The following is a 55,050-nucleotide window of genomic DNA, read 5'->3' as shown; positions in this document are numbered from 1 at the left end:
GACCACCGCGGCGGCCTTCGAGTCCGTCACGGACGAGCTGACCTTCGTGGTCGGACCGCTGCTGGCCACCGCCCTGTGCACGGCGGTCGACCCGGCCGCCGGACTGGTCACGGAGGCCTCGCTGACCCTGATCGGCGGCCTGCTGTTCGCCGCGCAGAAGAGCACGCAGCCCTCCGTCGCCGCCGACGGGCACGCGCGCGTGGAGCACGGTTCGGCGCTGCGCGTCCCCGGGGTGCGCGTGCTGATCGTGACCTTCCTGGGCATCGGCACCGTCTTCGGCGGCATGCAGGTCTCGCTGGCCGCGTTCACGGAGTCGATCGGCGAACCGGGCCTGAACGGCGTCCTCTACGGCGTCTTCGCCGCGGGCAACATGCTCTCCGGCGTGGTCTGCGGCGCGATCGCCTGGAAGGCCGCCCCGCAGCGGCGCCTGGTCGTCGGCTACACGGCGCTCGCCCTCACCGCGTCGGGCCTGTGGGCCGCCCACTCCGTGCTGGTCCTCGCCGGCCTCGGCCTGCTGGTCGGCATGTGCATCGCGCCCGCCCTGATCACCGGCTACACCCTGGTCGACAGCCTGGTCCCGGCCGGTGCCCGCACCGAGGCCTTCACCTGGCTGACCGGAGCGGTGGCACTCGGCCAGGCCGCCGCCGTCACGGCCGCCGGTCAGCTCGAGGACCGCTTCTGGTCGGGCGCCGGTTTCCTGGTGCCGATGGGCGGCACGGTCCTGGCCCTGGCGACCCTCCTGGCCCTGCGTTCCCGGCTGGCGGCGCGGGGCAACGGCCGGACCGTCGCGCGTGGCGTGGGTCACCGCGTGCCGGTGGCAGTGGACTGAGCGGCCGGAATACGTCACTATGGATCGTCGTTAGCACTCATCGAGTGAGAGTGCCAGGAGGAAGACAGTGCCGACCTACCAGTACCAGTGCACCGCGTGCGGCGAGGGCCTCGAGGCGGTGCAGAAGTTCACCGACGACGCCCTGACCGAGTGCCCCAGCTGCAAGGGCCGCCTGAAGAAGGTGTTCTCGGCGGTCGGCATCGTCTTCAAGGGCTCCGGCTTCTACCGGAACGACAGCCGCGGCTCCTCGTCGAGCAGCTCCCCGGCCGCGAAGTCGTCGAGCACCTCGTCCTCGGGCTCGTCGTCCTCCGACTCCGGCTCGTCGAGCTCCGGCTCGACTTCGTCGTCGAGCACCAACAGCTCCTCCAGCAGCAGCACCACCGCCGCGTAAGGCCTGATTCTTACGGGACCCTGTCACCTTCGGGCGACGGGGTCCTCGGCGTTTCCGCCTGCGGTTAGGGTGCGGGCATGGCGAACAAGGCGAACGTGACGGACCAGGCAGGCGCCGGGATCGGCGTCATCGGCGGCTCGGGGTTCTACTCCTTCCTCGACCACGTGACCGAGATCCAGGTCGACACCCCGTACGGGCCGCCGAGCGACTCCCTCTTCCTCGGTGAGGTAGCCGGCCGGCGGGTCGCCTTCCTGCCGCGGCACGGACGGGGCCACCACCTGCCGCCGCACCGGATCAACTACCGGGCCAACCTGTGGGCGCTGCGCTCGGTCGGCGTACGCCAGGTCCTCGCCCCCTGCGCCGTGGGCGGTCTGCGCCCCGAGTACGGGCCGGGCACGCTGCTCGTGCCGGACCAGCTGGTCGACCGCACGAAGTCCCGCGCCGGCAGCTACTTCGACGGGCATCCGCTGCCGGACGGCTCCGTGCCGAACGTGGTGCACGTCTCGCTGGCCGACCCCTATTGCCCGTCCGGGCGGGCCGTCGCGTTGAAGGCGGCGCGGGGCCGGGACTGGGAACCGGTGGACGGCGGCACGCTGGTCGTCGTCGAGGGGCCGCGCTTCTCGACCCGTGCGGAATCGCTGTGGCACCAGGCGCAGGGCTGGTCGGTGGTGGGCATGACCGGCCATCCCGAGGCGGCGCTCGCCCGTGAGCTGGAGCTCTGCTACGCGTCCCTGACCCTGGTCACCGACCTCGACGCGGGTGCCGAGACGGGCGAGGGGGTCTCGCACGACGAGGTGCTGCGGGTGTTCGCGGCGAACGTGGACCGGCTGCGGGGGGTGCTGTTCGACGCGGTGGCAGGGCTGCCCGGGGAGGGTGAGCGGGACTGTCTGTGTGCCAGTGCGCTGGGTGGGATGGATCCGGGGTTCGTGCTGCCGTAGCCGGCGGGCCCTGGTCTCCCGGGCTCCCGGGCTCCCGGGCTCCCGGGCTCCGGGGCTCCGGGGCTCCGGGGCTCCGGGGCTCCGGGGCTCCGGGGCTCCGGGGGAGGGTGGAACGTGCCGTTCGGGTGAGGGAGTTGTCCACAGGCCGGCAGTGGGTCCACAGGCCTGAGCGGGCGGCGTCGGGAAGCCTCATCGTGGGGAGCGCAAGCCGGTCCCTCGTCGCAGGTGGTGGTCCCCATGTCCCTCGCTCGTTCCTCGGTCGTGCCTTCGTCGCCCTCCTGGTCGCTCGCCTCGTACCCGCGCGGGGCCGAGGTGCCCGCGACGCGTGAGGTGCCGCGGTTCGACCCGGTGCGGGTTCGCGGCGGTCACCGGTCCGCCCGGCTCGTGCGGCACCGGCGGCGGGCCGTGGCCGTCGGACTCGCCGTCACCGCGACGGCACTCGTGGCGGCGGGCCCGCGCGATTCAGACGGGGCCCGTGGTCATCCCCGGGCCCGGCCTCCCGCGCACACGGCCGCCCTGTCCGGGGAGCAGTCCGCCCACCCGCGCCGCGCCGCCGGGGCGGTGACGGCCCCGGTCCGCATCGCCGACGCGGCCACGGTGCGGCTGCTGCGGCCCGGGGACCGGGTCGACGTCATCGCCGCGGAGGGGACGGTGCCGGGCGGCGACGCCCGGGTGGTCGCGCGCGGGGCCAGGGTGACGAAGGTGCCCGAGCCGCTGGCGGACGCGGGCGACAGCGGGGCGCTGGTCGTGCTGTCGGTGCCGCGGGCCACCGCCGCGCGGCTGGCCGGCGCGAGTGCCACGGGGCGGCTGGCGGTGACGCTGTGGTGATGCTGTGCGTGATCTGGTCAAGGCCCTCGTTCGAAGGACCCGAGTGCTCGGTTCGGCCCAGGCGTGACGTAGGTTGCGGAGCGTTTTGTTCCACAAGCTGCTCGTACGAGGAGAGGCCCCGAGGTGAGCGAGAAGAAGGAACCGAGCGTCTGGCAGGGCTTCAAGACCTTCCTGATGCGCGGGAACGTCGTGGACCTGGCGGTGGCGGTGGTGATCGGTGCCGCCTTCACCAACATCGTCAACGCCGTGGTGAAGGGGATCATCAACCCGGTCGTCGGAGCCATCGGGACCAAGAACCTCGACCACTACAGCTCGTGCCTGAGCTCGACCTGCGAGGGCGAGCAGGGCATCCAGATCCTTTGGGGTTCCGTTCTCGGCGCCGCCCTGAGCTTCGTGATCACCGCGGCGGTCGTCTACTTCCTGATGGTCCTGCCCATGGCGAAGTACCTGGCCCGGCAGGAGGCGCGCCGGAAGGCGAAGGAGGACACGCAGGAGGTCCTCGAAGTCACCGAGCTGGAGGTCCTGAAGGAGATCCGGGACGCCCTGGTCGCCCAGCGAGGCTCGGGGCACGACCGGCAGTAGCGGCGTCACGGGCGGTGGCCCGGGCCCTTCGAACGGCGTCGGCGGCGGCCTCGCGGGTGGTTCAGCGGTCCCGGGCGGTTCAGCGGTCCCGGGCGGTTCAGCGGTCCCGGGCGGTTCAGCGGTCCCGGGCGGTTCAGGGGTCCCGGGCGGTTCAGGGGTCCCGAACGGTTCAGGGGTGGCGGACGGTTCAGAGGTGGTGGGGCGGCTTCTCGTCCAGGAAGCGCTTGAGGTCCGCCGCACTGCCGCCGGAGTCGGCGCGCTCGCCCCAGCCGCGGTCGGTGTCGTCGAAGGACTGCTGGTCGAGCGGGTCGTCGAAGACCAGCGCGGGCTTCGGCTCGCGCGGCTCGGGGCCGGGGACGGTACTCATGCAACCAGGGTACGGTCGCGGAGAAATTCCCCGCGCCTTCTGCTGTGCTGGGACGCATGACGTCCAGCCCCGCTCCCCCGCCCGTCCCCTCCGGCGCGCCCGGCATCCGACAACCCCTGGGCAGGCTCCGGGCCCGTGGCCGCGACGAGGCGCACCGGACGGCCTCGCCGCTGGAGCTCTTCTTCGACCTGTGCTTCGTCGTGGCCGTCGCCCAGGCGGGCATCGAGCTGGTGCACTCCGTCGCCGAGGGGCACGCGGGCCAGGGGATCCTCGACTACGCCATGGTGTTCTTCGCCCTGTGGTGGGCGTGGATGAACTTCACCTGGTTCGCCTCGGCGTACGACAACGACGACGTCCTCTACCGGGTCGTGACGCTGGTGCAGATCGCCGGTGTGCTGGTTCTGGCGGCGGGGGTCTCGCGGGCGTTCGAGGAGCACGACTACCTCGTGGTCTGGCTGGGCTACGCGATCATGCGGGTGGCCATGGCGACGCAGTGGCTGCGGGCGGCCCGCGCCGCCGAGGGCCCGGAGCGGACGACGGCCCTGCGCTACGCCGGCGGCGTGCTGACGTGCCAGGTCGGCTGGCTGGGGCTGCTGTTCCTGCCCGAGGGCGCCCGGCCCTGGTGGTTCCTGGTGATGGCGCTGCTGGAGATGTGCGTGCCGCCCTTCGCGGAGAGGGGGCACACCACGTCCTGGCACCCCCGCCACATCGCGGAGCGGTACGGGTTGTTCACCATCATCGTGCTCGGCGAGACGATCGCTGCGGCCACGGTCGCGATGAAGTCCGGCATCGACGAGAACGACGCGCTGGGCGAGCTCCTCCCCATCGCGACGGGCGGGCTGCTGATCGTCTTCGCCGCGTGGTGGATCTACTTCGTGGTGCCCATCCACGGCCATCTGCGGTCCAACCGGCAGGCGTTCCTCTGGGGCTACGGCCACTACGTGGTGCTCGCGTCGGCGGCGGCGATCGGGGCCGGGCTGGAGGTGGCGGTGGAGGAGACGGTCGGCAAGGCGCACATCTCCACGCTGGCGGCGTCGGCGGCCGTGACCCTGCCGACGGCCCTGTACCTGCTCACGGTGTGGGCCCTGCACTCACGTCACTTCAAGCGGGGCATCACCCAGCAGCTGGTGCTGCCGACCACGGCCCTGCTGGTGATCTGCTGCACGTTCCTCGGGCACTGGGCGGTGTTCGCGGCGGGTGTGGTCTGCGCGCTGTCGGTGGTCGCCGGAGAGACGCTGGCGGCCACGCGCCCCGCCGCCCGGCAGAGCGGGACGGCCACGCGAACCGGGTGAGAGCGCCCGCGCTCCGTCGTTCGCGACCGTCGCCGGGCTGATCTCCCCCGGCAGGGCGGCGGACCGAGGGCGGCGCCCTGCTCGGCTCACCCACCTACTCGGCACGCCCACGCTCGGCACGCCCTCCTCGGCGCACCCACCGGCTCGGCACGCCCTCCTCGGCACACCCACCGGCTCGGCACGCCCGCCGGGACCGGCAGCTCGACGAGACTGTGCGTCATGACAGTTGACGCACTGACGGATGTCTCCGGCCTGCGGGTGGGGCACGCGACCCGCATCGGCGACGGTTGGCTCACCGGCACCACCGTCGTCCTCGCGCCGGAGGGCGGGGCCGTGGCCGCCGTGGACGTGCGGGGCGGCGGGCCCGGCACCAAGGAGACGGACGCGCTGGATCCGCGCAACGTGGTGCGGACGGTGGAGGCGGTCGTGCTGACCGGTGGCAGCGCCTACGGGCTCGACGCGGCGTCGGGGGTGATGGCCTGGCTGGAGGACCGCCGGCGCGGCATCCGGGTCGGGGCGGACCCGGCGCATGTCGTGCCGGTGGTGCCCGCGGCCTGCGTCTTCGACCTGGGGCGGGGCGGCGACTTCCGGGCCCGGCCGGACGCCGCGACCGGCCGGGCCGCGGTCGAGGCCGCCGCGGCGAGCGAGCTCGGCGCACCCGTGCCCCTGGGGTGCGTGGGCGCGGGCACCGGAGCGGTGACCGGGGTGGTGAAGGGCGGTGTCGGCAGCGCGAGCACGGTGCTCGGGTCGGGGATCACGGTGGCCGCGCTGGTGGTGGCCAACGCGGCGGGTTCGACGGTGGATCCGGAAACGGGGGTGCTGTACGGGGAGTTGTTCGAGGGACGGGTGGAGTACCCGGGGGCGGAGGTCCACGCGGCAGCGCAGCGGCGTCTGGCGGAGACGGCCGCGAGGAGCACGCCGCCGCCGCTCAACACCACACTCGCGGTGGTCGCCACGGACGCGGATCTGTCGAAGGCACAGGCGCAGAAGCTGGCCGGCACGGCGCACGACGGCATCGCCCGGGCGGTGCGTCCGGTCCATCTCCTCAACGACGGGGACACGGTGTTCGCGCTGGCGACGGGTGACCGCGCGCTGGACGCCGCGAACCCGCTCGCCCTGAACGAGATCCTGGCGGCGGGCGCGGACATGGTGACGCGGGCGATCGTCCGGGCCGTACGGGCCGCGGAGACGGTGGACGGTCCGGGCGGGGCGTGGCCGTCGTACGGGGAGTTGTATGCGGGCCGCTGAACAGGCCTGCGCACAGCGGATCCACAGCCGGCCCGGAATGTGTCGCGGTTCTGTCACGTGACGGCCTTCATGGGAAACGGACGGAACCCGACCGGCTCCCCCGCCCCTCTTCTCCCACGTACTGGAGCGGATCACGCAACATCACATGAACTAGGAGCAGACCGTGACAACGCCGAACATTTCAGCGCGGCGCACTCTGGGGGCCTGTGCCGCCCTGATGGTCGGCGCCCTGACGCTCACCGCCTGCGGTGGCAGCGCCAACGCCAAGGACGACGAGAAGGACGGCAAGGGCGGCACCAAGACGTCCGTCGCGAAGATCGCCATCTCGGCCAAGGACGGTTCGACCGGCGCGTCCATCAACTCGACCGGTGTGAAGGTCAGCGACGGGAAGCTGACCGACGTGAAGATGACGGTGGCGGGCAGCGGGCCGACCGTTGCGGGCTCGGTCTCCGGTGACGGCACGGTGTGGAAGCCGAAGGAGCAGCTGGAGCGCGGGACCAAGTACCAGATATCGGCGACCGCCAAGGACGCGGACGGCCGGACGGCCGCGGCCAACTCCATCTTCACGACGGTGACGACGTCCAACAGCTTCATCGGGACGTATACGCCGGACAACGGCATGACGGTCGGTGTGGGCATGCCGGTGTCGTTCACCTTCGACAAGGTCATCACCGCGCGCAAGGACGTGCAGTCGCACATCACGGTGACCTCCAGCAGCGGGCAGAAGGTCGTCGGGCACTGGTTCAACGGGCAGCGGCTCGACTTCCGGCCGGAGGAGTACTGGAAGGCCGGCTCCAAGGTCACGATGAAGGTCGACCTGGACGGGGTCGAGGGCGCGAACGGCGTATACGGGGTGCAGAAGAAGACGGTCACCTTCACGGTGGGCCGTTCGCAGGTCTCCACGGTCGACGTCAACACCCAGACCATGACGGTGGTGCGGGACGGCAAGACCGTCAAGTCGATCCCGATCTCGGCGGGCAGCCCGGAGCACACCACGTACAACGGGCAGATGGTGATCTCCGAGAAGTTCGTGCAGACCCGGATGAACAGCCGGACGGTCGGTCTCGGCGGCGAGTACGACATCCCGGACGTGCCGCACGCGATGCGTCTGACGACGTCGGGCACCTTCATCCACGGCAACTACTGGTACAACAAGGGCAACCCGCCCTTCGGCCGCCAGGGCACCAGCCACGGCTGTGTGGGTCTCGCCGACGTCCAGGGCGCGGGGGGCAGCACGTCGGCGAAGTGGTTCTACGACAACTCCCTGATCGGGGACGTGGTGATCGTGAAGAACTCCCCCGACAAGACGGTGTCGCCGGACAACGGGCTCAACGGCTGGAACATGCCGTGGAGCCAGTGGGTCTCGGGCGGCACTGCCTGACCTGCCGAAAGTCCGTCCCTCCAGGGGCTTTTGACCGAACCGACCGGGCCGCGCGGGAACCATTCGCGCGGCCCGCGCGTTTTCCCGGACGTACGTTTTCTCGGTTCCCGGACATGATGTCCGACCGAGGGGCTACGGTATGCACCCACAAGGTGACATGCAGCAACGCCGGGAGAAACCTTGAGCGTTCCGTACGAGACGGCAGCGTACGAACCCCACGACTCGCCCGAGTCTCCGGAGGAGCACCTCGCGCGACTCCTCGGCCGCGCCCTGAACTCCTTCGAGCTACCGGACGAGGCGATAAGGCGCCTGGACTGCGCGCTGGCGCACGACGGTTCGCTGCATTCCGCGCACCACAGCGCGGGCCTGCACCGGGAGACGTACCGGCACACGTGGCTGCTCGCCGACGGTTCGGCGCTCACGCTCTGGGAGCTCGTCCACAACACCGCGCCCGGCAGCGAGCCGCAGCACGAGGTGTACATCGACGAGGAGGAGCTGCGCGCCGCCACCGCGCGACTGCCGCTGCCGCCGGACACCCCGGACTTCGAACTGCCGGTGACGGTGCAGCTCTCCCCTGTCCCGGCACCCCGGCACGCGTACGCCGCGGAGAACTCCGCGGACCACGCGCGCAGGTTACTGCGCCGGGCGGAGAACACGGACCGGCCGGGCGCCGACACGGCGGACCTGCTGGCCACGGCGTCCGGGCACCAGATCACCCAGGCCTTCGGCCGGCCGTGCCGCGCGGGCCGGGCGGGGCTGGGCTTCTCGCTCTACGAGCACGCGTTCCTGCTGCGCGACGGCGCGGAGGTCTCCCTCTGGGAGGTCGAGCACACGGCGACGCCCGACGGGCGGCACATGTGCGAGGTGTACGTCAGCGAGGACGCGGCGCGTGAGGCGATGGAGCGGCGGGCGGCGCAGCTCTCCTGAGACGGGCCCCGGACCTGTCGTGTGGAGCAGGTCCTAGACGCCTCTGTCGCCGAGTTGACGCACCAGCTCGGCGAAGGCGTTTCTCTCCTCGGCGGTCAGTTCCACGGACTCCGACCGGGGGCCCGTCTGCCGCTGTTGCGGGAGGGCGGGGAGAGGGTGGCCTTCGGGCCATCGGGAGACGTGCTCAGGCATGCGCCCCAGTAGACACCACGGCCCGGGACTACGATCCCGGGCCGTGATTTTCGTGATCTATCTCGCAGGTGGCATGAACGGTTCACACACCCCGAAAGGGGCGAACCCCGGCCGTTTCAGGCCGCGACGGGCTGCTTCTCCTCCGCCGCCCGGACCGCGCCGCCCTCGCCGGAGGCCGGCGCGGCGCCCGGGGCCGGCTTGCGCATGCCCTTCAGGACGACGACCAGGGCCGTCGTGACGCAGACGCCCGCGGCGATGGCGACCAGGTAGAGGAACGGGTTGCCGATCAGCGGGACCACGAAGATGCCGCCGTGCGGGGCGCGCAGAGTGGCGCCGAAGGCCATCGACAGAGCTCCGGTGACCGCGCCGCCCGCCATGGAGGCCGGGATGACGCGCAGCGGGTCGGCCGCGGCGAAGGGGATCGCGCCCTCGGAGATGAAGGAGGCGCCGAGCACCCAGGCGGCCTTGCCGTTCTCGCGCTCGGTCTGGGTGAAGAGCTTGCCCCGCACGGTCGTCGCCAGGGCCATGGCCAGCGGCGGGACCATGCCGGCCGCCATCACCGCGGCCATGATCTTCATGGCCGAGTCGCTGGGGCTGGCCACCGCGATGCCGGCCGTGGCGAAGGTGTAGGCGACCTTGTTGACGGGGCCGCCGAGGTCGAAGCACATCATCAGGCCGAGGAGCGTGCCGAGCAGGATCGCGTTGCTGCCGGACAGGCCGTTCAGCCAGTCGGTCATGCCCTTCTGGGCCTCGGCGATGGGCTTGCCGATGACGACGAACATCAGGAACCCGACGATCGCCGAGGAGATCAGCGGGATCACCACCACGGGCATGATGCCCCGCAGCGCCGCCGGGACGTTCACCTTCTGGATCGCCATCACCACGCCACCGGCGATCAGACCGGCCGCCAGACCGCCGAGGAAGCCGGCGTTGATGTTGAACGCGATCATGCCGCCGACGAAGCCGGGCACGATGCCGGGCCGGTCGGCCATGCCGTAGGCGATGTAGCCGGCCAGGACCGGGACGAGGAAGCCGAAGGCGACGCCGCCGATCTGGAAGAGCAGGGCGGCCCAGCTGTCGGCCTGGGTCCACAGGAAGTGGTCCATCACCGACGGGGCCTTGTTGATCTTGTAGCCGCCGATCGCGAACCCGAGGGCGATGAGCAGACCGCCCGCGGCGACGAACGGCACCATGTAACTGACGCCGGACATCAGCCACTTGCGCAACTTGGTGCCGTAGCCCTCGCCGGATTCGCCCCCGCGCTCCACCGGGGTGGCAGGGGCGGATCCGGAGGTGACCTCGCCACGCGCGGCCTTCTCACGGACCTCGGCGATGAGTTCGGCGGGGCGGTTGATGCCCGCCTTCACTCCGACGTCGACGGTGGGCTTGCCCGCGAAGCGCTCCTTCTCCCGTACGGGGACGTCGTGGGCGAAGATCACGGCGTCCGCCGCCGCGATGACCTCCGGGGCGACGCGGGTGAAACCGGCCGATCCCTGGGGCTCGACGGTGAGTTCGACGCCCGCCTCGCGGCCGGCGTTCTCCAGCGACTCGGCGGCCATGTAGGTGTGGGCGATGCCCGTGGGGCAGGAGGTGACGGCGACGATGCGGAACGGGCGCTTTGGGGAGGGCTCTTCGGCGGCGGTGTCGTCGTCGGTGACCGTGGCGGCGGCGGGAGAGGCCGCTCCCGCCGACGCCACGGTGTTCTCGGAACCCGCCGGGGCGGGCGCGTCCGGCTCGTCGCCGCGGATCAGGGCCGCGGCCGCGGAGGCGTCGCCCACCGCGCGCAGGGCGTCGGTGAACTCGCTGTTCATCAGCTGCCGGGCCAGCGACGACAGGATCGTCAGATGGGCGTCGTCCGCACCGGCCGGCGCGGCGATCAGGAAGATCAGGTCGGCGGGGCCGTCCGCCGCGCCGAAGTCGATGCCGTCGGCGCTGCGTCCGAAGGCGAGCGTCGGCTCGGTGACGTGCTCGCTGCGGCAGTGCGGGATGCCGATGCCGCCGTCCAGGCCGGTCGGCATCTGGGCCTCGCGGGCGGCCACGTCGGCGAGGAAGCCGTCCAGGTCGGTCACCCGGCCCAGGGCCACCATGCGCTCCGCGAGGGCACGCGCCGCCGCTTCCTTGGTGTCGGCGGACAGGCCGAGGTCGACCAGGTCCGCCGTGATCATGTCGCTCATCGCGGGCTCCTTAGCACGCGTATCGCCCGGTGGGAGGGGTGGGCGGGGAGGGGGACGGGGGTGCGGTGGGGGGTGACGGGGAGGGAGGCGGGGCGGGTGGGTAACGGGGAGGGGGCCCGCCGTTCGCGCGTCGGTCCGCGCTGCTCGTCGTGGGTCATGAGGCCGGCTCCTTGCGGGTCATGAGGCCGGCTCCTTCAGCACGCGGTCCGCCGGGACCTCGGCCGTGACCGTCACCGCCGCCGGGTCCAGGTCGCCCGGCGTCGGCATCACGCTGCCGGGCAGCTGGACGGCCGCGGCGCCGTGCGCGACGGCGGAGGCCAGGGCCTCGGGGCCGTTGCCGCCGGCGATCAGGAAACCGGCGAGGGAGGAGTCGCCGGCGCCCACGTTGCTGCGGACGGCGGCCACGCGGGCGCTGCCGAACCAGGCGCCGTCGTCAAAGACGAGCAGCTGTCCGTCGGCGCCGAGGCTCGCGAGGACGGCCCGGGCACCCATCTCCCGCAGTTCCTCGGCGGCCTTGACGGCGTCGCCGACGGTGGCGAGGGGGCGACCGACGGCTTCGGCGAGCTCCTCGGCGTTGGGCTTGACCACGTCGGGCCGCTCACGCAGGGCGGCGAGCAGTGCGGGCCCGGAGGTGTCCAGGGCGATCCGTACCCCGGCGGCGTGCGCGCGGGCGACGAGGTCGGCGTACCAGGAGGGGGCGAGCCCGCGCGGGAGGCTGCCGCAGCAGGCGATCCAGGAGGCGTCGCGGGACTGCTGCCGCACGGTCTCCAGGAGCAGTTCCCGTTCGGCGCCGGAGAGTTCGGGGCCGGGGGCGTTGATCTTCGTCAGGACGCCGTCGGACTCGGCGAGGGCGATGTTGGAGCGGGTGGCCCCGGCGACCGGGACGGGCGCGACCTCGATGCCCTGCTGGTCGAGCAGGTCGGCGACGAGTGCGCCCGGGGCGCCGCCCAGGGGCAGGACCGCCACGGTGCGCCGGCCGGCCGCGGCGACGGCGCGCGAGACGTTCACGCCCTTGCCGCCCGGGTCCATCCGCTCGCCGGTGGCGCGGATGACCTCGCCGCGGTCGAGGGACGGCACCTCGTAGGTGCGGTCCAGGGACGGGTTCGGGGTGACGGTGAGGATCATGCGCGCACTACTTCCGTGCCGCCGCGCTCGATCGCGACGGCGTCTTCTGGGCTCAGCCCGCTGTCGGTGATCAGCAGGTCCACATCGCTCAGGTCACCGAAGCGGGCGAAGTGCTCCTGGCCGTGCTTGGAGGAGTCGGCGAGCAGCACCACGCGACGGGCGGCGGCCACGGCCGCGCGCTTCACGGCGGCCTCGGCGAGGTCGGGGGTGGTCAGGCCGTGCTCGGCGGAGAAGCCGTTCGCGGCCACGAACAGCACGTCGGCGCGGATCTCGCCGTACGCCCGCAGCGCCCAGGCGTCCACGGCGGCGCGCGTGCGGTGCCGTACGCGCCCTCCGATGAGGTGGAGCTGGATGCCGGGGTGGTCGGCGAGGCGGGCCGCGATGGGGAGGCTGTGCGTCACGACGGTGAGGGAGGCCTCCAGCGGGAGGGCGGCGGCCATCCTGGCCACCGTCGTCCCGGCGTCGAGGATCACCGTGCCCTCGTCGGGCAGCTCGGCGAGGGCCGCCTTGGCGATGCTGTCCTTCTCGTCGGCGGCGGTCGTCTCGCGCTCGGCGAGGTCCGGCTCGAAGTCGAGGCGCCCGGCCGGGATGGCCCCGCCGTGCACCCGGCGGACGAGTCCGGCGCGGTCGAGGGCCTTCAGGTCCCGGCGGATCGTCTCCGCCGTCACCTGGAACTGCTCGGCCAGCGACACGACATCCACTCGGCCGCCGTCACGGGCGAGCCGGAGGATCTCCTGCTGCCGCTCCGGTGCGTACATGTCCGTTCACCTCCACCTCATGCCCGAACGTGTGGTTTCAGCGGGAGGCTACGCCGAGATTTCCGCAAAGTAAACAGGTTCGGACCCAGTCGGGCACAGGCAGAAACGCGAGCGGGCCCGGCACCCGAAGGTGCCGGGCCCGATGTGTCCCCAGCCGACAGCCCTGAGGGCACCGATTCCCTAGGAGGCCAGCGCCGGTTCCTTCTCCTCCACCGGCGCCTGCTCCCCCTCCACGTGCTGAGCGGGCCGCTTCGGCAGCGCGAACATCAGCAGGAAGATGGCGCCCATCACCGCGGCGACCCAGCCGAGCGCGTTCTGGAAGGCGTCCACGAAGGCCGGACCCGCCTGCTCCGGCCGCAGGTGGTCGGAGATCGTGCCGAAGAACACCACCGACACCAGGCCGAGCCCCAGCGCGTTGCCCATCTGCTGCACGGTGTTGATCAGCCCCGACGCCGAACCGGCGTGCTCGCGCGGCACCTCCGAGAGGATCGCGTCGGTCAGCGGCGCGACGATCAGGCCCATGCCGACGCCCATCACGACGAGCGGCAGCGCCATCTGCCAGGGGGCGATGGCGAGGCCGTAGTGCCCGGACTCCCAGATGTAGAGGAGCACTCCGGCCGCCATCACCAGCGCGCCCGCCTGGAGCACCTTGCGGCCGAAGCGCGGGACCAGCATCTGCACGGACATCCCGGCGGCCGCCGACACGGCGATCGAGAACGGCACCCCGGTCAGGCCCGCCTTCAGCGGCCTCCAGTTCAGCCCGACCTGCATGTACAGCGTCCACACGAGGAAGAACACGCCCAGCGCGACCCCGAAGACCGTCTGCACGGCGATCCCGGCCGCGAAGCTCTTGACCTTGAACAGCGACAGCTCGACCAGCGGGGAACCGTCCCGCGCGGCCTTGCGCCTCTCGTACGCCACCAGCACCACGAGGACGACGAGCGAGCCGGCCATCGAGACGTATCCCCACACCGGCCAGTCCAGCTCGCGACCGCGGATGAGCGGATAGAGCAGCATCAGCAGGCCCAGCGTCACGAGCGCGACGCCCACCAGGTCCAGCTTCAGGGCGCGCGGCGCCTTGGACTCGGTGATGAAGCGGCTGCCCAGGATCAGTCCGGCGATGCCCACGGGCAGGTTGATCAGGAAGATCGACCGCCACTCCCAGCCGAACAGATTCCACTCGGTCAGCAGCGCGCCGAGCAGCGGACCGGACACGGCCCCGAGTCCGACGACCGCGCCGAACAGCCCGAACACCTTGCCCCGCTCGTGCGCCGGGAAGGTGGCGTGCACGATCGACAGCACCTGCGGCACCATCAGCGCCGCCATGCCGCCCTGGAGGAAGCGCGAGGCGACCAGCATCTCCGGGTTCACCGCGAGGCCGCACAGCGCGGAGGCGACCGTGAATCCGCCGATGCCGACGAGGAAGATCCGCTTACGCCCGTGGATGTCGCCGAGCCGCCCGCCGGTGATCAGGCCCGCGGCGAAGGCGAGGGCGTAACCGGCGGTGATCCACTGGATCTGGCTGAAGGAGGCGCCGGACTCCTGCCGGATCGACGGTATGGCGATGTTGACGATGGTCACGTCGACGAGGTCCATGAAGGCCGCGGTCATCACGATCGCGAGGGCGAACCAGCGCCGGCGGTCGGTCCCGCCGCCCGCTGTGCGCAGAGTGGTGTCGGTGGAGTTCATGCTTCGAAGGTAGACCCCCATTAGGTCAGATCATGACCTAGTGGTGCGGCATCCTCTTCGGTATGACGACGGACACTCCGGCTCGGCTGCTGACTCTCCTCTCCCTCCTCCAGACGCCCCGCGAATGGCCCGGCGGCGAGCTCTCCGAGCGGCTCGGGGTGTCGCGTCGCACGGTGCGGCGGGACATCGACCGACTGCGGGAGCTCGGTTATCCCGTCCAGGCGACCAAGGGCGCCGACGGCGGCTACCGGCTGGTCGCCGGCAAGGCCATGCCGCCGCTCGTGCTCGACGACGAGGAGGCCGTGGCCATCGCGGTCGGGCTGCGCGCCGGGGCGGGGCACGCGGTGGAAGGCCTGGACGAGGCGTCGGTGCGGGCGCTGGCCAAGCTGGAGCAGGTCCTGCCGGGACGGCTGCGCCACCGCGTGACCACCCTCCAGGCCGCGACCACACCGTGGACCAGCGGGGACGGGCCGAGCATCGCGCCCGAGACACTGACCGTCATGGCCTCGACGGTGGCCGGGCACGAGCGGCTGCGGTTCGCCTACCGGGCGGCGGACGGCACTCAGACGCGGCGTCTGACGGAGCCGTACCGGCTGGTGTCGACGGGCCGCCGCTGGTACCTGGTGGCGTACGACATCGACCGGGACGACTGGCGCACGTTCCGCGTCGACCGGGTCGGCGAGCCGTTCGCCACCGGGGCACGCTTCGTGCCGCGCGAGCTGCCGACGGGGAACGCGGCGGAGTACCTGCGGCGCTCGATGCAACGGCAGCAGCCGGTCTACGACTTCGAGGTCACGTTCGCCGCCCCGGCCGACTTCGTCGCGGCCCGGGTGCCCCACTGGCTGGGCACGCCCGAGCCGTTGGACGACGGCAGCTGCCGGCTGCGGGGATCCGTCGGGGACGCGGTGCAGTGGGTGGCGTTCCGGCTGGCGATGCTGGAGTGCGACTTCGTGGTGCACGAGCCGGAGCAACTCGTCACGGCGGTGAGGGAGTTGGGGGCGCGGTTGAGCAGGGCGGCGGCCGGAGGGGACGCGGGCGGGGGTGTGGGTGGCGGGGTGTGAGCCCTCGCCTCGCATCCACCGCGGGAAGGCTCACGGCCCCCACGGGAAGTCCCGCAGCGCCGCGAGATTGCGCAGGGCGAGTTCCGCGGGCCCGTCCGGACCCTCGACGGGGGCGTCCCCCGCGGCCCACGCCTCCAGCGCGGCACGTACGGCGGCGCTGGCCACGGCGGCGGCGAAACGCAGCTCGGGGGTGGCGGTGGGGGGCGGGTGAGGGGTCGCGGCAGAGGGCGGGTGAGGGGTCGCGGTGGAGGCTGGTCCAGGCTCGACGGCAACGTTGTCGCGGCCCTCCGCGGAGCCCTCAGGAAGCCCGGCCGCCCCAGGAACCCCGGCTGTTCCAGGAACCCCGGCCGCCCCAAGAACCCCGACACGTGTCACCCGTTCCGCCAGCACCTCCCCCAGCAGCCGCTCGGACGCCTGGCAGACCTCCGCCCACACCCTGCGCAGGGAGGGGGTCGCCTCGGCCAGGCGCAGCAGCGTGCGGACCCACTCCCAGGAGGACGCCGAGACGCCGACACCCGGGGTGAGGGTGTGGCGGACCCCCTGCTCCAGGGCGTGGAGCACGCCCGCGTCGGCTGGGGCGGCGCGCACCGCCTCCACCCAGCGCTGGGCGCCAACCGCGTAGAGCGGGGCGACGGCCTCTTCCTTGGTGGCGAAGTACCGGTAGAAGGTGCGCGGTGCGATACCGGCGGCCTGGGCGATGTCCTCCGCGCGGGTGGCGCGCAGGCCGTGCCGTACGAAGAGGCCGGCCGCGGCCCGTGCGATCTCCATACGTGTTTCGGTCTTCCGCCGCTCGGTCAGTGAGGACGGGGTCGGGGTGGTGCTGCTCACGCCCGGCAGGCTATGCCCATGTGACACAATCTGCCATCTGGCGGGCCACCCCGTGGTTCAGGTACGGGGTGGCCCGCCCTCCAAACCCGGTCTCCAGCACCCCGCTCTCCAGCACCCCGTCCGGCGCCCCGCAAGCAGAGAGCCGGGCTCCGACGTCCGGGGGGAAGGACGCCGAAGCCCGGCCTCGGGGAAAGTCCCGGCGCCGGGGGGAGTGCGACGGGACTTGGCTGTCGGGGGTCAGGGGGTGTGACCCCGGGCCCGAACTGGTGGACCCAGAAGTCTTGTTCCCTGAGTCCGCGAATTGAAGCGGCGTTACATCGCCATGTTTGCGCGGTCTTTCGCCACCCGGCGTACGCGAGGCCCTCCGGGCGTACACGCTCCGTCACCCACGGGCCGTGGGGACGGGCCGTACGCCCGGACGCTCACCGTCTCGCCGATGTCCGGCCGCCGCACGAACGGAATCTCGCCTCCGTGCGAACACGGTCACATCTCCGCGCGAACAGGGTCACGCCGCCGCGTCGAACCCCGTGCTGCGGGCGAGCTTCTTCAGCTCCAGCAGCGCGTGCTTCTCGATCTGCCGGATGCGCTCGCGGGTCAGGCCGTGCTCCTTGCCGACCTCGGTCAGCGTGCGCTCCCGGCCGTCCTCGATGCCGTAGCGCATCTTGATGATGGACGCCGTGCGCTGGTCGAGGCGGCCGATCAGGTCGTCGAGCTCCTCGCTGCGCAGCAGCGTGAGCACCGACTGCTCGGGCGACACCGCCGAGGTGTCCTCCAGGAGGTCGCCGAACTGGGTCTCGCCCTCGTCGTCCACCGACATGTTCAGCGAGACCGGGTCGCGGGCCCAGTCGAGCACGTCGGTGACGCGCTCCGGCGTCGAGCCGAGCTCGGCGGCGATCTCCGCGGGCTCCGGGTCCCGGCCGTGCTCGCGGTTGAACTCGCGCTGCACACGGCGGATCCGGCCGAGCTCCTCCACGAGGTGGACGGGCAGGCGGATCGTACGGGACTGGTCCGCTATGGAACGGGTGATGGCCTGGCGGATCCACCACGTCGCGTACGTGGAGAACTTGAAGCCCTTGCGGTAGTCGAACTTCTCGACCGCGCGCACCAGGCCGGCGTTGCCCTCCTGGATCAGGTCCAGCAGCGGCAGACCGCTGCGGGGGTAGCGGCGGGCGACCGCGACGACCAGGCGCAAGTTGGAGCGGATGAAGACATCCTTGGCCCGCTCGCTTGCGTCGACCAGGGCCCGCAGTTCCTCGGGCGAGGCCCCGGCCTTGTTCTCCTCGAGGCCGTCGAGGATCTGCTGTGCGAACACACCCGCTTCGATGATCTGGGACAGCTCGACCTCCTTGGCGGCGTCGAGCAGTGGTGTGCGCGCGATCTCGTCGAGGTACATGCCGACCAGGTCGCGGTCGGCGATCTCGCCGCCATGGGCGCGAACACTGCTTGCCGCGTCGGCCGTCTCGCCGGTGGCGGACTGACGACGGGCGACGGCACGGGTTGCCATGCGAGCTCCCTTGCGATGGTGAGGTCAGCGGGTGGTCCTTCGGACGCTGGACTCCGTCTTCCGGGACTCTCCGGACTCTCCTCGGGTGCCCTGCATCCGATGGAAACAACGACTGGAATCAGGACAGAATTCCCAACCGGGTCCCCGATTTTTCTGATCATGCAGTACCCTGTCCGGCCACACAGGGAGGCACGATGCCGTCGCGACGTACAGAGGTGCAGGTCAGGCCGGGAGTCGAGGATGACCTCGAGGCCCTCACGGCCCTCTACAACCACTATGTTCGTGAGACGGCGATCACATTCGATACCGCGATCTTCACTCCGGAGGAGCGCCGCCCTTGGCTGCTCTCCCACCCTGAAGACGGACCGCACCGCCTGATGGTTGCCACGACGGCGAACCCACAGGAGATTCTGGGCTACTCCACATCAAGCCCTTTCCGAACGAAGCCGGCCTATGCCACCTCCGTGGAAACGACCGCGTACGTCGCCCCGGAGGCCGGCCGGCGCGGCGTCGGCACGCTCCTCTACACGGCCCTCTTCGAGGCCCTGTCCGGCGAGGATCTGCACCGCGCCTACGCGGGCATCGCGCTGCCGAACGAGGCGTCGGTCCGGCTGCACGAGCGCCTCGGTTTCCGGTACGTCGGCACCTACCGGGAGGTCGGCCGCAAATTCGGCCGCTACTGGGACGTGGCCTGGTACGAGAAGCCGCTGTAGGCGCCCGTTCCCCGGGTCCTTCTCAGCCGAACTGCACCGACCGCTTCGCCAGCCCCATCCAGAACCCGTCGATCACGGACTTCTGCACGTCCAGCTCACCGGCCGCGTCGGCAGCGCCCATGGTCACGAACAGCGGGGCGAAGTGCTCGGTGCGCGGGTGGGCCAGCTGCCCCGCGGGCGACTTGCGGGTGAAGTCGAGCAGGCCGTCCACGTCACGCGCCTCCAGCGCCCGCCGGCCCCAGTCGTCGAACTCGGACGACCAGGCGGGGATGCCGCCCTGCCGGAGCGCGGCCAGGTTGTGGGTGAAGAAGCCGGAGCCGACGATCAGCACGCCCTCGTCCCGCAGGGGGGCGAGCTTTCGGCCGATCTCCAGGAGCCGGACCGGATCCAGCGTCGGCATGGACACCTGGAGGACCGGGATGTCGGCCTCCGGGTACATCTCGACCAGCGGCACGTATGCGCCGTGGTCGAGGCCGCGGTCGGGGACGTCCTGGACGGGCATACCGGGGGCGCGCAGCAGCTTGCGTACGGACTCGGCGAGCTCCGGTGCGCCGGGGGCGTCGTACGTCACTCGGTAGTAGTGCTCCGGGAAGCCCCAGAAGTCGTAGACGAGCGGGACGGTCTCGATGGCGCCGAGGGCGAGCGGGGCCTCCTCCCAGTGGGCGGAGACGATCAGTATGGACTTGGGGCGCGGCAGTCCGGCGGACCAGGCGGCCAGCTCACCGGGCCAGACCGGGTCGTCCGCCAGGGGCGGCGCGCCGTGGCTGAGGTACAGAGCGGGCATGCGCTCCTGGAGGGCGGCGGACATGCTGCGGCTCCTTCCAAAACATGGTTCCCTACAAAACTGTACGGGCCATTTATTTAAAGTTCAAGGAGGGTCCACGTAGAGTGGAACACATGAAGGCACCCGCATCCGCACCGGCACAGGGCCCCGCAGCGGAGCCCCAGGAACCGCGCTGGCTCACCGACGAGGAGCAGCGCGTCTGGCGCTCGTTCATGGAGGGCGTCACCCTCCTCGACGACCATCTCGACCGTCAGCTGCAACGCGACGCGGGCATGCCGCACGTCTACTACGGCCTGCTGGTCAAGCTCGCCGAGGCGCCGCGGCGGCGGCTGCGGATGACCGAGCTCGCGATGCTGGCGAAGATCACCCGGTCCCGCCTCTCGCACGCCGTCGCGCGTCTGGAGAAGAACGGCTGGGTGCACCGGGAGGACTGCCCCGACGACAAGCGGGGCCAGTTCGCCGTCCTCACGGACGAGGGCCTGGAGGTGCTGCGGCAGACCGCGCCGGGCCATGTGGAGGCCGTACGCCAGGCGGTCTTCGACCGGCTCTCCCCGGAACAGCAGAAGTCCCTCGGCGAGATCATGCGGATCGTCGCCGAGGGACTTCAGCCGACCGAAGCGGGTGCGGACCTGCCTTGGCTCCGCTGACGCGGGAGTGGGGCGGATGCGCCCTGGCTTCACGCTGACGTGGAAGCAGGAGCAGATATGCCCCGGCACCGCTGACCCGGAAGAGAGGCGGATGCGCCCTGGCTTCACGCTGACGCGGAAGCAGGAGCAGATATGCCCCCGCTCCGCTGACGTCCAGGCGGACGGTGCGTAGCTGCACTGCCTCCACTGACGCCGAAGCCGCGAGTGCGCAGCTGCCCTGCTCGCTGACGCGAGGGCGGATGCGGACCTGCCCTGCTCGCTGCCGCGGGAGCAGGGCAGGTCCTGGGTTCCGTAGGTGCGGGGCGTCCCCTTCCCCGCGCCTACGACAGGGCCCGAAGGGGTGCGGTACGCGGCCGTCAGTGGGCGACGACCGGGATCTGCACCTCGTCCGCCGCGTCCTCGTCGGAGGACGCCACCGTCGTACCGCCCGGGCGGCCGGCGTTGACGAACGTCAGGGCGATCGCGGCGGCCACCACGAGGATGCCGACGGCGAACCAGATGGCGCTGGTGTAGCCCTGCACCATGGCCTCCAGCTGGACCAGCTGCTGCTGGGACCGGCTGGTCGCCCCGGCGATGTGGTCGGCGACGTACGCCGTGGTCGCCGAGGCGGCGATGGTGTTCAGCAGGGCCGTGCCGATCGCGCCGCCCACCTGCTGCGAGGTGTTGACCATCGCGGAGGCGACACCGGCGTCCCGCGGCTCGACGCCCTGGGTGGCCAGCGACATGGCCGGCATGAACGCCGTACCCATGCCCAGGCCGAGCAGCAGCATCGCCGGCAGCAGCAGAGCGGCGTACGAGGAGCCGATCTCCAGCTGGGTCAGCAGCAGCATGCCGAGCGCGGCGACCAGGAAGCCCGGGCCCATCAGCAGGCGCGGCGCGACCCGGGTCATCAGGCGGGTGCCGATCTGGGTGGAGCCGGTGATCATGCCCGCGATCATCGGCAGGAAGGCGAACCCGGTCTTGACCGGCGAGTAGCCCTTCACGATCTGCAGGTAGTAGGTCAGGAAGAGGAACAGGCCGAACATCGCGATGATCGCGAGACCGAGGGAGAGGTAGATGCCGCCGCGGTTGCGCTCGGTGATCACGCGCAGCGGCAGCAGCGGGGCCTTGACCTTCGACTCGACGAGCACGAAGGACGCCAGCAGCACGGCCGAGGCGACGAACATGCCGACGGTGACGGAGTCGCTCCAGCCGTTGGACTCGGCGCGGGTGAAGCCGTAGACGAGGGCGACCAGGCCGAGGGTGGAGAGGATGACGCCGGGGATGTCGAGAGGGGAGCGGTTACGGCCGCCCTCGGGCTCACGGATGACGAAGTAGGCGCCGGCCGCGGCGACGATGGCGAACGGGATGTTCACGAAGAACGTCCAGCGCCAGTCCAGGTACTCGGTGAGGAAGCCGCCCAGGATCAGACCGACGGCACCGCCGCCACCGGCGATCGCGCCGTAGATGCCGAACGCCTTGGCGCGCTCCTTGGCGTCGGTGAACATCACCGCGAGCAGGGAGAGCGCGGCGGGCGCGAGCAGGGCTCCGAAGACGCCCTGGAGGGCACGGGCGCCGAACATCGTCGCCTCGTTGGTGGCCGCGCCGCCGAGCGCGGAAGCCGCGGCGAAGCCGCCGAGCCCGACCACGAAGGCCTTCTTGCGGCCCCACAGGTCGGCTATCCGGCCGCCGAACAGGAGCAGACCGCCGAAGGCGAGGGCGTAGGCCGTGACGACCCACTGCCGGTTGCCGTCGGAGATGCCGAGGTCCTGCTGGGCGGAGGGCAGTGCGATGTTCACGATGGTGGCGTCCAGGACGACCATCAGCTGGGCGAGCGCGATGAAGACGAGCGCTTTCCAGCGGCCGGGATCCGGTTCTGCGGCCGGAGCGCTGAGAGCCTTCGAGGCTGTTTCAGACATGGGGATACCCACTTCGGGACTTCGTGACGGAAAAACGGGACGTCGTGATGGAAAAAGGGGTGACGAAGGGTGACGGCTCGTCTGCGGGGACGGCCGTGATGACTGCCGGTCAGGCGATCAGGTCGTAAGACGATCAGGTCGTCAGGTGGTCAGGTGGTCAGGGTTCAGACGGGTGGGGCGGCCTGAACTCATCGGTCAGGGTCGGCGCAGGTCCTCCAGAGTCACCGGCGTGCCCGGGAGGGTGGAGCGAGCCGGAGAGCGCAGCCCGTCCAGGAACAGCTGGAGATGGCGGTGGACGAAGCGGTCGGCGTGGAAGCAGTCCGTACCGGCCGGGGGCCGGCTCAGCTGGGCCACGGCGATCATGACGTCCCCGACATCCACGTCGGACCGGAGCTGCCCGGCCGACCTGGCGCGGTCCATGACCTCCGCGACCAGCCGTTCGACCCGTTCGCGCGCGGCCTCCAGATCCGGGTGGTGCTGGTCGAACGTGCTGGAGACCATCGGGCACAGTGCGCTGATCCGCTCGTCGGCCGCGGCGTGCACGAAGCGCTCCAGCGCCTCGAACGCGTCGCCGGTCTCGGTCAGCGCGGCCTCGGCGGCGGCGGCCGTACGGTCCATGACGGAGCAGACGACCTCGCGGACGAGCGCGTCGCGGTCCGGGAAGTTGCGGTACACCGTGGCATTGCCGACGCCGGCCCGGCGGGCGATGTCGTCGAGCGGCACCTCGGGGCCGTGCTCGACGAACATCTCCCGGGCGGCGGTGACGATCCGCTCCCGGTTGCGCAGGGCGTCGGCGCGAGGCCGGGGCGCCTTGCGCGTGACGGGGTTGGCGGTCTGCACGGCGTACTCCTGGCGCTTGTGGGTGTGTGGTGCTTGAAGGTGTCTCGTGGTCCGATCCGGGGAGCAAGTCCCCGTTTCGTTCCGACACATGGCTAAACGGGGAGTGGGTCCCCGGTATTTCCCGCTCCCACCGAAATTGTTTGTGACCTGGCTCACAATCCCATCGGGCCGCTACTGACGGGAAACCCACGATCGGTCTCTTCCAACGCGCGTACCCCCACCCCGCGACGCAGGGTGATCGCAAGGGTGCAGCCGGGACCGGGAGGCTGCCGTGGCGCGGGAGGTCCCTTGCAGGTCCCTTGCATACAGCCACGGCCCCGGCGCCCGCGCCCGGACGGCACGGGTCTGCCCGGCGGCCGGATACCCAGGCGCCGGATACCCAGGCGCCGGCTGGCCGCGCTGGCCTGCGTGACCGCCCTGACCTTCACGGTCAGCACCTCGGCCGGCACGGGCCGTCTCACCCCGGGCACCAATGCGGCGGGAGCGGGCCCGATCACCCTGTCCCACACCGCCGAGCACGGCCCCTGCATGATCCGCGGCGCCCGCGAGGTCCAGATGTCGGAGGGCATCCCCACCTCCACCGGCTACACCCGCTCCACCGGCACCGTCCGCGCCCTCACCCTGATGATCGACTTCTCCGACGCACCCGGCCAGGGCGACGCCCAGGACCGCTACCACGAGTTCTTCCCGCAGACCCGCGAGTGGTTCCGCACCAGCTCCTACGGCCGTCTCGACTACCGCCCCGAGACCCCGATCCCGGGGTGGCTGAGGATGCCGAAGTCCTTCCGCGAGTACGGCATAGAGCGCGGGGCCTCGTTCGACCCCGGCTACCGCACGATGGTCCAGGACCTCGTGGCCGTGGCCGACCCGAAGGTGGACTTCCGCGCGTACGACCTGCTGAACGTCCTGGTGAGCCCCAACGCCGGCCCCTCCGCCCTGGACACCGTCCTGTCCGTCACCTTCGCCGGCAATCCGGAGGCACCCAGGGCCGACGGCATACCCGTGGCCAACGCGTCCTTCGTCTACTCCCGCCAGGACGACGGCTCGGGCTCCTACGACCGCACCGGCTACCGCGTCCTCCCCCACGAGAACGGCCACGTCTTCGGCCTGCCCGACCTGTACACCGCGGAGGGCGGGGGCGCGGTCGGCCACTGGGACATCATGAGCGAGGACTGGGGCGCCAACAACGACTTCCTCGGCTGGCACAAGTGGAAGCTGGGCTGGCTCGACGCCGCCCAGGTCCACTGCGCGGCGTCCTCCGGCACCACGGAGTACACCCTGACGCCCCTGGCCCTGGCCGGCGGCTCCAAGCTGGTCTTCGTCCCCCTCGACAGCAGAACCGGATACGCCGTCGAACTGCGCACCCGCGCCGGAAACGACGAGGCGGTGTGCCGCCCCGGCGTCCTGATCTACAAGGTCGACGCGGAGGTGGACACGGGCATGGGCCCGGTCACCGTCCAGGACGCCCGCCGTGACAGCGGCGGCTGCACGCGCACGCCGAACGTCCACGCGGAGCTGTCGGACGCGCCGTTCACGCCCGGGGAGACGTTCCGCGACACGGCGAGGGGGATCACGATCGAGGTCGCGGGCGTGGGGGCGGGAGCGGCGGGGGCGGGTGTGGAGGGGGGATATCGGGTGCGGGTGACGAGGGAGTAGGGGGTGGGGGGCGGGGGTGGGGACCGGGTAGGGGTGGGGATCGGGTGGGGGAGGGGACCGGGTGGGGATGCGGAACGGGTAGGGGTGGGGACCTGGTGGGGATGGGGACCTGGTGGGGTGGAAACCTGGCGAGGGGTGGGGAACCGGGCGGGGATGGGGACCTGGTGGGGTGGAAACCTGGCGAGGGGTGGGGACCTGGTGGGGATGGGGACCGGACGGGGGGTGGGAACCGGGCGGGGGGTGGGAACCGGGCGAGGGGTGGGGAACCGGGCGGGGGTGGTGGAACCCCTCCCGGCCTGCGGGCCACCAGGGCACCGATTCCGGATTACGGTGGGCCTGCCGCGACCGTCGCGAGCGCCGTACCGGAGAGCCGATGCCAGCGAAGCGCACGCCCGAGACCCCGGAGGGGTCCGCCCCACCGGCCGCCGAGAAGGAGCCGCCACCGGTCGGGGAAACGACCGCGTCGGCCACGCGGAGGGGCGACCGGGCCGCCGGGACGGCCGGCTCGGACGCAGGGACGGCCGGATCGGCCACAGTGACGGCCGCATGGACGTCCGGATCGGCGGTCGGCTCGGCGGCGGAGCGAGAGGTCCCCGCCGAGGCGGTCACTCCCCTGATCCGCGGCATCGCGGTGCTGCGGGAACTGACGGAGGCGGGCGGCACGCTGAGCCTGAGCGGCCTGGAACGCGCGAGCGGCCTGGCCCGCTCCACGGTCGACCGCATCACGGCCACGCTCGCCCGCATGGGCTACGTCCGTTTCGACGGCCGGGACGTCCATCTGTCCCCCCGCCTGATGGAACTGGGCAACGCCTACATGTCGGCCCTGCGCCTGCCCGCCCTGCTCTCCCCGCACGCGGACGCCCTGGCCGACGAACTGGACGAGTCGGTCTCCCTGGCGGTCGCCGACCGCGACGGCATCCGCTTCATCCACCAGACGACCCGCCGCCGCGCGATGTCCCTCAGCTTCCGCATCGGCGACCTGCTCCCCGCCGAACGCACGGCCCCCGGCCCGCTGTTCGCGACCCAGTGGACGGCAGCGGACTGGCAACGCTGGCGTGAGCGCAGGGCGGCGGACCCGAGGGACCTGTCCTTCACGGCCGTACCGCCCCGCACGTACGAAGGGGACGCGGAGGGCGACGAGACGTTCGTACACCGCACGCGAGAGGCGTCGACCCACGGCTGGTCCCTGGACGACCAGCTCATCGAGCCGGGCCTGGTGGCGATCTCGGTACCGGTCCGCTCCCCCGGCCCCGGCGGCCGGATCGCGAGCGTGGCCAGCGTGGTCAGCCACACGAGCCGCCACACCGCGCGCGACCTGCGGACGACGCTGCTGCCGAGGCTGCGGTCCGCGGTGCGGGCGATGGAACGCGAACTCCACACCGCCCCGCCCCCCGAGCCCGGCCCGCCCCCGTCGGACCTGGCCCTGTGGACCGGCGCGTCCAAGCAGCAACTGGGCCGCGAGTTCATCGAATCCCTGGCCCGGGGCCTGACGGTCCTCACGGCCTTCGGCGAGGGCAGGCCGGAGCTGACCCTCACGGAGGTGTCCCGGGCGACGGGCCTGGCCCGGGCGACGGCCCGCCGGGCCCTGATCACCTACGAACACCTGGACCTGGTCGCCGCGACGGGCCGCACCTTCACACTGACCCCGCGGGTCCTCGCCCTCGGCTTCCCTCCCCTGTCCCGCACGTCCCTCCCCGAGATCGCCCAGCCCCACCTGGCCGACCTGACGTCCCGCATCCACGAGTCGACGTCACTGGCGGTGCTGTCGGAGTCCGGCGAGGAGATCCAGTACACGGCCCGGGTGGCGACGGCCCGGGTGATGAGCGTGAACATCACGGTCGGCACGCGGCTGCCGGCGTACGCGACGGCACTGGGCAGGGTGCTGCTGGCGGACGCGTCCGGGGACACCCTCCCCTCCGCATCCCTGCGGGCCTTCACCCCGCACACGATCACGGACGAGCGGACGCTGGCGGAGGCCCTGACCTCGGTCCGCGCGCAGGGCTACGCCCTGGTGGACGAGGAACTGGAAGAGGGCCTCCGCTCGATCGCGGTCCCGATCCGCGACGGCTCGGGCCGGGTGGTGGCGGCCCTGAACACGGCGATGCACGCGAGCCGCCGCACCCCGAGGGAGTGCGTGACGGACCTGGTCCCGGAACTGACGGCCACGGCGGCCCGCATCCAGACGGACCTCCACACAGCGGCCCGCTTCACCCATGTCCCCCTGACCTGACGCGTCTTCGGCGACGCCTTCCCTCAATATCTCCGGCCCAGCAGGAAGGACGCATAACCGATACCGTCCGGGTACCGCTGTGATGCCGAGACCGTCATTGTTCTGGCAGGTCAGCGGTGTTGCGGTGCGGGGGGTGGTGGTCGAGGTCGACGTCCAGGACCGGGTGTCAGCGATGAACAGCAGCTGGATCTTGCCGCGTTCGGCGGCCTGCGCGTAACGCACGAACTGGTCCATGTCCGTGTAGCTGTTCAGGTTCGCACCGGGCAGCCGCCAGACCCCGGGTGCGGCCCCGGATCCGCCGTTGAACTGTATGCCCAGGATCACCTGTCAGCTTGTCATGGCTACTCCTCAGACGCGGCGATGAGAAACGGAGAATGTCTGCGATGCGGGCGCCGGGCCCGCCCGCCGAATGGTTCCGGCAGTCGGTGGAACTACTGCCTGCTGAGGACTCCCGGTGTGTCATGCAGGACCACGCTCCGCTGCAGCGGAACCCGCTCCGTGCGGAGCATGTTCACCGGTGCCTCCGGGTCGGCCATGCCGAAGGAGATGCCGAACAGCAGCTTGAGCTCCGCGGGGACGCCCAGGAACTCGCGGACGGTGTCGGCATAGACGCCGAGGACGGTCTGCGGGATGCCGGCCAGCCCCCGGGCCGCCAGCGAGAGCAGGAAGTTCTGCGCGTACATGCCGATGTCGCCGGCCGTCCGCACCCCGTCGCCAAGGGCCGGCATGAACAGGAAGGCGGCATGGGGAGCGCCGTAGAACTCCAGGTTCTCGCGGACCGCCGCCCTCCTGCCGTCCCGGTCCGAGCGCTCGACGCCCCGGACCCGGTAGACACTCGCGCCCAGGGCCCGCGACCGCTCGAGGTAGAGCCCGTCGCCGTAGCCATCGGTGAAATCCGGGGAGGTCCGCCCCTCCTCCTCGGCCCGGAGCAGCTCTTTGGCCAGGGTGTCCCGTGCCGCACCTGAGACGACGTGCACCGTCCACGGCTGGGTGTTGCTGTTCGAGGGGGCGGTCTGCGCGTCTTCCAGCACACCGCGGATGTCCGCAGGGGACAGGGCTGTGGACAGGAACTGCCGGGGGGGAGCGTCGGGAGCGTGCGATGTCGGTGAAGGGTGATGCGGTGCCGGGCAAGGCGGTTCCTCTCCGTGGCGCGCAGTCATCTGCCATGCCGCGCTGCGCGGAGGCCGCCGTGGCTGCGGACGCACCCTGCGGGTGCCGACAGGCTTGCGTATGTTCGCAGGCAGCGGCGTGCCGAAGCTGCAGTCTGCAGCGGGGGGACTGTGCGCTCTTCGTGTTGGTCTTCGTTCGTGGTGTGCCAGCGTTGCCGTCCTCGTGCCGTTACGTGCACGAAAGCCGTGTCGGGTGTCTCAGCGGTGGGCGGCGCGGTTCATCTCGACGACGTCCTCGACGGTGGGATCGGCACCGAGGGCGGCGATGCGTTCCGGGAGGCTGTCGCCATTGCTGCGTCCTTGACGCGGTCGGCCGCGGCCAGGGCCGCCGGCAGTTCGTCGAGGGTCAGTTCGGTGCAGTAGGCGGGGCTGTTCGGCTGCTGGCGCCAGGAGTCGGCCAGCGGGCCGGCGTCGTAGGGGTCGAAGCCGGTGTCGTCCACCAGGCTCATGGCCGCCTTCCGCGCCTCCTCGGAGTCACCGGCGACGGGGATGGCGAGGCGGCCGGGCGTTCCGGCCGGGGCGCCCTTGGTCCGCTGGGTTTCGGCCAGGGCTGCGTTCCACGCCTTGACCACGGGGCGGCCGAGCAGCTCGGCGGTGTACACGCTCTCCACCTGACCCTTGTCCACCGCCTCGATCGGCTCGCTGAGCATGCCGGGGTAGTAGTTCGAGGTGTCGATGACCACCGTCTGGTCGGGCACCGACGCGAACAGGTCCGCCAGCTGGCCCGCCACCCCGAACGGGATCGACAGGACGATGACGTCCCGGCCCTGGACGGCGGCCTCGGAGAGGTCCACCGCGCGGGCCCCGGTCTCCAGCACCTCCGCCCGGACGGCCTCGGGGCCGCGGGCGTCGGCCACCTGGACATCGTGACCGGCCGTGCTGAGCTTGGCAGCGAGGTTCCCGCCGATGGCGCCAGCGCCTATGACAGTAATTTTCATGATTTGTTCCTTAGGAGGTTGTGCCGCCCCTGGGGCAGCACGATGTGATGGATGGTGGTGCCGCCTGGCGTTGCGGGGGCGGAGCGGGGCTGGGTGCCTGGCGGATTACGCCTGGGGGTCCTGCTGGCGGTAGCCGCTCGCGATGAGCGTGCGGAGCCGGTCGAGCGGCTCCTCCTCGGTGCCGGTGCCCTTGATCCAGGCAACGGAGCAGGCCGCGAGGAACAGGTCGTGCCCCCGCACCGACGCGCGCACGCGCCCCGCGAGCTGGGCGGCTCGCACGTACTGATCGGTGGCGGTGATGAGGATGTGGCAGGGAATGGTGAGCGGGTTGTCCGGCTCCTGCGCCCGGGCGGCGGCCATGAGCGGGTCCGGCAGCCCGCTGAAGGCGCTGAAGTACTCCTCCATCGCCCGCAGCCACTGGTCCAGCGCCTCGGCGGGGTCGTTGAGCTGTTCGATGTCAGCCTGGCGGGCCACCAGCTCCTCGGAGCGTGTCTGCAGCACGGCCGCCAGCAGCGCTTCCCGGGTGGGGAAGTGCCGGTACAGGGTGCCGGGTCCGACGCCCGCGTCCTTGGCCACCGCCTCAAGGGAGGTGCCGACCCCGTGCTGCAGGAAGTGACGCTGCGCGGTCTCCAGGAGGGCCGCGCGGTTGCGCTGGACGTCCGCGCGGGGCTTACGTCCACGCTGTTCGCCGGCACTCATGCGCCCTCCTGCCTGCCGTGATCCTGCGGCCGCATCAAAACGGATGCTGCCTCCGTACACATTCGAGAGTAAAGCGGAGGCAGCGTCCGGTCAAACTGGCGGCCTGAGGGCGGAGCTCGGACATCACAGGGGGCCTACCTGTTTCGCTGTGGAACGCTGGGCACAAGCCGTGCGGGCTGCACCATTCCAAATGCCCTTGTCCGGCCCCTCCCGCGCCGAACCGGCCCGGTCCCCCGGTCCAGGACGTCAGGGGGTGAGCTGCTGGTGTCCGATGACGGAGAGCAGTTCGAGTTTGCTGTGGCTCTCCGTGCCGGGGCGAGTGGTCAGCACCACCAGGGTCTGGGCGCGGTTCTCGGTGTACAGGAGCTGGGGGTCGACGTCGATGCGGCCGAGTTCGGGATGGAGGAGGGTCTTGCAGTCACCGTAGCGAGCGACCTCCTGAAGCTCCCACATGCGGACGAACTCGGGGCTGTGTTCCTGGAGTTCGGCGAGGATCCGGGCGGCTCGGGGGGTGTCGCTGCCGGCGGTCAGCGCGGCGCGCAGGCGCGCCGCCTGGGCACGGCCGTGGCGTTCGTGGGTCTCCTCGGGATACACCAGACGCTCGGCCGGGTCCATGAACCAGCGGTAGTAGCCGCTACTGGCCAGACCGGTGTGGCGGGTCTGGTCGCCGAGCAGCGCGACGGCCAAGGAGTTCATCGCGAGGGTGTCGACCAGGTCGGTCGTTACCAGGGCCGGGGAGTCGTCCAGGCGATCCAGGACCCGCAGCAGCGTCGGGCTGACATGCTCCGAGCGCAGAAAACGGGCCGGTGCGTTGTGACCGATGAGCGCGAAGAGATGGTCGCGTTCGTCCAAGGTCAGCCGCAATGCCCGGGCGAGAGCCGTGGTGATCTGGACCGAGGGCTGCGGTGCCCGCTGCTGTTCCAGCCGGGCGTAGTAGTCGGTGGACATGCCGGCGAGCTGGGCGACCTCCTCGCGGCGCAGACCCTGCGTACGCCTGCGCGCCCCCTCGACCAGCCCGACATCACGGGGCCGCAGCGCCTCACGCCGGTGGCGCAGGAATTCCGCCAGTTCCTTCTTGTCCATGCCCCCATCCTCGCCCCCATCCCGCCGGGCTATCCAGAGACCGTCGATCCATGGCTAAGCCACTCCTCTCCCAGCCGCGCGAAGGCGCTCACACGGCCGACACCGAGGGCGGCGCTCGCAGCGAGACGATCCGATGATCACCTGACCGGCATGACCCGCTGGCAAATTCACCTACCGTCGGCGGTACGCCGCAGGCTGTCGGTCTGGAAGACGGCCCGCCGCGACGATCCCCCCGTCGAGGACACCCAACGCTTTGACCGGCCCCGGGACTCGTCACCCGGCCCGGCCGACACGACGATGTTCGCCGTGTCAGACAGGCGCTCACGTGTTTCTCGGCGCTCAGGACGGAGCCGGTCGCCTCCAGTGCGACGCCCGGGGCGAAGCCGAAGGCGCTTCCTTACCGTTCCGCGTCTCCGGTGAGAACCTCCCCGAGGCGGGTCCAGCTCGCGATCATCCATGATGCGGCCCGACAGGACCCGCCCGCGCGCTGTTGTTCCGCGTCTGCCACAGATCGGTCAGCTGCCGCTGAGCATGGCGAGGACTTCGCCGTAGGAGCCGTTGGCCACCGCGTCGCGGAGGAACCTGGCTCGCTCCACGACCAGCTCCTTCGCATCGGGCTTCTCACGCAGCAGGCCGAGAACCTCGGTGAGGAAGTCGTCCAGCGGCATGGACTGGTCGTTGTCCTGCTGGCCCATCAGGGTCGTGCGCACAGCCGGCGGGACCACCTCGATCACCTGCACGCCGGCATCAGCACCGGCGAGTTGGATGCGGAGGCTCTCGGAGAAGGAGTGCAGCGCGGCCTTGGTCGCGCTGTAGGTCGGCGTGAACGGGAGCGGTACGAACGCCAGCGCGGAAGTGACGTTCACGACGACCGCGTCGTCCTTGCCCACCAACAGCGGCAGGAAGGCGTACGTCATCCGGATCGTGCCGAGCAGATTGGTCGCGACGTGATCCTCGGCGGCCTGGAGTCCGGCCGGGTCGAGGACGCTCTCCAGCAGCTGAATGCCCGCGTTGTTGACCAGGATGTTCAGCCCGGGGTGGCTCGCCTCCACTGCCTCACGGGCCCGGGCGATCGAGCCGGGGTCCGCGACATCGAGGACGAGCGCGTCGATGCCGGGGTGCTCGGCCGTGATCTCGTCGAGGAGTTCCTTGCGCCGGCCGGCGACGATCACCTTGTTGCCTGCCTCGTGGAGACGCAGGGCCAGACCGAGGCCGATGCCCGAGGTGCCGCCGGTGATCAGGATCGTGTTGCCGGTCATCTTCATGAGGGTCCTGCTCCTTAGGTACGGCGGGCCGGTGAGCGCCCGCAGCCTCGGCCGTAGGGGCGTCCGCGAAGGGGCAGGAGAGGACGGTATATCCATGGATGGGTGGTCTCTGCCTCATGAAGCGAACGCTGGCCGTCGGGCTGGGTCCTGCAGAAGCGGGACGGCGGCCGCGGTCCCGGCCGAGGCGTTGTCCACGCCGTTGACTGCCAGGAAGCACTCGCTGGGGCGCCGCTGCTGACCCTGGACCGGGCACTGGGCGCCGCGGAGCATCCCGGTACCCGGCTGTGCTCTCCGTGCAGCCCATGCTCGACATCCCGTACGAGCTGGTTGAGCACGTCTCGTAGCTCACGACCGCAGCTCTTTCCTGTGCGCGATCTCCATGGTGGCCGGCTGGGGAGGATTGTCGGTCCATGGACATGTGATCCTCTCCCGCCCCCGCCGATACACCCCCATAGTCGAGACTGCCGGGCGCGCCCGGCCCCTGCGGCGAAGGAGAGTATCGCCGAGGTCAACGGCGCCTACGACCAGGTGCTGGCCCTGCTGAGCGGCGCCAAGGCCTGATCCAGCAACGCACAAAATGGAGAGCCGAACGTGAAACCCACGAATGAAGACACCGTCGAAATCAGCAGGGTCGTGGCGCTGTGGGCGCACATCATGGACGACCACGAACTGGACCGTCTCGGCGAATGCCTCACCGAAGACGCGGTGTGGGACGGCAGCGTCTTCGGCGGTGACCCGGTCGTCGGGCTGGACGCGATCGCGGCCTTCATGAACGCCCCCGGACACGCGAAGGCCCACCACACGACGAACATCGTCGTGTCGGAAGGCCCGGGCGACGAGGTGCGGGCCCGATCCAAAGGACTGAGCCTGCTGGAGGGCGGCGATGTCGCCAGCGTCGTATACGCCGACGACCTGCGACGCACCGATGACGGCTGGCGCATTTCCCGGCGGGCCATCCATCTCACCTGGCCACGTCGCTTCTAGGGGTGCTTGCAAAAGCCGGGTGCTTGCGGGCGAGTGTCATGCAGTGGGCGAGTTGCAGGAAGGCGTCGTGCATGTCGTCGCGTGCTTCCCACCGGATCCACAGGCGGCGAGGGCCACGGAGCCAGGCGTTGGCGGACTCGGCGTCCCAGCGGACCATGCCCGGACCCGAGCCGTGCGGCTGGCTCCGTCGAGCGATCTTCGGTGTGATGCCACGCTCGCGCAGTCGGCGGCGATAGAGGTCGTAGTCCGGGCCGCGGTCGGCATACAGCATCCTGGGTTTGCGCCGGGGGCGGCCCCGCTTGCCCGCACCGGCCCAAGGCTGTCGATCAGCGTCAGAAGCCCGGTGACATCGTGGCGGTGACCGCCGGTCAGAGACACCCGCAGCGGAGTGCCGCGGGCATCGGTGAGCACGTGATGCTTCGAACCCGGCCGCCCGCGGTCAACCGGGCTCGAACCGACTTTCGGGCTGCTTCGCCCCCGCTTGGCCTGCACATGAGAGGCGTCGACGGTGGCGCGGGAGAAGTCGAGACGGTCCGCCGCCCGCAACCCGTCCAGCAGCACCCGCTGGAGCTCCTCCCACACCCCTGCCTCCTGCCACTTGGCCAGCCGCCGCCCGCAGGCAGGACCCGAACCGAACCCCAACTCCTGCGGCAGGAACTCTCACTGGACACCTGTGTACAGGACGAACAACACACCCTGGAGCGTCCTGCGGTCATCGCTCCGCTTACGCCCCCGGTATCGGAACCGCCGCTCATGCTTCGGCAACAGCGGCTCGATCACCACCCACAACCCGTCACTGACCTCCCACGGCTTCCGCCGCGCCATGCACCCCACAGAGAACACGGGATTACGCACATCTCCACCGTGCCACAACTCGATCTTTCTGCAAGGACCCCTAAGAAAGGACGTAACGCCGCCATGAACGCTTTCACCACCGCCGTAGCCGTCGGGTCGGAGGAGCCGCTCAGCCCCGGCTACGACGCGGCGACCAAGGACGACGCCGAGTTCAACAAGTACTTCCGGCACGGCTTCATCACCATCGACGACGTGCAGATGCACTACGTCATCGGAGGCGACGGCCCGCAGGTCATGGTGCTGCTGCACGGCTGGCCGCAGAGCTGGTACGAGTACCGCCCGATCATGCCCTCACTGCTGCCCGGCCGCACCGTCATCGCCATCGACCTGCCGGGCATGGGCGACTCGACCGGAAACCCGCCCTCCATGACCAAGACGGTCCTGGCCACGTACGTCCACAAGCTGCTCAACCACCTGGGCCACCACGAGAACGTACAGGTCGTCGGCCACGACTTCGGCCTCAACGTCGCCTACCCACTGGCCGCCCAGCACCGCGACCAGGTGGCGGGCTTGTTCCTCATGGACGGCGGCCTCGTCGGCAAGAACCTGAAGTTCGCCACCCTCGCATCGGTATCTTGGCACTTCTCCTTCTTCTTGCAGAATCCGCTCGCCGAGGAACTGGTCACCGGCCGGGTCGAAACCTTCCTCACCCACTTCTTCCAGAGTGTGAAGACCGCCGGCGAGAACGTCTCCGACGACGAACTCGCCGAGTTCGTCCGGGTGTTCTCCCGTCCCCAGGTCCTGCACGCCGGCTTCGAGCTCTACCGGACCCTGCCCCAGGACGAGGCCGACAACACCACACTCCAGGACACCCCGCTGACCATCCCGGTCCACATGATCACCCAGGCCGCCCTCGTCGACGTGTTCCTGCCGCCCATCCAGGACGCCGCCCCCCACGCCACCTCCGCCGTCGTCCCCGGCGCCGGACACTTCCTCGCCCACGAAGCACCCGACCGCGTCCTGGCCGAGATCAACGCCTTCTACCCCACCTCCACCCCCTGACCAAAAAGCACCACACGACCACACGACGTCCAAACCGACCGATGCCAGAACTCGCGCGGTCCCTGAACGGCGACCTCGAATGCCGACACACCGAGGCCAACGTAAACGGCGCCTGACGACGGCTCAGCCGGATCACACCTGCCGGCATCCGCGTAGGAATGGATCCGCACCCCGGTCGGGGAACACGTCGAGGTGCAGTCCGCGAGCGGTGGGACGGGCGTGGCGACCGCGCTCGTCCGCGGCGCACCGATCCTGCCGGCCCGGCCCGGCGAGCTGTCCGGTCCGTCCCTGGGCGTCACGCTGGAGGCGTGGGGTCCGGCGGGCGGGTCGGTCCGCGGGCCGACCGCCGAGCTGGAGATCACCCGACCGATGCCGTCCATGCCGCTGCGCTTCTGGAACGACGCAGGTGGCAGCCGTCACCACGACTCCTACTTCCCCGCCTACCCGGGAGTGCGGCGGCACGGCGACCGGGTCACCATGACCCAGCTCTCACAACGGGGGGTGGCGGGGTTCGTCGCGGAGCAGTTGGAGACAGGGGCGAGACACGAGGGCCTCTCACTGGTCACCGCGTCGGCCCCCGTACCTCCTCACATGGAAATTGCGCGGTTCAGGCGGACAAGGTATTCCGCGTCCGGCTGCACGCCGGCCCCGAAGCGTTCCCGGATCACGGCGAGCCCGAGGTCACGCCGCTTCGGTGATCGCGCCGCGTCGGCCGTCGCCAGTGCGTCCGGCAGCTCTTGACGGGTGAGATCCGTGCAGTAGGCGGGTGTGCCGGGCTGCTGCCGCCACGATTCCGCGAGCGGCCCCGCATCAAAGGCGTCGAACCCGGTGTCCTCCACGAGTGCCATGGCCAGGTCACGCTCGCGCGGACTGTCGGCCGCGACGGGGAGCGAGATGCGGTCCGCACTTCCCACCGGCTTGTTCCTGTGCGCGAACGACTCGGCTCCGATCGAGTTCCACGCCTTGACGATGGGCCGGCCCAACAGCTTTGCAACCCACACGCTCTCGGCCTGGCCGGCCTCGATCGCCGCGATTCCGTTGTCCCGATGCGGGAAGTAGTTCGACGTGTCGATGACCACCGTGTCAGCCGGAACCTTGGCGATCAGTGGTGCGACCTGCGAAATGCGGGCGAAGGGAATCGAGAGGACCACGGCGTCGACGTCCGCTACAGCTTCCGCCGCTGTCACCGCTCGTCCGCCCGAGGCCAGTACGTCCGCCTCGATCGTCTCCGGGCCGCGCGAATTGGCCGCCTTCACCTCGTGCCCGGCCGCGCTCAACCGCCTGGTCAACGTCTTGCCGATGTTCCCGGTGCCGAGAATGCCGATCTTCATGGTGAAACTCCTTGTCCGAAACGGAACCCCGGTTTCGGTGACCGGGGTTCCCGGGCTTGGTCCCTGCGGCGCGACCGGGGCTGCGGCCGACCGCGGACGCGGTGGTGTCAGTGGGTGCTGACGACCTTGCCGAAGTGAGCGCCGCTCTTCGTGCTCGTCGTGTGTGTTCGTGGTGTGCCGGCGTTGCCGCCCTCGTGCCGTCGCGTCCGCGAGAGTCGCGTCGGGCGACTCAGCGGTGGGCGGCGCGGTTCATCTCGACGACGTCATCGACGGTGCGGTCGGCCGGGAGGGCGGCGAAGCGTTCCGGGAGGCTGTCGCGGATGGCCGCGCCCTTGCCGCGGTCGGCCGCGGGAAGCTCGTCGAGGGGCAGTTCGGTGCAGTAGGCGGGGCTGTTCGGCTGCCGGCGCCAGGAGTCGGCCAGCATGCCGGCGTCGTGCCCGGTGTCGTCCACGAGCCGCATGGCCACACGCCGCGCCTCCTCAAAGTCGCCGGTGACGGAGATGGCGAGGCTGCCAGGCGTACCGGCCGGAACGCCCCGGATGCGCTCAGGAGGGCAGCGCGGTTGCGCTGGACGTCCGCGCGGGGCTTACGTCCCGGCTGTTCACCGGCGCTCATGCACCCTCCTGCCTGCCGTGATCCTGCGGCCGCATCAAAACGGATGCCACCTCCGCATATCTGCGAGAGTAAAACGGAGGCGGCGTCCGGTCAAACCGGCGGCCTGAGGAAGCGGAGCCCGGACAGCCCGGGGGCCCGCCTGTCTGGCCGCCGCAGCGTGCAGGACAAGAGCCGTGCGGAAGTGGGTGCGCGGGGTGCCGCGCCGCCGGACCCGACGGCTTCCGGCGTCCTGGACCGTGACCCGCATGCATCACCAGCGCCCCTGGCCCAATTCGGCACACAGGTCTCCAGCTTGTTCGGCCCCTCCCGCGCCGAGCCCGGCCCGGTCCCCCGGTTCCGGACGTCAGGGGGTGAGCTGCTGGTGCCCGATGACGGAGAGCAGTTCGAGTTTGTTGTGGCTCTCCGTGCCGGGACGCGTGGTCAGCACCACCAGGGTCTGGGCGCGGTTCTCGGTGAACAGGAGCTGGGCGTCAACATCGATGCGGCCGAGTTCGGGATGGAGGAGGGTCTTGCAGTCGTCGTAGCTCTGCGCGACTTCCTGGAGTTCCCACATGCGGACGAACTCGGGGCTGTACTCCTGGAGTTCGGCGAGGATCCGGGCGGCTCGGGGGGTGTCGCTGCCGGCGGTCAGCGCGGCGCGCAGGCGCGCTGCATGGGCGCGGCCGTGGTGTTCGTGGACCTCCTCGGGGTACACCAGACGCTCGGCCGGGTCCATGAACCAGCGGTAGTAGCCGCTACTGGCCAGACCGGTGTGGCGGGTCTGGTCGCCGAGCAGGGCGATGGCCAAGGAGTTCATCGCAAGGGTGTCGAGCAGGTCGGTCTGCACCAGGGCCGGGGAGTCGTCCAGGCGGTCCAGGACCCGCAGCAGGGTTGGACTGACATGCTCCGAGCGCAGGAAACGGGCCGGTGCGTTGTGACCGATGAGGGCGAAGAGATGGTCGCGTTCGTCCAGGGTCAGCCGCAATGCCCGGGCGAGAGCCGTGGTGATCTGGACCGAGGGCTGCGGGGCACGCTGCTGTTCCAGCCGGGCGTAGTAATCGGTGGACATGCCGGCGAGCTGGGCGACCTCCTCGCGGCGCAGACCCTGCGTACGCCTGCGCGGACCCTCGACCAGCCCGACATCGCGGGGGCGCAGCGCCTCACGCCGATGGCGCAGGAATTCCGCCAGTTCCTTCTTGTCCATGCCCCCCATCCTCGCCGCATCCCGCCCGGCTATCCAGAGACCGCCGATCCATGGCTAAGCCACTCCTCTCCCAGCCGCGCGAAGCCGCTCGTACGGCCGACGCCGAGGGCGCTCGCGGCGGGACGACCCGATGGTCACCTGTCCTGCATGACCCGCTGGGCAATTCGCCGGCTGTCGGCGGTACGGCGCAGGCCGTCGGTCCGGAAGACGGCCCGCCGCGACGGTCCCCCGTCGAGGACACCCAACGCTTCGACCGGCCCCGGGCCTCGTCGCCCGGCCCGGCCGATGGGACGAGGTTCGTCGTGTGACGGCTCTCGCGTGCTGTTGTTTCCCTTCGGAAACAACAGGTCGGTCAGCTGCCGGCGATCATGGCGAGGACGTCGTCGTAGGAGCCGGTGGCCACTGCGTCGCGGATGAACCTGGCACGCTCGACGACAATCTCCTTCGCGTCGGGCTTCTCGCGCAGCAGATCGAGGGCTTCGGTGAGGAAGTCGTCCAGCGGCATGGCGTGTTCGCTGTCCTGCTGGCCGAACAGGTTGGTTTGCACGCCCGGCGGGACCATCTCGATCACCTGGACGCCGGTGTCAGCGCCGGCGAGCTGGATGCGCAGGCTCTCGGAGAAGGAGTGCAGCGCGGCCTTGGTCGCACTGTAGGTCGGGGTGCTCTGATAGGGGACGAACGCCAGCGCTGAGGTGACGTTCATGACGACCGCGTCGTCCTTGCCCACCAGCAGCGGCAGGAAGGCGTACGTCATCCGGATCGTGCCGAGCAGATTGGTCGCGATGTGATCCTCGGAGACCTGGAGTCCGGCCGGGGCGAGGAGGTTCTCCCGCTGCATGATGCCGGCGTTGTTGACGAGGACGTTCAGTCCCGTGTGGTTCGCCGCCACGGTCTCCTGCCGCCGGTGATCAGGATCGTGTTGCCGGTGATCTTCATGAGGGTCCTGCTCCTTCGATACGGCGGGCCGGTGAGCGCCCGCAGCCTCGACCGTAGGAGCGCCCGCGCAGCGGCGGGAGAGGACGGCTTATCCATGGACCGGCGCTCCCTGGCTGAGCCGCAGACAACGCTCCTGCCCGGTCAGCGCCTCCAGAGCGGGCGTAGCGAGCCACCGGTAGGAGAACCCGGTGGCCAGGAACACAGCCTGTTGGAAGACGGTGAGCCAGGTGGCGTTCGCAGCGATGAACTCCCCCATCCCCGCGGTGAGATGGAGGCGCACGTTGTCCCAGACGAGCAGGATGGGCCCGCCGAGCTGGATGCGGGCCCGCACGACCAGGTCGCGCAGGTCTCGCCAGCCGAAGCCCTTCGGCTGGCCCAGGCGGCACCGGTACTCGCGTACCGCGTAGAACATCCGCGAGCGGCGGCCCGGCTGGTAGCAGACCATCCCTGCCATCGTCACCGGCCCGATCCTCGCCCGCGTACCCGCACCACGGGCGTGCAGCCCCTGCGGCCCCAGGTCCTGGAGCGCGGCGGCGTCAGCGACTGCCCGGCCTCGTCCTGGAAGACGATCCAGGCACCGGGAGCCGCCGCCGCGGTGCTTTTACCCGCGGCCAGACGTCCTTCTTCCACAACTCGACCGCCGCGTCGTCGCGTTCGATGGCCCGGCGGGCGGGCTGCTGCCACGACCAGCCGTGCCGTCTCAGGAGCCGCCACATGCCTGGAGCGTGTACGAGACGTGGAACATGCGACTGATGAGCGTCTCCACCCCGGGCCAGTGTCCACCGCTGATCTGCCCAGCCGTGCGCCAACGGCCCACGCTGCAACGGGGCCTTTCTCATATCTTATAAGATGCAACGCCTGTTAGGCTGAGCGGGCCCGATGCGGGATGTCAAGGGGTGGGGAAGGTCCGGAAGGGAACGGTCAGGGGGCTATGGCAGGACAGAACCTGTTCTTCAGCAAGAGCGACCTCGCCTACGCGGAACTCCGCGATCGGATCCTCTCCGGCACTCTTCCCGCCGGGTCACGGCTCGCCCAGTACGACCTCGCCGAGTCCCTCAACATGAGCATCACGCCCCTGCGCGAGGCCATCCGCCGCCTCAGCAGCGAGGGACTCGTCACCGTCGAAACCCACCGCGACGTCCGGGTCTCCGTCATGAACTCGAACGAAGCCCGCCAGCTCTTCGAGGTCCGCCTGTCCCTGGACCCGACCGCCGCCGAACTTGCCGCCCATCGCCGCACCGACGACGACATCGCCACCATGCAGGCCGCCGTCGACAAACTTCTCCCCGTCACCCGCCAATGGGGGGAAGAGGCGCTCACGGCCCACCGCGCCTTCCACCAGGCGCTGTACCGGGCCTCGCACAACGGCGTCCTCATCCGTCTCCTGGACGACCTGTGGGACAAGTCCGACCGCTACCGTCGCCTCGTCCTCGAACTCCCGCCCGGTGACGAACCCCGCACCCGGGACCTACAGGAACACCACCAACTCGTCTCCCTCATCGTGGACGGCCGCGCCGCCGAAGCCGCCCAGCTGATGCGAGGCCACATCACCCACAGCCTCACAGCCACCGCCATCAGCGCCCTCGAAGACCGCGAGGGCATCCGCGTGACGTGACGCGCGGCGACCGGCGCCGTCGTATGCACGGGGGGAGGACTGATGGAAATGCGCGTGAGCTGGAGTATTTCCTGGCAGTCGTCGACTCCAGCGGCTTCAAGTCCCGCAGTAACACCTGGGCCCTCATATGGTGTTTGGCGGTCTGCCTGCAGCCACGCTGACGGACAGCACGTGTGGTCACAAGCGAGTGGGGATCCGCTTCCACGCGTCATTGCACTGCCGACGCCGGAACAACCATCGCAGCCCCGGTCCCACAGTCCGTACCGATCCTTCACGCCGCGCCATCGTGCACCGTCCGGATCCGCCGAGGCATTCCGACAATCAACTGTCACCCGGGACCAGGTCTCCGGCATTCCCGCTTCTCGCCCTCGGCAACAACGGCTCCAGCCGAGCCCACCGCCCCGTTGGGCACATCACGCCCCACAATCGGTGATCATCGTCCGCCCAAGATCTACCTTCGCAACACGTCCCAGCTACCGCACCAGCGGCAAGTGAGCTCCGGCCTGCGCGCATCGCAAGAAGCCTCGGCCTCCAGGAACAAGGGACGACGTGCCGTGCCGGACGCCGGCGAGACAGCGCTCAGTGGCCCCACAAGCTGACGCATGGAGCAGAACGGTCCGATCGCCCTTGACCTCCGCCCCCCAGAACGCCCATCAATCATTCGCTACAGGCCACAGAAGCTGCAGCTCAGAGGCACTCCGGTTCGCCGGCCCGCTCTCCTGCATCCATACAGAGGACAGTCGCTGGCGCGCATCCGCTAGGCTGTCCCTGGTCGGCCGTTGGTACGTCGCACTGTCTGCTCAGGTGACTGTGCGGAGAGCGTCGCACTACGTCTGACCAGCGGGCTTGTGCTCCTCGTCGAAGATCCACGCCCTGGATTTTCAACAAGGTTTTCTACAAGCCCCTGCCTTCGTAGCTCAGGGGATAGAGCACCGCTCTCCTAAAGCGGGTGTCGCAGGTTCGAATCCTGCCGGGGGCACAGAGAGAAGGGCACCTACGGACGCTCGTAGGTGCCCTTCGGGATCTATGGCCGACGGCCCGCTTGCCAGAGGCTCAGGCGGCGTGCGGGGTGAAGGTGACATGCGAGTCGCCTTCGTCGATGGTCAGGTTCAGCGTGCCGTCCAGGGCCTTGGCCAAGCGCCGCAGCAGCGGGAGAGTCGGTACGGTGTCACCGCCCTCCATCCGGGAGACCTGGGGCTGAGTCATCCCGGCCCGCTCTGCCAGCTCCGCCTGGGACAGGCCGAGTTCGATCCGACGGCTGTAGACCGCCTGTCCGAGATCGCCGGCCAGCCGCGCGTCGACGTACTCCTGGTCGTACTCCACCGCCTCACCCGCGAGCTGCCGGGTCCGGCGCGTCCTCCACGTGCTGTGATTCATCAGCTCTCCTTGCGCCGCTCGTACGTGTGCTGGGCATGGCCATGCTCGGCTTCGCAGATCTTCTGGGCCTGATGCGCACGCTCTACTTCCGCCGCTTCACGCATCCTCGTCTTACGGAAGACCGTCAGCAGCACGATCCGTTGTCCGGGCGCGAGCCAGTACGGGATGCGTACTGCTTCGCCGTCCAACTCGAAGCGGAGTTCACGTAGCTTGCCACCCAGGTGCCGCGAGTACGGCTCGCCGAGGGTCGTCGGCTCGTCCAGCAGTCGGTCCGTCTTGTCCTCGACCCGTCGGTAGAGGCGGAACGGAAGCAGCTCCAGCCAATCCCGTACCTCGGGTTCGATCTCGATCTCCCACCGCTCCGTCATGCAATCAACGGTATATACCTCCAAATGCATAACGCAAGCCCGCCACGGACCTCGGAGCTGCACCGCTCCAGGCCGCGCTGCCACCTCCACCCGCCCGAAAAGGTCGCTGCCTCCAGTCGGTCCAGAACGGATTCGGCACACAGGAGGTCGGGAAGCCTCGCGAACACGCGAGAACTGCCGAGTCGAGTTTCCCCAGGCCAGACGGCTAGCAGCAGACGTTTGCGCAGGTCACAGCCCCGCCCAAGGAAAACTCCTAAAGCGGGTGTCGCAGGTTCGAATCCTGCCGGGGGTACAGCGAAATACCTGGTCAGAGGCTGCATCGGCCCTCCATGGACACCATGGAGGGTCTTTTGCATGCCCGTTGGGAACATTCCGAGAACGGAACAATGGGGCATTTATGCGCCTTTGCGTTGACCGGAAAGCCGCACACGTTTTCAACGGATTCACGCCGTGGCCGCGACCGCCCTGACTGCATCGTGCCCGATCATCACGGATGAGGTCTGCAGCATCCGAGCCACCCGGGTGTTGAAGGATGCCGGCGTTGGACTCCTCGTCGACTGCGAGGCGGGCGAATCCCTGGCCGAGATGGACTGCGGGCCACATCAGGAGCACGCCGAAGGGCACTTCGCCGGGGATGGCGACGCGATCCAGCACGCAGCACAGCAGGATTGAATAAGTCCAGATATAATAAGCGCACCTATCCATACAGAGGTGCGCAGTGGACAAACCCGTCGAGATGTTCGACCGCGACTTCGAGTGGGCCGAGCTGACCCGCTTCGCCGCCCTGCCCGGCCCGCGCGCCACCCTCGGCGTGGTCTCCGGTCGCCGCCGCCAGGGCAAGACCTTCCTCCTGGACGCCGTCACACGGGCAAGCGGTGGATTCATGTTCACCGCCACCGAGACCACCGAGGCCGACGCCCTGCGCCAGTTCGGCGAAGCCCTCGCCCGCCACCGCGACCAGCCCACTCCATTCCGCTTCGCCCACTGGGACGAGGCCGTCACCGAGCTCATGCGCATCGCCGACAGGGGCGGCCCCACCGTAGCGGTCATCGACGAGTTCCCCTTCCTCGCCAAGGCCTCCCCCGCCCTCCCCTCGATCATCCAGCGCGCCCTCGACCCCGCCGCCCAGCACACCAACACCCCCGTACGGCTTCTGCTGTGCGGCTCCGCCCTGTCCTTCATGGGCGGGCTCCTCGCCGGCAACGCCCCGCTGCGCGGCCGCGCCGGCCTGGAACTCGTCGTCCCCACCCTGGACTTCCGCCTCGCCGCCGAGTTCTGGGAGATCACCGACCCGCGCACCGCACTGCTCACCCACGCCATCGTCGGCGGCACCCCCGCCTACCGCCGCGAGTTCACTCAGGGCGACATCCCCGCCGGACCCGACGACTTCGACGCCTGGGTCACCCGCGCCGTCCTCAATCCCGCCCGTCCACTCTTCCGCGAGGCCCGCTACCTACTCGCAGAGGAACCCGAACTCCACGACACCGCGCTCTACCACTCCGTCCTGGCCGCCATCGCCGCCGGAAACACCGCACGCGGCGGCATCGCCGACTACCTCGGCCGCAAGTCCACCGACCTCGCCCACCCGCTCAGCGTCCTCCAGGACGTCGGCATGATCACCCATGAGGCCGACGCCTTCCGCCGTAACCGCTCCGCCTACCGCATCGCCGAACCCCTCATCGCCTTCTACCACTCGGTCATGCGCCCCGCCTGGGGCGATCTGGAACGCCCCGGACGCGCCCCCGCCGTCTGGCGCCGCGCCCAGTCCACGTTCCGCAGCAAGGTCGTCGGCCCGCACTTCGAACAGGTCTGCCGCGAATGGGCCCGCTGGCACGCGTCCGCCCCAACCCACGGGGGGCAGGTCACAAGGGTCGCCAGCGGTACCGTCAACGATCCTGCCGCGAAGACCAGCCACGAAGTCGACGTCGCGGTCCATGGCGAGACCGACAGCGGCCGCGAAGCCCTGCTCGCCATCGGCGAAGCCAAATGGAACGACGTCATGGGAAACGGCCACCTCGAACGTCTCCAGCACATCCGTGCTCTCCTCACCGCACGCGGTACCGCCACCGACGTCACCCGGCTCCAGTGCTACAGCGGCGCCGGTTTCACCGACGAATTGCGCCACCTCGCCGAGAACGACCCCACCATCCAGCTGATTGATCCGACGCGCCTCTACCACGGCGACTGACCCGGTCGCGGCACCGCCCCTGCGCCCCCCCTCAAAGCACCGGCGGTGCTCAAGGGAACCCGACTGGGCAACGGACCTGTGTAGACGCTTCTACGACCCGCCAAGACCAATTCCCGAGACCTCCATTGGGAACCTGCTGGGAACAGCAGGACCAAGAAGCCCCATGAAGGATCACGAAAGATCACTGCCCCAGCCGCCCTCAGTAGCTTGCTGACCTGCGTAAACGGAGAAACATCAAGCCTGCGGAGGACGGATCAGTAAACGTATGATCATGCTCCTAAAGCGGGTGCCGCAGGTTCGAATCCTGCCGGGGGCACAACGCGTTACCGCTCTGACCTGGTCTTTCTCCCCCAGGGAGGGCTCTACTCGGCCTCGGACTCCTCGTCCGGGGTCGTTTGCGTGAGCGGGAGGACGTCACCGTAGCAGTGGGCCGGAGGCTCGGCGGGACGACAGGCCATAGACACCTGGCACCCACTCGTGTCCCGGCGTGCTCAGGAGGACCACGCCGCGAGGAGTTCCGCCGGGCCGTACGCGGCGTCGAGCCCTGCGCAGTCGGTCCCGCTGCGCGAGATGGCGATCACAGGCACGGGTGCAGGCGTGAGCGCGGCGCGGTGCCGGTGCAGCGCCGCGAGATCGTGCCGGTCGAACGGGGAGCTCTCCAGCCACTTCACCGAGCCGACGAACAACAGCTCCTTGGCGATCGGCGCGCGGTCCGCTCCCACGACGTCGATCTCCACATCGTTGGTACGGGTCCAGTAGCCGCCGATGGCGGGGGCGGCGGGGAGGTTCGCGTCGGGCAGCAGCCGTGCCAACGCCTCGCGCACCAAAGGTTCAATGGCCCTGCCACGCCAGCTGGTCCAGTTTTCACGGATGCGCTGCAGTGTCAGGTCACCCCGGCCCCGCTCGATCTCCTCCATCGCCGGGCCCAGGAGCTTCAGCCAGAAGCGGAGGTAGGGATCCGCGACCCGGTAGCGACGATCCTTCGAAGGCCGCGTGGACACGGGAAGCTCCGCCGTGATCACCCGCTTGTCCGCAAGGATCCCCAGCGACCGCTGTAGCGGGGTCGCCCCGATCCCGCCGGCGGCGCGGGCAATATTGGAGAACGTCCGCTCACCGCTGCCGATCGCCGAGAGGACGGTGCGGGCTTGGACCTGCTGGGGGAACTCTGCAGCAAGCGAGCGCTCCGCCGATACCAGCAAGGGTTCGATCTCGCTCTCCCAGCTCCCCGTCATGCGATCAACGGTATTTACCTCCACATGCATAGCGCAGGCCGCCACGAACCTCGGAAGCTGCACTGTCCCTCCACACCGCCAAGGGAAACGACGTCTGAAGCGGGTGTCGCAGGTTCGAATCCTGCCGCGATGGACAGGTGGATCAGCCAGCCGACGAAGGCGTTGGTCGAGCCGAGGAGTCCGGCGACCATGGTGATCATCGCGGTGTCCGTCATGGGCCTCGGCACCGACTTCCAGATGCCCGTCCCGACCCCGCCGACCAGCCCGGCGGCAGCACCCCATGCCGCATGGACCGGGATGGCGGCCGCGCCCGGGGATACCTGCGTCGTCGTTGTCATGGTGAGCACCCCTCTCGCATTCGGTGATGTCTTCTTCGGCTCCGACGCTATGGCCGTCGGCGCCGCGCGTATGTGAGGGCGCTTACGTACGCGTTGGGGGATCACCGCCCGCGCGTATGTGAGGGCGCTTACGTACGCGTTCGGGGATCACCGCCCGTCAGGGTGATTTCACGGCGGTCAGCAGGGAGTAGCCGAGGGTGCCGTCGGCCACGGCGGTGCGTGCCGCGTTCAGGACGGCCGGCGCCGCGTCCACGTCGACGCCCGCTTCGGCGAGCCTGGCCGGTGCGGTGATGCGCAGCAGGTTCAACCGTGCCTCGATCTGGTCGATCATGCGGAGCATGGCCGCATCGTGGCGCTCGATGGTGATGGTGCGCAGCCCGGCATCGTCCAGGATGTCGGCGTATTCCGCCAAGGGGCGGGCGTCGGCGACGCAGGCGATCCGGGCACCGAGACCGCTCAGCTCGGGAGGAAGCCGGTCCGGGGCTGCGGTGACGTCGGTGATGCCGACACGGCCCCCGGGGCGCAGGACGCGGGCGAACTCGGCGGCGGCCTGCGCCTTGTCGGGGAAGGTGCACAGGGCGCATTCGCACACCACCGCGTCGAAGACCCCCTGCTCGTAGGGCAGGCGCTCGGCGTCGCCGGTGGTGAAGACGGCCCGGTCGGCCAGCCCCGCGGCCTCGGCGGCCCCCTGGGCGAGGGCCGTGTTGGCCGGCGCGTAGTCGACGCCGTCCGCCCTCACGCCGTAGGCGTCGGCGAGCAGGAGCGCGGTGGTGCCGCGGCCCGAGGCGACATCGAGGACCCGCCTGCCAGGGGCAAGCCCGAGACGGTCGGCGAGGCGGCGGGTCAGGGCGGTGCCTCCGGGGTGGTAGGAGTCGCCGAGGAGCATCGCCACGATGTCCTTGGAGTAGGCGTCGGCGCAGCAGGACTTGATCTCCTCATGGGTCACAGCCGGTGCTCCTCGGCCTCGGTGCGGGTGGTCTTCGAGCCGTAGGGGGTGGCCGTCAGCCGGCCGGCGAGGGGCTGGGCGTTCGGCACCACATCAGCGACCGGGACGCCGGACATCTGCGCGCGGACCTGTTCCCGGTAGCCGACGGAGTTGTAGGCGCAGAACGGGATGAGGCGGCCGTCGGGGGTGATCTCCTCGACGCAGCACTTCATCAGCTGCTTGACGTTGAGGGTGTAGGGGTCCTGGAAGTCCTGCACGACGATCATGAACGCCTTGTCGTTCAAATCCCTCACCGCCTGCGGCAGGTCAAGGCCGCAGGCGTCCGCGCAGTCCAGGGCCTCGGCAGTGGCCCGCAGCTTCTCCTCGGTCGTCTCCGTCCCCATGAACGCCGAGGCCGACCACAGCTTCTCCAGAGCCTCGCGGATGCCTGCGTCAGGCATGACCCGGTTGGTGACGTAGTCGAGGTAGTCCTCCACGTTCAGCAGCCGCGGGATCGGTAGCACGGTGCGGTTGCCGGGTTCCCCATCCACCAGAAGGTAGGTGATGGAGCGGCAGGTCGGAAAACAGCACGGCACGGGGAAGAAGTCACCCTTGGTGAACCAGTTCGGCCGCTGGGCGTTGATGAGCTGGATGACGTCGGGGTTGGTGAGCCGGTTCAGCGGGTCGAACTCCACGTGCCGGCCGGAGTGCGTGACGGGCTGGAAGGCCACGGACCGTACGGCCGGGTGGTCGATGCCGTACTCGATGATCTTCCCGAGTTCGTGCTCGTTCAGACCGCGTTCGACGGCGGCGACCAGGGTGACGGTCAGGCGCTGCTCGGCACAGTTGTCCAGCGCCTTCTGCTTGATCGTGCGCAGGTCCCGGCCTCGGATCTCCAGATGGGTGCGCTCGTCGAAGCCGTCGAACTGCAGGTAGACGTTCACCGACTTCCCCGGCACCTGGTTGCGTTTGCCGAGCTCGGCGACGAAGTTCCTGTCGGTGGCCAGGCGGATGCCGTTGGTGTTCAGATTGACGTTCTTGATGGGGCGGGCCTGGGCGAAGTCGATGAAGTCGAGGATGTGCTTGTGGATGGTGGGTTCCCCGCCTGAGAACATCACCACCTCTGCCTCCCCCTCCGAGGCCACGAAGGCGTCCAGCATCCGCTCGCACTGCTCGTGGGTGATCGAGTAGCCGTCCGGCTGGTGTCCGGAGTCGGCGAAGCAGATGGGACAGTCCAGGTTGCAGCCGGTGTTGACCTCGATGATGCCCAGGCAGGCGTGCTGCTTGTGCTCCGGACACAGCCCGCAGTCGGACGGGCAGCCGTCCTTCACCTCGGTCTGGAAGATGAGCGGGATGGTGCCGGGCTTGTTGAAACGGGCCGAAGCCAGGTACTCCTCGGCGTCCCCGTACACAAGTGCCTCGAACTCGCCGTGGTCGCGGCACCGTTTGCGTAGATACACCTTGTTGTCGCGGATGTTGACCTGTGCGTCGACCGGTGTCTTGCACATCGGGCAGATGGACTTGGTGAACTCCACGAACACCTCGTCCCGGTCCTGCTTGGCCCGGGGCCCCGTATGGGGGGTCCCCTCTGCCTGTACGGGCTGTGGTCCCTCACGTGCCGTCATCGGGGGCGTCCCTTCCCTGCGTGGTGTTCTCCGTCGCCACTGTGGTGTGCGGTATGGCCGGCCGGGCGCTGCGGGCTCCGCGCAGCAGCAGAGCCGCGTACAGCAGGAGGAGCGCGTCCTGTGCCAGTACGAACCAGGAGAGCCGCTGGGACAGGTAGACGCCGAAGCAGCCGCAGTTGTCGACCGTCAGGCCCCGGGCGAACGCCTGCACCGCCAGCGTGCTCCAGATCAAGGAAACGCCGGTGAACACCCACACCGGGGCGATGGCCGTCGAGCGCGGCCGGGCCAGGAACCACGCTCCGCACACCAGCTCACCGGCGATCAGCACCACGGCGAGCCCGGTCGCCGCGCGGCCGTCCACCAGTCGGTACGCGCCGAGGATGCCGGGCATGGCGTCGAAGGAGGCGAGTTGCCCGGCCGCCATCGCCGCGTAGAGCGCTCCCAGCACCAGTCGCAGCACCATACCGACACGCTACGGGCGAAGACGACCTCCGTTGTGTAACGGCGCTCACCGAAGCCGGAAGCTGCCGAACCCTGCCCGGACGGGCCGGCTCTCGCTCGCCCGGGTGCCATGGGAGGCGGGCCCCGTCACGGAGGGCCGCCGCGCTTCACCGGGCGGCGTCCCCTCGCCCGGAGAGGCAGAAGTGGCTTCTGGTGACGGAGTCGACCGGCAGTACACCCAAGACCACGCCCCACGCCCCCCGGTTCGTCCATGGCATCCCTGCTCCAAGAACCGGAAATCCGGGCCGGACGCGGCACCGGCTGCCCGAGGCAGGACCACCATCGCCGACGGTGTCGTGGCGAAGATCGTCGGCATGGCCCCCGCGAAGTCCCCGGCATCCACGCCCTGGGCGGCGGAATGCCCGCACCGTGGGCGCGGCACGCGACATGGTCCCCGGCAAAGGTACCGGCGTCACCCGCGGGGTGAAAGTCGACGTCGGTGAGCGGCAGAGCGCCATCGACCTCTCCTTCGTCAAGGACTACGGGTACGCCCTCACCGATGTCGCCGCCGGTGTCCGCGAGAACGTCATCGCCGCCGTAGAACGGATGACCGGACTCGAAGTCGTGGAGGTCGGCATCGCCGTCAACGACGTCCACCTGCCGGACGAAGAGGGCGACCACGAGGACACCGAAGGCGAGTGCGGTAGACCAGCCGCCCGGCGTTTCCGCCGTCTCCTGGCGCGTGGCACCGTGCGCGCCTGATGGCGTGCTCTACCGGTGGGCTTTACGTTCGGCTTCCTTCTTGATCGCGGCGAGCGATGCGGCGACCGTGGCCTCCCAGCGGTCGGCCACCTTTGTGCCCCACCAGGTTCCGGCCCGCCAGAGGTCCGTGCCGAGTTCTCCTTCGTACACCAGCCGGGTGCCGCCCGCTTGCTCGGTCAGGAGGAAGGCTTCGGCCACGTGCGGGACCGGGCCGCGCACCAGGCGGAAGTCGACCCTCTCGGGCGGGGTGAACCGGACTGTCTCCACCGTCGTCGCCGTCAGTCTGCCGCCCGCCACCGGGGTGAAGTGGGCGGCCAGGACCATGTCGCTGCCCCGCTCCAGCACCCGCACCTTCTCCCGCATAGCCCGGGTGGTCCGCCCCAGATACGGCTGGGCGATCAGCTCGAAGACCACGTCCCGAGGCGCCCGGATGTCCACGGTCCGCGGCCCGAGCCGGCGCGTGCGCCGGCCTACACCCACGTCCACCGGCAGCGCCCCGCTGACCAGCCCCAGATACCCGGTCACCGCACCGCAGCCTGCCGCTGCCACGACGGCCAGCCGCCCCAGCCATGCCATAGTCCACGTCCTTCCTCACCCGTCCCCGGCTGCTGTGCTCACCAGCGACACTACGGCTGGTGAGCCCCGCGATCGGTGAGCGCGCTCACGTTCGCACCCCCGGGCGAGCCGCCTGCGTCCGTAACGCCTCACCGGCGCCATGGCCGGGCATCGCCGCCGGTCGGTGAGCGCGCTCACGTACTCGCCCCGGACTACGGTGGCGGCACATCGCCTGCCTGATCCAGGAAAGGGTTGGGGATACGTGCATGTATCCGATCTCACCGACAGCCGTGCCGCCACCGACGCTCTCCTGCACGAGCTGAAGGCCGGCCGCTGGCGGCCCCGGGCCATCGCCCGCTTCCTGGCCATAGCGGCCGACCGGTCGCTCACCCAGGCGGCGCTTCGTCCACAGGCACTCGGACAGCTCACCGCACTGCACGGTGCCCTGTTCGCCGCCGCCTCCGCCCGCCGCGGCAGGAGATGGGTGGCGGCAAGCTGGACCCTCAGCGTCCTCCACCTCGGACTGCTGGAACACCGCGACCGCCTGGCGCTCGCCGACGTGCTCACCCTGATCCGCGCCAACCTGCCCGCGCTTCCCGCGGGCAGTGGGCGCTGGTCCGGTCTGACGGCGCTCGCCCTGGATGTGGCCGACGGCCGCATCGCCCGCACGCAGGGCACGGTGACTCCGTTCGGGGATTACGCCGACACCTTCGCCGACGCCGCGTTCTGGACCTGGCTCACCGTGCGCCACGAACCCCACCGCGTCGCCCGGGCGGCTGCCATCGGCGCCTGGGTCCTGCCCGTCGTCGCCGTCACCGCCACCGGCGTACACCGCGGCCGGATGCCCGAGCGGCCCCGCCCCGCCCTGCTCCGGCCGGCCGCCGCGATGCAGATCCTCCTCGCCGTACGCCACCTCAAGCGCCACCTCCCGACCGGGTAAAGCGCCCTGTCCATGGCGTCGACAGCCCCACAGAGCCGCCGCATACTGAAGGCAGGGGCGTCGAGGCCGGGCCCCGGGCCCGGGAGGTGCCGCACATGGACTGGTGGCTGTGGGTCGTCATCGCCCTGGCGGTCGTGGCACTGTGCGCCGTGTCGCTGCTCGGGGTGCAGGCACGTCGTCGCGGCGGCGGGGTCATCGCGGGGGGCGAGCACCACCCGCACGGCAGGAAGAAGCCGGGACCGTGACCGGCTACGTGCGGGCGAGTGAGATCGCCAAACTGCCGGTGGTCACTCTGGGCGGCGAGGATGTCGCCCAGGTCAAGGACATCGTTTTCGACGCCGTCAGTGGCAGCGTGCGCTGTTTCACCCTCAGTGGTCGGGGTCTGCTCTCGGGCCCGCTCAAGCGGGACCTGCTGTGGAACAAGGTGCACGCACTGGGGCCCGACGCGGTGATGATCCGCGACGAGAGCGCCCTCGCCGACGACGACGCGGCGGCCAAGGACTCCAAGGCGTCCGGCGGCGGCAACGTCATCGGCTCCCGGGTGATGACCGAAGGCGGCACCGACCTCGGCAAGATCGTCGACGTCGTCATCGAGGCCGGGCGAAGACCGGCCGTGGCCGGATACGAAGTCGAATCCGCCACCCAGGGCCGCCGGCACCTCCTGCTGCCGGTGATCAAACCCGTGGCCATCTCCGGCGAGATGGTCCTCGTGCCGGAGGCGACCGGCGAGTTCACCGCCGGTGACCTGGCCGGGTTCCCCGAAGCAGCCCACGGCCTGCGCACCCGCCTCGAACAGGAGACGTGATGCTGTTCAGCCAGGTCAAGGGCCATAACGTCATCGCCCTGACCACCGCCGAATCCCTGGCCACCGTCATCGGCTTCGCCGTCGTCCCTGCACCCGCCCGCATCGCCGCGCTCCGGGTCAAGACCCGCGGCCCCGGCACTCAGGTGGCCTGGAACGACGTGCACTCCTTCGGCCCCGACGCGGTCACCGTCCGCACACCCGACGAGATCCGGGGCGACCAGGACACCACCGCCCCCACCGACAAGCACCACGACCCCATCGGCAAACGCCTCCTGACCGAAACCGGACAGGACCTGGGCACCCTCGACGACATCGACTTCGACGAAGCCACCGGACACATCAGACGCCTGATCATGGCCGGCCAGGACATCCCCGGCGAACGTCTCCTGGGCGCCGGCACCTACGCCATCGTCGTCGCCGCCCCGTAGGACCCGGGGGCGGCGACGCCGCCTCGCCGACGACCAGTCGTCGAGGGTCGGCTCAATCGCCGGACCTCTGCCCCCGGCCCGGCGCCTGGGCCGCCCGCGCGGCCTCGGCCTCGGCCTTCGCGTCCTGGTCCCCGTGGAGGCGCTGCCCGCCGAGGCCCGCGAGCGCCTGGTTCGGCTGTGGCTCGGGCCGGGCGGGCACTTCGTCGCCCATCCGGTCGCGTCCGGCGCGTACCTCAGCTACGCCGCGACCGTGCCGCTGCCCTCCGACGCCCCGCCCCGCGAGTCCTGGTCGCGGCCCGGTGACCGGACGAGCTGCGGGCGGTCCTCGGCTCCTGGACGGGCCTGGCCGCCGACATCGTCGCGGCCGTGGCGACGACCCACCAGTGGGCGCTGCACGACCGGCCGCCGCTGCGGACCTGGTCCACCGACCGCATCACGCTGCTCGGCGACGCGGCCCACCCCATGCTCCCGTTCATGGCGCAGGGGGCCAACCAGGCGATCGAGGACGCGATGGACCTGGCCGCCTGCCTGGCCGACGCGCCGGCCGGGGCGGTCCCCGAGCGTCTGGCCCACTACGAGGCGCTGCGCGTCCCGCGCACCGCCGAGGTCCAGTGCGGCTCCCGCGGCAACGCGGGCCTCCTGCACCTCCCGGACGGCCCTGCCCAGCGCCGCCGGGACGCCCAGATGGCGGTCCACGCGGCCCTGCGCGACCGTGCGGCGCTGTACGCCCACGAGACGGGCCGCAGCGTGGTTCCGGCTTGATCCATCCGGAAACTCATCGAAACATTCGATGTGCGGAACCCTGCCCTCCGCACGCGAAGGACAGGCGGCGGAAAGGAACGTGAACTCGCGTGTCCTATGACCACCCCTTGAACAGCGGGAATCCACCACAACCGGCTCCGGTCCGATCCCGAACATTTCGCAATGACCGCCGAAACTCTTGACAGTTGACAGGGCCCGGCCAACACTCCCGGATGACAGAGCTCCCCCATCGACCCACCCCACGAGGACGAGGAGGAAGCACCCCCATGAAGAAGTCATCCGGCCGTTTCCGGCTGCTCATCAGCAGCACCTGCACCATGCTGCTGGTCGCGGCGGCGGCCCTCACCATGCCGGGCACCGCCCACGCCGACACCGTCGTCACCACGAACCAGACGGGCACCAACAACGGCTACTACTACTCGTTCTGGACGGACGCGCCGGGCACGGTCTCCATGACCCTGTCCTCCGGCGGCAGTTACAGCACGTCCTGGCGGAACACCGGGAACTTCGTCGCCGGCAAGGGCTGGAGCACCGGCGCCCGCCGCACCGTGACGTACTCGGGCTCGTTCAACCCGTCCGGCAACGCCTACCTGACCCTCTACGGCTGGACGGCGAACCCGCTCGTCGAGTACTACATCGTCGACAACTGGGGAACCTACCGGCCCACGGGCACGTACAAGGGCACGGTCACCAGCGACGGCGGCACGTACGACATCTACAAGACGACGCGGTACAACGCCCCGTCCGTCGAGGGCACGAAGACCTTCGACCAGTACTGGAGCGTGCGGCAGTCGAAGCGGACGGGCGGCACCATCACGGCCGGCAACCACTTCGACGCCTGGGCCCGGGCCGGGATGCCCCTGGGCAGCTTCAAGTACTACATGATCATGGCGACGGAGGGTTACCAGAGCAGCGGCAGCTCCAACATCAGGGTGGGCTCGTGACGGCGAAACGCGCGCTGACCGTCCTCGCGGCCGCCTCGGCCGCCGCGGCCCTCACGGTCACGGCCACCACGACCTCAGCGGCCGCCCCGGCCCGGGCCGCCGCCTGCGGGGCCGGCTACGTCGGACTCACCTTCGACGACGGCCCGTCCGGCACCACGACGAAGCTGCTCGACGCACTCCGGCAGAACGGCCTGCGGGCCACCATGTTCAACCAGGGCCAGTACGCGGCCGCCAACCCGTCCCTGGTCCGGGCCCAGGTGGCGGCCGGCATGTGGGTCGCCAACCACAGCTACACCCATCCGCACCTGACCCGGCTGAGCCAGGCGCAGATCGACTCCGAGATCTCCCGCACCCAGCAGGCCATCGCGGGCGCGGGAGGCGGCACACCGAAACTGTTCCGCCCGCCGTACGGCGAGACGAACGCGACGGTGAAGTCGGTCGCGGCCCGGTACGGCCTGGCCGAGATCATCTGGCACGTCGACTCGCAGGACTGGAACGGCGCGAGCACCGACGCGATCGTCCAGTCCGTCGCCCGCCTCACCAACGGCCAGATCATCCTCATGCACGACTGGCCGGCCAACACCCTGGCAGCCGTCCCCCGCATCGCCCAGACCCTGGCATCCCGAGGCCTGTGCGCGGGCACGGTCTCCCCCCGGACGGGCCGTGCGGTGGCCCCCTGACCACCCGTGGCGGGGCGGGCGCCCCCCCCCCCCCCCCCCCGGGGGGGGGGGGGGGGCGGGCCCGGGGGGGCGGGGGGGGGGGGCGGGGGGCCCCTTGGGGATGTGGTCAAGCGGGGCAGTGCC

At 70.4% G+C, this 55,050-nt stretch carries 57 protein-coding genes, 1 tRNA gene and 3 pseudogenes (1 of these 61 running past the window's edge); 30 read left to right on the top strand and 31 right to left on the bottom strand.

Going from position 1 to position 55,050, the window contains the following annotated elements; genetic code table 11:
- From HDC93_RS05185 to mscL, 5 genes are all read left to right on the top strand, one after another.
- Positions 1-829: the 3' portion of an MFS transporter gene (locus HDC93_RS05185; protein WP_185007580.1), read on the top strand. It extends 464 nt beyond the left edge of the window; 829 of the gene's 1,293 nt are visible here — the last part of the coding sequence; the start codon falls outside the window, past its left edge; its stop codon occupies positions 827-829.
- A gap of 67 nt (positions 830-896) precedes the next feature.
- Complete coding sequence (locus HDC93_RS05180; RefSeq protein ID WP_185007579.1) at positions 897-1,220, top strand: FmdB family zinc ribbon protein; 324 nt, start codon at positions 897-899, stop codon at positions 1,218-1,220.
- Positions 1,221-1,297: 77 nt separating this feature from the next.
- A complete protein-coding gene (locus tag HDC93_RS05175) occupies positions 1,298-2,158 on the top strand; it encodes an S-methyl-5'-thioadenosine phosphorylase (protein WP_185007577.1) in 861 nt (286 codons plus the stop codon).
- Between the two features lie 237 nt (positions 2,159-2,395).
- Positions 2,396-2,986, top strand: a complete 591-nt coding sequence (locus HDC93_RS05170; protein ID WP_221516232.1) for a hypothetical protein — start codon at positions 2,396-2,398, stop codon at positions 2,984-2,986.
- Positions 2,987-3,109: 123 nt separating this feature from the next.
- On the top strand, positions 3,110-3,568 hold the full coding sequence (mscL, locus tag HDC93_RS05165; RefSeq protein WP_185007575.1) for a large conductance mechanosensitive channel protein MscL: 459 nt from the start codon (positions 3,110-3,112) through the stop codon (positions 3,566-3,568).
- A 187-nt stretch (positions 3,569-3,755) separates the two neighbouring features.
- On the opposite strand, the gene HDC93_RS05160 is transcribed toward mscL, so the two are convergent.
- Positions 3,756-3,935 carry a hypothetical protein gene (locus HDC93_RS05160; RefSeq protein WP_185007573.1) on the bottom strand — a complete coding sequence of 60 codons (180 nt, stop codon included), beginning with the start codon at positions 3,933-3,935 and terminating at the stop codon, positions 3,756-3,758.
- 56 nt (positions 3,936-3,991) lie between these two features.
- Here HDC93_RS05160 and HDC93_RS05155 point away from each other — a divergent pair, with 56 nt between their 5' ends.
- The 4 genes from HDC93_RS05155 (at position 3,992) to HDC93_RS05140 (ending at position 8,783) form a co-directional block, all read left to right on the top strand.
- Entirely contained in the window at positions 3,992-5,227 is a 1,236-nt protein-coding gene (locus HDC93_RS05155; RefSeq protein WP_185007571.1) for a low temperature requirement protein A, read from the top strand.
- A 219-nt stretch (positions 5,228-5,446) separates the two neighbouring features.
- On the top strand, positions 5,447-6,475 hold the full coding sequence (locus HDC93_RS05150) for a P1 family peptidase (protein ID WP_185007569.1): 1,029 nt from the start codon (positions 5,447-5,449) through the stop codon (positions 6,473-6,475).
- 163 nt (positions 6,476-6,638) lie between these two features.
- Positions 6,639-7,856, top strand: a complete 1,218-nt coding sequence (locus tag HDC93_RS05145; RefSeq protein ID WP_185007567.1) for an Ig-like domain-containing protein — start codon at positions 6,639-6,641, stop codon at positions 7,854-7,856.
- Positions 7,857-8,036: 180 nt separating this feature from the next.
- Entirely contained in the window at positions 8,037-8,783 is a 747-nt protein-coding gene (locus HDC93_RS05140) for a DUF6227 family protein (RefSeq protein WP_185007565.1), read from the top strand.
- Between the two features lie 33 nt (positions 8,784-8,816).
- Here HDC93_RS05140 and HDC93_RS05135 read toward each other — a convergent pair whose 3' ends face one another.
- From HDC93_RS05135 to HDC93_RS05115, 5 genes are all read right to left on the bottom strand, one after another.
- Positions 8,817-8,975, bottom strand: a complete 159-nt coding sequence (locus tag HDC93_RS05135) for a hypothetical protein (RefSeq protein WP_185007563.1) — start codon at positions 8,973-8,975, stop codon at positions 8,817-8,819.
- A 116-nt stretch (positions 8,976-9,091) separates the two neighbouring features.
- Positions 9,092-11,149: a fructose-specific PTS transporter subunit EIIC gene (locus HDC93_RS05130; RefSeq protein WP_185007561.1), complete on the bottom strand. Its 2,058-nt coding sequence runs from the start codon at positions 11,147-11,149 to the stop codon at positions 9,092-9,094.
- Between the two features lie 177 nt (positions 11,150-11,326).
- Entirely contained in the window at positions 11,327-12,274 is a 948-nt protein-coding gene (gene pfkB / locus HDC93_RS05125) for a 1-phosphofructokinase (RefSeq protein WP_185007559.1), read from the bottom strand.
- A complete protein-coding gene (locus HDC93_RS05120) occupies positions 12,271-13,032 on the bottom strand; it encodes a DeoR/GlpR family DNA-binding transcription regulator (protein ID WP_185007557.1) in 762 nt (253 codons plus the stop codon). The genes pfkB and HDC93_RS05120 overlap by 4 nt, the downstream gene beginning before the upstream one ends.
- A gap of 180 nt (positions 13,033-13,212) precedes the next feature.
- On the bottom strand, positions 13,213-14,721 hold the full coding sequence (locus HDC93_RS05115; RefSeq protein WP_185007555.1) for an MFS transporter: 1,509 nt from the start codon (positions 14,719-14,721) through the stop codon (positions 13,213-13,215).
- Between the two features lie 62 nt (positions 14,722-14,783).
- Here HDC93_RS05115 and HDC93_RS05110 point away from each other — a divergent pair, with 62 nt between their 5' ends.
- The gene (locus HDC93_RS05110) at positions 14,784-15,782 is read left to right on the top strand and encodes a YafY family protein (protein ID WP_185007553.1); all 999 of its coding nucleotides are present in this window, start codon (positions 14,784-14,786) and stop codon (positions 15,780-15,782) included.
- A 30-nt stretch (positions 15,783-15,812) separates the two neighbouring features.
- Here HDC93_RS05110 and HDC93_RS05105 read toward each other — a convergent pair whose 3' ends face one another.
- Both HDC93_RS05105 and HDC93_RS05100 read right to left on the bottom strand, forming a co-directional pair.
- The gene (locus tag HDC93_RS05105) at positions 15,813-16,610 is read right to left on the bottom strand and encodes a TetR/AcrR family transcriptional regulator (RefSeq protein ID WP_398983842.1); all 798 of its coding nucleotides are present in this window, start codon (positions 16,608-16,610) and stop codon (positions 15,813-15,815) included.
- Between the two features lie 505 nt (positions 16,611-17,115).
- Positions 17,116-18,114 carry an RNA polymerase sigma factor RpoD/SigA gene (locus HDC93_RS05100; RefSeq protein WP_097217153.1) on the bottom strand — a complete coding sequence of 333 codons (999 nt, stop codon included), beginning with the start codon at positions 18,112-18,114 and terminating at the stop codon, positions 17,116-17,118.
- Between the two features lie 194 nt (positions 18,115-18,308).
- Between HDC93_RS05100 and HDC93_RS05095 the strand changes: the two genes are divergently transcribed.
- Positions 18,309-18,827 carry a GNAT family N-acetyltransferase gene (locus tag HDC93_RS05095; protein WP_185007551.1) on the top strand — a complete coding sequence of 173 codons (519 nt, stop codon included), beginning with the start codon at positions 18,309-18,311 and terminating at the stop codon, positions 18,825-18,827.
- A gap of 22 nt (positions 18,828-18,849) precedes the next feature.
- Here HDC93_RS05095 and HDC93_RS05090 read toward each other — a convergent pair whose 3' ends face one another.
- Positions 18,850-19,635, bottom strand: coding sequence for a dioxygenase (locus HDC93_RS05090; protein ID WP_185007549.1), 786 nt, complete (start codon positions 19,633-19,635; stop codon positions 18,850-18,852).
- A gap of 89 nt (positions 19,636-19,724) precedes the next feature.
- Here HDC93_RS05090 and HDC93_RS05085 point away from each other — a divergent pair, with 89 nt between their 5' ends.
- Positions 19,725-20,258 (top strand): MarR family winged helix-turn-helix transcriptional regulator, encoded by a 534-nt coding sequence (locus tag HDC93_RS05085; protein WP_185007548.1) that lies wholly within the window; start codon positions 19,725-19,727, stop codon positions 20,256-20,258.
- A 356-nt stretch (positions 20,259-20,614) separates the two neighbouring features.
- Here HDC93_RS05085 and HDC93_RS05080 read toward each other — a convergent pair whose 3' ends face one another.
- Together HDC93_RS05080 and HDC93_RS05075 are read right to left on the bottom strand one after the other, a co-directional pair.
- Entirely contained in the window at positions 20,615-22,156 is a 1,542-nt protein-coding gene (locus HDC93_RS05080; RefSeq protein ID WP_185007546.1) for an MFS transporter, read from the bottom strand.
- A 195-nt stretch (positions 22,157-22,351) separates the two neighbouring features.
- Positions 22,352-22,996 carry a TetR/AcrR family transcriptional regulator gene (locus HDC93_RS05075; protein WP_185007544.1) on the bottom strand — a complete coding sequence of 215 codons (645 nt, stop codon included), beginning with the start codon at positions 22,994-22,996 and terminating at the stop codon, positions 22,352-22,354.
- A gap of 408 nt (positions 22,997-23,404) precedes the next feature.
- Here HDC93_RS05075 and HDC93_RS05070 point away from each other — a divergent pair, with 408 nt between their 5' ends.
- Entirely contained in the window at positions 23,405-24,652 is a 1,248-nt protein-coding gene (locus HDC93_RS05070) for a M6 family metalloprotease domain-containing protein (RefSeq protein WP_311774491.1), read from the top strand.
- 373 nt (positions 24,653-25,025) lie between these two features.
- A complete protein-coding gene (locus HDC93_RS05065; RefSeq protein ID WP_260419414.1) occupies positions 25,026-26,882 on the top strand; it encodes an IclR family transcriptional regulator C-terminal domain-containing protein in 1,857 nt (618 codons plus the stop codon).
- A gap of 431 nt (positions 26,883-27,313) precedes the next feature.
- Here HDC93_RS05065 and HDC93_RS05060 read toward each other — a convergent pair whose 3' ends face one another.
- From HDC93_RS05060 to HDC93_RS05040, 5 genes are all read right to left on the bottom strand, one after another.
- On the bottom strand, positions 27,314-27,913 hold the full coding sequence (locus HDC93_RS05060; RefSeq protein ID WP_311774490.1) for a nitroreductase: 600 nt from the start codon (positions 27,911-27,913) through the stop codon (positions 27,314-27,316).
- Positions 27,914-28,269: 356 nt separating this feature from the next.
- Entirely contained in the window at positions 28,270-28,989 is a 720-nt protein-coding gene (locus HDC93_RS05055; protein ID WP_260419413.1) for an NADPH-dependent F420 reductase, read from the bottom strand.
- A gap of 105 nt (positions 28,990-29,094) precedes the next feature.
- Complete coding sequence (locus tag HDC93_RS05050; protein WP_185007542.1) at positions 29,095-29,688, bottom strand: TetR/AcrR family transcriptional regulator; 594 nt, start codon at positions 29,686-29,688, stop codon at positions 29,095-29,097.
- Positions 29,689-29,934: 246 nt separating this feature from the next.
- Positions 29,935-30,771, bottom strand: coding sequence for a helix-turn-helix transcriptional regulator (locus HDC93_RS05045; RefSeq protein WP_185007540.1), 837 nt, complete (start codon positions 30,769-30,771; stop codon positions 29,935-29,937).
- Positions 30,772-31,286: 515 nt separating this feature from the next.
- Positions 31,287-32,036: an SDR family oxidoreductase gene (locus tag HDC93_RS05040; RefSeq protein ID WP_185007537.1), complete on the bottom strand. Its 750-nt coding sequence runs from the start codon at positions 32,034-32,036 to the stop codon at positions 31,287-31,289.
- A 147-nt stretch (positions 32,037-32,183) separates the two neighbouring features.
- Here HDC93_RS05040 and HDC93_RS39580 point away from each other — a divergent pair, with 147 nt between their 5' ends.
- Both HDC93_RS39580 and HDC93_RS05035 read left to right on the top strand, forming a co-directional pair.
- Positions 32,184-32,597, top strand: coding sequence for a DUF6233 domain-containing protein (locus HDC93_RS39580; protein WP_398983978.1), 414 nt, complete (start codon positions 32,184-32,186; stop codon positions 32,595-32,597).
- A gap of 30 nt (positions 32,598-32,627) precedes the next feature.
- A complete protein-coding gene (locus tag HDC93_RS05035; RefSeq protein ID WP_185007536.1) occupies positions 32,628-33,020 on the top strand; it encodes a nuclear transport factor 2 family protein in 393 nt (130 codons plus the stop codon).
- On the opposite strand, the pseudogene HDC93_RS05030 reads toward HDC93_RS05035, so the two are convergent.
- Positions 32,998-33,845, bottom strand: a pseudogene (locus tag HDC93_RS05030) (IS5 family transposase). The gene HDC93_RS05035 and the pseudogene HDC93_RS05030 overlap by 23 nt on opposite strands.
- 93 nt (positions 33,846-33,938) lie before the next feature.
- Here HDC93_RS05030 and HDC93_RS05025 point away from each other — a divergent pair.
- Entirely contained in the window at positions 33,939-34,877 is a 939-nt protein-coding gene (locus HDC93_RS05025; RefSeq protein WP_185007534.1) for an alpha/beta fold hydrolase, read from the top strand.
- A 587-nt stretch (positions 34,878-35,464) separates the two neighbouring features.
- Here the strand turns inward: HDC93_RS05025 and HDC93_RS05020 are convergent.
- From HDC93_RS05020 to HDC93_RS04995, 6 genes are all read right to left on the bottom strand, one after another.
- Positions 35,465-36,208, bottom strand: coding sequence for an NADPH-dependent F420 reductase (locus HDC93_RS05020; RefSeq protein WP_185007532.1), 744 nt, complete (start codon positions 36,206-36,208; stop codon positions 35,465-35,467).
- 229 nt (positions 36,209-36,437) lie between these two features.
- Positions 36,438-36,674, bottom strand: a complete 237-nt coding sequence (locus tag HDC93_RS05015) for a hypothetical protein (RefSeq protein WP_260419412.1) — start codon at positions 36,672-36,674, stop codon at positions 36,438-36,440.
- Between the two features lie 492 nt (positions 36,675-37,166).
- Positions 37,167-38,006, bottom strand: coding sequence for a helix-turn-helix transcriptional regulator (locus HDC93_RS05010; RefSeq protein WP_185007530.1), 840 nt, complete (start codon positions 38,004-38,006; stop codon positions 37,167-37,169).
- A 352-nt stretch (positions 38,007-38,358) separates the two neighbouring features.
- Complete coding sequence (locus HDC93_RS05005; protein WP_185007528.1) at positions 38,359-38,895, bottom strand: SDR family NAD(P)-dependent oxidoreductase; 537 nt, start codon at positions 38,893-38,895, stop codon at positions 38,359-38,361.
- Positions 38,896-39,030: 135 nt separating this feature from the next.
- On the bottom strand, positions 39,031-39,396 hold the full coding sequence (locus HDC93_RS05000) for a hypothetical protein (protein WP_260419439.1): 366 nt from the start codon (positions 39,394-39,396) through the stop codon (positions 39,031-39,033).
- A gap of 82 nt (positions 39,397-39,478) precedes the next feature.
- Positions 39,479-39,781 carry a winged helix-turn-helix domain-containing protein gene (locus tag HDC93_RS04995; RefSeq protein ID WP_398983828.1) on the bottom strand — a complete coding sequence of 101 codons (303 nt, stop codon included), beginning with the start codon at positions 39,779-39,781 and terminating at the stop codon, positions 39,479-39,481.
- 92 nt (positions 39,782-39,873) lie between these two features.
- On the opposite strand from HDC93_RS04995, the gene HDC93_RS04990 reads away from it, so the two are divergent.
- Positions 39,874-40,557, top strand: coding sequence for a GntR family transcriptional regulator (locus HDC93_RS04990; RefSeq protein WP_185007522.1), 684 nt, complete (start codon positions 39,874-39,876; stop codon positions 40,555-40,557).
- A gap of 906 nt (positions 40,558-41,463) precedes the next feature.
- Positions 41,464-41,536 (top strand) — tRNA-Arg (locus tag HDC93_RS04985).
- 74 nt (positions 41,537-41,610) lie between these two features.
- Here HDC93_RS04985 and HDC93_RS04980 read toward each other — a convergent pair.
- Both HDC93_RS04980 and HDC93_RS04975 read right to left on the bottom strand, forming a co-directional pair.
- Positions 41,611-41,934, bottom strand: a complete 324-nt coding sequence (locus HDC93_RS04980; protein WP_185007520.1) for a helix-turn-helix domain-containing protein — start codon at positions 41,932-41,934, stop codon at positions 41,611-41,613.
- Positions 41,934-42,302: a type II toxin-antitoxin system RelE/ParE family toxin gene (locus HDC93_RS04975; protein ID WP_185007518.1), complete on the bottom strand. Its 369-nt coding sequence runs from the start codon at positions 42,300-42,302 to the stop codon at positions 41,934-41,936. The genes HDC93_RS04980 and HDC93_RS04975 overlap by 1 nt, the downstream gene beginning before the upstream one ends.
- 450 nt (positions 42,303-42,752) lie before the next feature.
- Here HDC93_RS04975 and HDC93_RS04970 point away from each other — a divergent pair, with 450 nt between their 5' ends.
- Positions 42,753-42,974: a hypothetical protein gene (locus HDC93_RS04970; RefSeq protein WP_185007516.1), complete on the top strand. Its 222-nt coding sequence runs from the start codon at positions 42,753-42,755 to the stop codon at positions 42,972-42,974.
- A gap of 64 nt (positions 42,975-43,038) precedes the next feature.
- The gene (locus tag HDC93_RS04965) at positions 43,039-44,490 is read left to right on the top strand and encodes an ATP-binding protein (protein ID WP_221516305.1); all 1,452 of its coding nucleotides are present in this window, start codon (positions 43,039-43,041) and stop codon (positions 44,488-44,490) included.
- Between the two features lie 491 nt (positions 44,491-44,981).
- Here HDC93_RS04965 and HDC93_RS04960 read toward each other — a convergent pair.
- Positions 44,982-45,698 (bottom strand): annotated as a pseudogene (locus tag HDC93_RS04960) (DUF234 domain-containing protein); the annotation flags it as partial.
- 213 nt (positions 45,699-45,911) lie between these two features.
- Between HDC93_RS04960 and HDC93_RS04955 the strand changes: the two are divergent.
- The gene (locus HDC93_RS04955; RefSeq protein ID WP_185007512.1) at positions 45,912-46,136 is read left to right on the top strand and encodes a hypothetical protein; all 225 of its coding nucleotides are present in this window, start codon (positions 45,912-45,914) and stop codon (positions 46,134-46,136) included.
- 81 nt (positions 46,137-46,217) lie between these two features.
- Here the strand turns inward: HDC93_RS04955 and HDC93_RS04950 are convergent, their stop codons facing one another.
- Genes HDC93_RS04950 through HDC93_RS04940 form a run of 3 tightly spaced genes read right to left on the bottom strand, consistent with a single transcriptional unit; the run spans position 46,218 to position 49,073 of the window.
- Entirely contained in the window at positions 46,218-47,006 is a 789-nt protein-coding gene (locus HDC93_RS04950; RefSeq protein WP_311774489.1) for a methyltransferase domain-containing protein, read from the bottom strand.
- Positions 47,003-48,610 (bottom strand): radical SAM protein, encoded by a 1,608-nt coding sequence (locus HDC93_RS04945; protein WP_221516230.1) that lies wholly within the window; start codon positions 48,608-48,610, stop codon positions 47,003-47,005. Before HDC93_RS04945 ends, HDC93_RS04950 begins: the two co-directional genes overlap by 4 nt.
- On the bottom strand, positions 48,597-49,073 hold the full coding sequence (locus HDC93_RS04940; RefSeq protein ID WP_185007510.1) for a MauE/DoxX family redox-associated membrane protein: 477 nt from the start codon (positions 49,071-49,073) through the stop codon (positions 48,597-48,599). The genes HDC93_RS04945 and HDC93_RS04940 overlap by 14 nt, the downstream gene beginning before the upstream one ends.
- A 181-nt stretch (positions 49,074-49,254) precedes the next feature.
- Here HDC93_RS04940 and HDC93_RS04935 point away from each other — a divergent pair.
- A pseudogene (locus HDC93_RS04935) lies at positions 49,255-49,813 on the top strand (Asp23/Gls24 family envelope stress response protein).
- A gap of 9 nt (positions 49,814-49,822) precedes the next feature.
- Here HDC93_RS04935 and HDC93_RS04930 read toward each other — a convergent pair.
- On the bottom strand, positions 49,823-50,389 hold the full coding sequence (locus tag HDC93_RS04930; protein ID WP_185007508.1) for an SRPBCC family protein: 567 nt from the start codon (positions 50,387-50,389) through the stop codon (positions 49,823-49,825).
- Between the two features lie 241 nt (positions 50,390-50,630).
- On the opposite strand from HDC93_RS04930, the gene HDC93_RS04925 reads away from it, so the two are divergent.
- From HDC93_RS04925 to HDC93_RS04910, 4 genes are all read left to right on the top strand, one after another.
- Positions 50,631-51,308: a CDP-alcohol phosphatidyltransferase family protein gene (locus HDC93_RS04925; protein ID WP_311774488.1), complete on the top strand. Its 678-nt coding sequence runs from the start codon at positions 50,631-50,633 to the stop codon at positions 51,306-51,308.
- A 95-nt stretch (positions 51,309-51,403) separates the two neighbouring features.
- The gene (locus tag HDC93_RS04920) at positions 51,404-51,553 is read left to right on the top strand and encodes a hypothetical protein (protein ID WP_185007504.1); all 150 of its coding nucleotides are present in this window, start codon (positions 51,404-51,406) and stop codon (positions 51,551-51,553) included.
- Entirely contained in the window at positions 51,550-52,113 is a 564-nt protein-coding gene (locus HDC93_RS39230) for a PRC-barrel domain-containing protein (protein WP_185007503.1), read from the top strand. Before HDC93_RS04920 ends, HDC93_RS39230 begins: the two co-directional genes overlap by 4 nt.
- Positions 52,113-52,541, top strand: a complete 429-nt coding sequence (locus tag HDC93_RS04910) for a PRC-barrel domain-containing protein (protein ID WP_185007501.1) — start codon at positions 52,113-52,115, stop codon at positions 52,539-52,541. The genes HDC93_RS39230 and HDC93_RS04910 overlap by 1 nt, the downstream gene beginning before the upstream one ends.
- Positions 52,542-52,593: 52 nt before the next feature.
- Here the strand turns inward: HDC93_RS04910 and HDC93_RS38145 are convergent, their stop codons facing one another.
- Positions 52,594-52,752, bottom strand: coding sequence for a hypothetical protein (locus HDC93_RS38145; protein ID WP_260419411.1), 159 nt, complete (start codon positions 52,750-52,752; stop codon positions 52,594-52,596).
- A gap of 155 nt (positions 52,753-52,907) precedes the next feature.
- On the opposite strand from HDC93_RS38145, the gene HDC93_RS38140 reads away from it, so the two are divergent.
- From HDC93_RS38140 to HDC93_RS04895, 3 genes are all read left to right on the top strand, one after another.
- Entirely contained in the window at positions 52,908-53,303 is a 396-nt protein-coding gene (locus tag HDC93_RS38140) for an FAD-dependent monooxygenase (RefSeq protein WP_311774487.1), read from the top strand.
- A gap of 266 nt (positions 53,304-53,569) precedes the next feature.
- The gene (locus HDC93_RS04900) at positions 53,570-54,247 is read left to right on the top strand and encodes a glycoside hydrolase family 11 protein (RefSeq protein ID WP_185007499.1); all 678 of its coding nucleotides are present in this window, start codon (positions 53,570-53,572) and stop codon (positions 54,245-54,247) included.
- Complete coding sequence (locus tag HDC93_RS04895) at positions 54,244-54,927, top strand: polysaccharide deacetylase family protein (RefSeq protein ID WP_185007496.1); 684 nt, start codon at positions 54,244-54,246, stop codon at positions 54,925-54,927. The genes HDC93_RS04900 and HDC93_RS04895 overlap by 4 nt, the downstream gene beginning before the upstream one ends.
- Positions 54,928-55,050: the final 123 nt, after the last annotated feature.

Source organism: Streptomyces sp. AK010, assembly GCF_014207295.1.
Classification (GTDB): Bacteria; Actinomycetota; Actinomycetes; order Streptomycetales; family Streptomycetaceae; genus Streptomyces; species Streptomyces massasporeus.
Note: the sequence above shows the minus strand (reverse complement) of the source record. Positions and strands in the feature narration are given on the sequence as shown.

Excerpts from the sequence above, each read along its gene's own strand:
- HDC93_RS05175 (WP_185007577.1), top strand. The coding sequence starts at position 1,298 with ATGGCGAACAAGGCGAACGTGACGGACCAGGCAGGCGCCGGGATCGGC.
- HDC93_RS05170 (WP_221516232.1), top strand. The coding sequence starts at position 2,396 with ATGTCCCTCGCTCGTTCCTCGGTCGTGCCTTCGTCGCCCTCCTGGTCG.
- HDC93_RS05160 (WP_185007573.1), bottom strand. The coding sequence starts at position 3,935 with ATGAGTACCGTCCCCGGCCCCGAGCCGCGCGAGCCGAAGCCCGCGCTG.
- HDC93_RS05155 (WP_185007571.1), top strand. The coding sequence starts at position 3,992 with ATGACGTCCAGCCCCGCTCCCCCGCCCGTCCCCTCCGGCGCGCCCGGC.
- HDC93_RS05150 (WP_185007569.1), top strand. The coding sequence starts at position 5,447 with ATGACAGTTGACGCACTGACGGATGTCTCCGGCCTGCGGGTGGGGCAC.
- HDC93_RS05135 (WP_185007563.1), bottom strand. The coding sequence starts at position 8,975 with ATGCCTGAGCACGTCTCCCGATGGCCCGAAGGCCACCCTCTCCCCGCC.
- HDC93_RS05130 (WP_185007561.1), bottom strand. The coding sequence starts at position 11,149 with ATGAGCGACATGATCACGGCGGACCTGGTCGACCTCGGCCTGTCCGCC.
- pfkB (WP_185007559.1), bottom strand. The coding sequence starts at position 12,274 with ATGATCCTCACCGTCACCCCGAACCCGTCCCTGGACCGCACCTACGAG.
- HDC93_RS05120 (WP_185007557.1), bottom strand. The coding sequence starts at position 13,032 with ATGTACGCACCGGAGCGGCAGCAGGAGATCCTCCGGCTCGCCCGTGAC.
- HDC93_RS05115 (WP_185007555.1), bottom strand. The coding sequence starts at position 14,721 with ATGAACTCCACCGACACCACTCTGCGCACAGCGGGCGGCGGGACCGAC.
- HDC93_RS05110 (WP_185007553.1), top strand. The coding sequence starts at position 14,784 with ATGACGACGGACACTCCGGCTCGGCTGCTGACTCTCCTCTCCCTCCTC.
- HDC93_RS05100 (WP_097217153.1), bottom strand. The coding sequence starts at position 18,114 with ATGGCAACCCGTGCCGTCGCCCGTCGTCAGTCCGCCACCGGCGAGACG.
- HDC93_RS05095 (WP_185007551.1), top strand. The coding sequence starts at position 18,309 with ATGCCGTCGCGACGTACAGAGGTGCAGGTCAGGCCGGGAGTCGAGGAT.
- HDC93_RS05090 (WP_185007549.1), bottom strand. The coding sequence starts at position 19,635 with ATGTCCGCCGCCCTCCAGGAGCGCATGCCCGCTCTGTACCTCAGCCAC.
- HDC93_RS05085 (WP_185007548.1), top strand. The coding sequence starts at position 19,725 with ATGAAGGCACCCGCATCCGCACCGGCACAGGGCCCCGCAGCGGAGCCC.
- HDC93_RS05080 (WP_185007546.1), bottom strand. The coding sequence starts at position 22,156 with ATGTCTGAAACAGCCTCGAAGGCTCTCAGCGCTCCGGCCGCAGAACCG.
- HDC93_RS05065 (WP_260419414.1), top strand. The coding sequence starts at position 25,026 with ATGCCAGCGAAGCGCACGCCCGAGACCCCGGAGGGGTCCGCCCCACCG.
- HDC93_RS05055 (WP_260419413.1), bottom strand. The coding sequence starts at position 28,989 with ATGAAAATTACTGTCATAGGCGCTGGCGCCATCGGCGGGAACCTCGCT.
- HDC93_RS05050 (WP_185007542.1), bottom strand. The coding sequence starts at position 29,688 with ATGAGTGCCGGCGAACAGCGTGGACGTAAGCCCCGCGCGGACGTCCAG.
- HDC93_RS05045 (WP_185007540.1), bottom strand. The coding sequence starts at position 30,771 with ATGGACAAGAAGGAACTGGCGGAATTCCTGCGCCACCGGCGTGAGGCG.
- HDC93_RS05040 (WP_185007537.1), bottom strand. The coding sequence starts at position 32,036 with ATGAAGATGACCGGCAACACGATCCTGATCACCGGCGGCACCTCGGGC.
- HDC93_RS05025 (WP_185007534.1), top strand. The coding sequence starts at position 33,939 with ATGAACGCTTTCACCACCGCCGTAGCCGTCGGGTCGGAGGAGCCGCTC.
- HDC93_RS05020 (WP_185007532.1), bottom strand. The coding sequence starts at position 36,208 with ATGAAGATCGGCATTCTCGGCACCGGGAACATCGGCAAGACGTTGACC.
- HDC93_RS05010 (WP_185007530.1), bottom strand. The coding sequence starts at position 38,006 with ATGGACAAGAAGGAACTGGCGGAATTCCTGCGCCATCGGCGTGAGGCG.
- HDC93_RS05000 (WP_260419439.1), bottom strand. The coding sequence starts at position 39,396 with ATGGCAGGGATGGTCTGCTACCAGCCGGGCCGCCGCTCGCGGATGTTC.
- HDC93_RS04995 (WP_398983828.1), bottom strand. The coding sequence starts at position 39,781 with ATGAGAAAGGCCCCGTTGCAGCGTGGGCCGTTGGCGCACGGCTGGGCA.
- HDC93_RS04990 (WP_185007522.1), top strand. The coding sequence starts at position 39,874 with ATGGCAGGACAGAACCTGTTCTTCAGCAAGAGCGACCTCGCCTACGCG.
- HDC93_RS04980 (WP_185007520.1), bottom strand. The coding sequence starts at position 41,934 with ATGAATCACAGCACGTGGAGGACGCGCCGGACCCGGCAGCTCGCGGGT.
- HDC93_RS04975 (WP_185007518.1), bottom strand. The coding sequence starts at position 42,302 with ATGACGGAGCGGTGGGAGATCGAGATCGAACCCGAGGTACGGGATTGG.
- HDC93_RS04965 (WP_221516305.1), top strand. The coding sequence starts at position 43,039 with ATGTTCGACCGCGACTTCGAGTGGGCCGAGCTGACCCGCTTCGCCGCC.
- HDC93_RS04955 (WP_185007512.1), top strand. The coding sequence starts at position 45,912 with ATGGTGATCATCGCGGTGTCCGTCATGGGCCTCGGCACCGACTTCCAG.
- HDC93_RS04945 (WP_221516230.1), bottom strand. The coding sequence starts at position 48,610 with ATGACGGCACGTGAGGGACCACAGCCCGTACAGGCAGAGGGGACCCCC.
- HDC93_RS04940 (WP_185007510.1), bottom strand. The coding sequence starts at position 49,073 with ATGGTGCTGCGACTGGTGCTGGGAGCGCTCTACGCGGCGATGGCGGCC.
- HDC93_RS04930 (WP_185007508.1), bottom strand. The coding sequence starts at position 50,389 with ATGGCATGGCTGGGGCGGCTGGCCGTCGTGGCAGCGGCAGGCTGCGGT.
- HDC93_RS04920 (WP_185007504.1), top strand. The coding sequence starts at position 51,404 with ATGGACTGGTGGCTGTGGGTCGTCATCGCCCTGGCGGTCGTGGCACTG.
- HDC93_RS04910 (WP_185007501.1), top strand. The coding sequence starts at position 52,113 with ATGCTGTTCAGCCAGGTCAAGGGCCATAACGTCATCGCCCTGACCACC.
- HDC93_RS38145 (WP_260419411.1), bottom strand. The coding sequence starts at position 52,752 with ATGGGCGACGAAGTGCCCGCCCGGCCCGAGCCACAGCCGAACCAGGCG.
- HDC93_RS04900 (WP_185007499.1), top strand. The coding sequence starts at position 53,570 with ATGAAGAAGTCATCCGGCCGTTTCCGGCTGCTCATCAGCAGCACCTGC.